Genomic DNA, 56,375 nt, shown 5'->3' on the forward strand with positions numbered 1-56,375 from the left:
TCCAGCTATAGTTTCAGGGACGGTTACAGAATTAAATGGAAACCCTATAAATAATGCTGGTCTTTCTTTCTTCAATCAAAGTGGAATTTTAATTGGATCCACGGTAACGGATGTGAATGGAAATTATGTAATGGGGGGATTACCAGCAGGATCGTATACAGTAGTAGCATCGGCTCCTCAATTTGCACATGTAAGTAAAGGGTTGATAGTGGCTCCAGGACAAAATATAAGGAACTTTAACTTTGAATTAAGTAGAGATGTTGGAAAAATCGTAGGTACTATCACGGGAGATGGGATATCATTGGTAGGGGTAACAGTTTCTCTACTTGAAGATAATGTATTTATTGTATCGACAGTCACCAAAAGCGATGGAACATATATGTTTGAAAATATCGCTCCTGGAGCCTATACAGTCTCTGCTAGTGCTTCAGGTTTTGGAGTAAATCAAGTAGGAGCAGTTCTACAAGTGAATATGGTCACAGAAGCGAATATAGATTTACATTTTTTGATAGGAACGATTGCTGGAACTGTGACGGATACCTCAGGAATGCCAATTGTAAATATAGCTGTTACAATTCAAGTTTTTAATATAAATGGGCAGTTGCTTCGTAAAGTGCAAGCAGACCATACAGGTGTATTTGTAGTAACAGGATTAGTTCCTGGATCTTATGTCTTGACGGCAAGTGCTCCTCAGTACCAAACAAATACAGTAGGGGCAAATGTAAAAGCAAATGAGGTAACAAATGTAGAGGTGTCTTTACTAGCAGCGGCAGGAGCCATTGCTGGAACTGTTGTAGAGTTTGGGACGAATGAACCAATTGTAGGAAGTAGCGTGAAGATTACAGATATAAATGGTTTTATTATCGGAACAGCAGTTACAGATGAGAGCGGTCGATTTCGCATTGAAAGTCTTCTTGTTGGTACCGTAAATGTGATAGCAACTGCAGAGGGATATACCTCAATTTCTCGTGCAGCCATTATTCCTCTAAATACGACTGTTGATATTATATTGTCATTACAGTTAAATCCTGGTCGCATTGTTGGAACGATTACCGATATTCAAGGTTTTCCAATAAGTGGAGCAGTTATTACTGTAATTGATGGTACAACCGCAGTGATTACGAAGGTTCTGACGCAAAATGATGGAAGTTACCGCGTGGAATCTCTTACGCCAGGAGCATACACAATTTTAGTTAATGCTACTGGATTTGGTCAGGGGATCTCGAGTGGAGTTGTAGCATCAGGAGGTACGACGGATGTTTCTTTACAATTAATGGGGAATACAGGGGCGATTGCTGGAGCTGTTCAAGATAGCGAGACTGGTTTACCTATTAAAGGAGCAGCCATTCAAATCCGTTTGATTAATCCATCAGGACCAATTGTATTGACTACAGTAACAGATACAGGTGGGAATTTTGTAGCTCCAAACTTAAACCCAGGATTTTATGCAGTCGTTGCTTTTGCGGAAGACTATGGAAGTAACGTAGCTTCTGTTCAAGTAGTAATAAACGAAACAGCCACTGTTGCATTATCTCTATCAAGCTTAGTTGGGGCTGTAAGAGGTACGGTAGTGGATGAGGCATTAGAGTTGCCTCTAGTAGATACATTGATTAGACTTACTAGTGAAAGTGGGATTGTACTTCGAGAAGTACAGACAGATGTAACAGGGAATTATTTTATTGATAATATTACCCGAGGAAATTATACACTGGTATTTATTAATGCTAATTATCAAAATGTTGTTGTATCTGTGACGGTAGTAGCAAATGAAACAAAGATAATAAGTGTTACTTTACAGCCTTATCCAGCTTCTATCGCAGGAACAGTAGTTGACGCGAATTCAAGTGCACCGCTTATTGGTGCTGTGGTTCAAGTACTAAATGCAAATGGTCAATTTATTACCAATGCAATTTCAAATACAGAAGGAAGGTATAGCATAACAGGATTAGCAGAGGGAACGCATACGGTTGTTGCAATTACGCAAGGCTACATCGCAAGTAGTCTTAATATTTCATTAACACCAGGGACCGCTGCTCAAGTTGATTTTCAATTGATTACAAATCATGCATCTATTCAAGGAGAGATCATTGATCGAAATGGAAATCCAGTCAATAATGCTCTTGTCCGAGTATTAGATCAAAGTGGAGTATTCATCAATTCTGGTGTATCGGATGCAAATGGAATGTATATTGTTGGAAATATGCCATCCGGGACGCTTCAGGTTATTGTTTCAGCAAAAGGTTTTCAGAGTGTAACACGATTTATAACGGTACGTGCTGGTGAGTAGTTGACAAATATAGATTTTATTTTAGAATGGGATAGTTTTGGAGAAATTAAAGGGAACGTATATAACCAACTTACGAATGAACCGGTTGTAAATGCTACAGTTGAAGTGCGAAATTCTTTTGGTACGATAGTTACTGTGTATACAGATAGATTTGGGGATTTTAGTATTTCTTCTCTTGCTGCCGGTTCTTACACTCTGATAATTTTGGCACAACCTTTTCAAACAAAGACAATTACAGTGAACGTGGAGTTAGGTGAAATAACTCGTGTTACAGTTGGCTTAGATCCAACCTTTATTCCACCCTTTCCAAGAAAAGCAATATATATTATTCTTTTAAAAGAGACAGGAAAGGCATTAAGTCTTCCTTGTGCTTCAAATCCAACAATATTTCATTTAGTGAAATTGGATGAAAATAAGAATTTTGCAATATTCTCCTATGAAGCAGTGTTAGAGGGATTACAGTATATAACAATAGATCTAAGCTGTGTTTGGATTATAAAAATAAAATAAGTATTAAGAAATGAAAGTCTATCTTTAAATAAATGGGGCACAAAGTTTGTATCCTTCTATAAACTTCTTTATTATCAAAATAAAACGTGATAAAGGAGAGATAGCAGAGATGAGTGAAAAATTTAATGAGCAGTTTGATGGCTTGCTTGAAAAGTATACAGAACTATTGTTAGGGGAAAGCAGTGAAGAGAGGAAAGAGCAGGTACAAAAGTGGGCACTGTACTCTTACATCGCAAAAACAATGCCAGCTTTAGTCAAGCATTGGAATGAAACGTATCCAGATGGAAAAGAAGAAATGGTACATTTAATAGCTGATATTAAGAAGTTAAATGAAGAACACCGTAACCATAAAGACTGAAAAAACCACTTATAGAGTGGTTTTTTATTATTTTCGACAGAATATGACATTGTAAAATTTATATGTTTGATATTGTTTATTTAAATTTACATATAAGGGGAGAGATTAAAGTGGATGCTGAAAAGAAGTCGAAGATTTGGGAGTATGTCGGATGGGGCGCAATTGTCATAGTTGGCGCTTTTACTACATTTATGTTATTGATGCTTATTTTTGGTGATCCGAAAACGAAAGATAAAGCGGGAGAAGTGACAACAGATGGACAAGAGGTTCAATATGCCGGAAAGGATTTGAAAAAAGAATAATCTGTTGGAAAACTTGCTATTAAGGAATAAAGGGGATAATTAGTTATGAATAAAAAAGTGAAAAATTTTAAATATCTTATGATTATATTAGCCTGCATTGCAATTTTTGGTACAGTTTTACCTAATGCATTAGATCCGAATGAAACATTAGCAGGTAAAATTTCAATTGCAGTTTTTGGTACAATGGGTACTTGTTTATTATTTTCTATTACTTATTTTATTGTAAAAAAAGCTATTATAGCTTCGATGAAAAGGTAGATTATTATATGTCCTTAGGATTTGGATGGTTTCAGAACAGTTTTTTTGGGCGGAATTTGCCGATGAAGGTAAAGGAGTTCCGATTATTCTTTTAAAAGTAAAAAAAATATAATTCACTTTAATGTTGAAGAAAGAGGCTATCCCATAAGTCGGTGAAATCGTTTATGGGATAGCCTCTTTATGAAAAAATCCTACACAATATGTAGAGGTAGGAGCAAATATCTTTACATGTTTCGCATTTAAATGAAACGGAATCCTATGTTTCTACACGTAATTTTTATAGGAGTGAATTACGTGCACTTAGGGCTTTATATTTGTATTCATCTTGAGTCATATTAGTATCTTTGTATAATGTATAGGGAGAAGTAAGAGGTGTGCGAGTAGTGTCGAATATTTATTTTAAATGAGCCTTCTCACCTATTTTTATAGTTTTTTCTAAATGTCGAAAAAAATTTATGAATATTTGAAAGCGACATTATAGGTTTTTAAACATTTTTATAGTATTTTATAAATTATCTAAATAATTATTTGTATCAAATAATTTTAAACAATGATATAATTTAGAAGAGGGGTAAAAAACAGACAAAGTACAGTCATAGGGGTGAATTACATGGAACAATTAATGCGCAATTCGTTTCTTTTTTTGTCAAAAAATAAAGCGTTAACAAAACTGGCTAAGAAGTACGGTTTACGCTTTGGTGCAGGGCGCTTTGTCGCAGGGGAGACAATTGATTTAGCTGCTGCAGCCATTAAACAATTAAATCAGCAAGGACTTTGTGTAACAATCGACTATTTAGGTGAGTTCGTTGATAATGAAGCAGAAGCAAACGAAATGGCAGATCAATCGATTGAAGCAATTCGCGCAATTGGACGCGAAAAACTCAATTCACAGCTTTCTTTAAAAATGACTTCTATGGGATTAGACATCTCAGATGAAATTGTAATGAATAATATGCGCCGCATTTTAGAGGCTGCAAAAGAAAACGGTGTGTTTGTTACGATTGATATGGAAGACTATACGCGATGTGGGAAAACAATTGAGATCTTTAAGCAATTAAAATCTGAATACGATAATATCGGTACTGTTATTCAAGCTTACCTATATCGTACAGAAAAAGACATCGAGGATTTAAATGCATATAATCCTAATTTGCGTCTTGTAAAAGGGGCTTATAAAGAACCAGAAGAAGTGGCGTTCCCGGACAAGAAAGATGTAGATGAAAATTATAAAAAAATTATTAAAATGCACTTATTAAATGGAAATTATACAGCTATTGCTTCACACGATGAAGCAATTATTGAATATACGAAGAAACTTGCCGAAGAACATAACATTTCACGCGATCAATTCGAATTCCAAATGCTATATGGTATTCGTACAGAACGTCAGCTTGAGCTTGTAAAAGAAGGCTACAAAATGCGTGTTTATGTGCCGTATGGAAATGACTGGTATGGCTATTTCATGCGCCGCCTAGCAGAACGCCCAGCAAACGTTGCGTTCGTTTTAAAAGGAATGGTGAAAAAATAACCAAGGAGCTAAAATACTCCTTGGTTATTTTAATTGCTTGAATGCATAATTTGCCATTTTTTTCGTATCTGGATATAACTGCGTACGAGTAGAAGACAGTACAACGTTAATAACTCGTTTGCCATCTTTTTCATCGACTGTGACGACAGTGTATTTCCCAAGCGCAGATAAACCGCTTTTACTTCCAATTGCATATGGATCATCGTAAAGTTCCTCGCGGCCATAGTTTGCAATTTTTGGGGCGCGCTGTGAAGTATGCAATGTTGAGCGCGTTGTATTCATATAATCTAGCACAATTGGGTATTTTAATGCTTCTTTCGTAATGATGGCGATGTCATAAGGTGATACTTTATTACCTAATGCGTCAGCTCCGCTCGCGTTTTTAAACGTTGCATGCTTTGTCCCGAGTTCTTTCGCTCGTCTATTCATCATTTTGATAAACTCTTCTTTTGATCCTGCAATATGTTCGGCAATGGATTCAGAGATTGGATCGGCACTGATGATTAGCATGAGTTTCAATGCTTCATCTCTTTTTAATTTTTCACCAGCATGAAGTTTAATTTTTTTGCTTTGACTCTCCGTTGTTATTGCGTTTTTAGTGACTGTAATTTCTTCATCTTTTTTCACATTCTCTAGTAAAAGAAGAGTTGTCATCATTTTTGCTATGCTAGCTGGATACGAACGTTCTTGTTCCCGTTTTCCATATAGAATTTCACCAGTATCAGCATCGATTGTAACGGCGTATTTCCCAGTGATAGCAGGCTGATTCTCTCTCACGTCTTTTTTCTGGTTTGCATAAGAGAAGAAAATCATACTTGTAAACAGTGTAGCGATCATCACAATCATGAGTATTGTTCGTTTCATCATCGTTCCCTCTTTTGTTTTTCCTTATGTACAAATAAATTGGGCAGAAAAGTGGCCCAATACTCATTATGCCACGTTCTCTGCCCAAAAATATAGCGGAAGTTCAAAAAGTCCGGTAAAGATCGCCGCCCGCTTTCTTCGCTACATCGCCAGTCCGGTTCACATGTAGCTCCACCTACACTCCGTATCTTCCCAGCTTCCGTACGTCGAACTGCTCGGCTCTCTTTATACTCCTTTTTGAACAAGCACATATATCCTTATTTTTCACCCATGTTGTGCTTTTTATATTGTTGATTGTTACCTTGACGGCCTTTTTCAATACCGCGATCAACTGGACCTGCATTTCCTGTTACACTTGCAGCACTAACGCCTGCTTTTGATGGGTCTTTCTTAAGTCTTGCCATATATATTCCTCCATTTTCGTTAAATTCTAAAAAAGGAAAAAGCGTATTCTATCAAGAAATACACAGTTATAGAGTTCCCAAATCAAAGAAAATAATTTATTTCAGAAAATTTTATCAATAAATATATTGCGAAAATTTAAACAGTATCATATATTTATTAGTAGAGGCTCACTCATTGATTGCGACTTATGTCGAAAAATTGAATGAGCATTCATTCAAGAATAGGGGGAGAAATGGATGTTCCAAATTAAAAAGGCTGCTGTTCTCGGTTCTGGCGTAATGGGCTCAGGAATTGCTGCACATTTAGCCAATATCGGTATACCAACATTATTGCTTGATATCGTACCACAGGCGCTTACAAAAGAAGAGGAAGCGAAGGGACTTACGTTAGAACATAAAAGTGTAAGAAATCGTTTTAGTAACGGGGCACTGCAAAAATTAGTAAAGCAAAAACCAGCTCCTCTTACAGTGAAAGGTAATTTAGCATTAATTGAAGCGGGTAATTTAGAGGATGACCTTGAGCGCCTTGCTGATGTAGATTGGATTATTGAAGTTGTTGTTGAAAATTTAGACATTAAGAAGAAACTATTTGAAAAAGTAGATGCTGTTCGTAAACCAGGCTCGATTGTGAGCTCAAATACATCGGGTATTTCTGTTGAAAAAATGGCAGAAGGTCGTTCAGATGACTTCCAAAAACACTTCTTAGGAACGCACTTTTTTAACCCACCACGTTATTTAAAACTTCTAGAGATTATACCGACAAAAGAAACAGATCCACAAGTGTTAAACTTTATGAAATTATTTGGTGAAGATGTTCTTGGAAAAGGTGTCGTTATCGCGAAAGATACACCAAACTTTATTGGAAACAGAATCGGTACGTACGGCTTACTTGTGACGTTGCAAGAAATGATTAAGCGCGGCTATAGCGTTGGAGAAGTGGATTCTGTAACAGGTCCATTAATCGGTCGTCCAAAGAGCGCAACGTTCCGCACATTAGATGTTGTTGGTTTAGACACATTCGTTCACGTTGCGAACAATGTATATGAAAATGTACAGGAAGAAGAACGAGATGTATTTAAAGTACCAGCTTTCATGCATGGCATGCTGGAGAAAAAATGGCTTGGAAGTAAAACAGGTCAAGGTTTCTTCTTAAAACAAGGAAAAGAAATTTTAGAGTTAAATCCTGAAACGATGGAATATGAAGCACGTAAAAAATTAAAAGCTGCTTCTGTAGAGTTAAGCAAACAAGAAAAAGGATTAGCGAATAAATTGAAAGCGCTTGTATATGCGAAAGATCGTGCAGGAGAGTTGCTATGGAATATTATTACGCCAACTCTTTTATATTCAGCGAAGCTTCATAAAGAAATCGCAGACGATATTGTTGCAATTGACCAAGCGATGAAGTGGGGATTTGGCTGGGAACAAGGCCCATTTGAAATTTGGGACGCAATTGGCGTAGAAAAATCCGTTCAAAAGATGGAAGAAAACGGAAAAGTTGTTCCGGCATGGGTAAAAGACATGTTAGAGAAAGGATTTAGTACTTTCTATAAACAGGATAACGGCGAAAGCTATTACTACGATAACGGTGAATATAAGCTGATTGAACGTAATAAAAAAGCAATTTCGCTTAAACAACTAAAAGAGAAAAATGGCGTGTTAAAGAAAAATAGTGGTGCGAGCTTAATCGATTTAGGCGATGGCGTCCTTTGCTTAGAATTCCATTCAAAGAGCAATGCAATTGGTATGGATATTACGCAAATGATTAACTACGCTGTTGATGAAGTGGAAAAGAATTATAAAGGACTTGTTATCGGGAACCAATCGAAAAACTTCTGCGTTGGTGCAAACCTTGCAATGATTTTAATGGAAGCACAAGATGATAACTACTTTGAAATTGAGTGGGTCGTGAAAAACTTCCAAGATGCAATGATGAAAATTAAGTACTGCTCAAAACCAGTCGTGGCAGCACCATACGGTATGACACTTGGCGGCGGTACAGAAGTTTGCTTACCAGCAGCGAGCATTCAAGCTTCTAGTGAGACATACATGGGATTAGTAGAAGTTGGGGTTGGTTTAATCCCTGGCGGTGGCGGTAACAAAGAGTTATACATTAAACATTTAAATAAAATGGCAAACGGTGTAGAGTTTGATCTGCAAAAGGTTGCAAATAAAGTATTTGAGACAGTAGCGATGGCGAAAGTTTCAACATCTGCGCAAGAAGCAGTTTCTCATAACTTCTTAGGCGATAAAGATGGTATTAGTGTGAATGGTGATCACTTACTATACGATGCGAAACAAAAAGCACTTGCTTTATATGAAGCGGGTTATAAAGCACCTATCCGCAAAAAGATACCAGTTGTTGGTGAAACGGGATATGCAACTCTCGCACTTGGAGCAGAAGCAATGCATTTATCTGGTTACATTTCTGAATATGATCTTCATATTGCGAAGAAACTTGCATATGTAATTGCAGGCGGAAAAGTACCGTACGGAACAGAAGTTGATGAGCAATACTTATTAGATGTGGAACGTGAAGCATTTATTAGCTTAGTAAGTGAGATGAAATCACAAGCAAGAATGCAGCACATGCTTGTAAAAGGAAAGCCATTACGTAACTAATAACGAGGGGAGATATCGTTCATGAGAGAAGCTGTCATTGTTGCGGGAGCAAGAACGCCAATTGGTAAGGCAAAGAGAGGTTCATTAAAAACAGTTCGTCCTGATGATTTAGGAGCATTAGTAGTAAAAGAAACATTAAAACGTGCGAATAATTATGAAGGACCAATTGATGATTTAATTTTCGGTTGTGCGATGCCAGAAGCAGAGCAAGGTTTAAATATGGCACGTAATATCGGTGGGTTAGCGGGACTTTCTTACGATGTTCCAGCTATTACAATTAACCGTTACTGTTCTTCAGGGCTACAAAGTATCGCTTACGGTGCAGAACGCATTATGCTTGGTCATTCTGAAGCAGTATTATCTGGTGGAGCAGAATCGATGAGTTTGGTTCCAATGATGGGGCACGTTGTTCGTCCAAATAGTCGCCTTGTGGAAGCGGCTCCAGAATATTATATGGGCATGGGCCATACAGCAGAGCAAGTTGCTGTGAAGTATGGAATTTCTCGTGAAGAGCAAGATGCATTTGCGGTAAGAAGTCATCAGCGTGCGGCAAAAGCTTTAGCTGAAGGGAAGTTTGCTGATGAAACAGTACCTGTAGATGTAACTTTGCGTACCGTTGGGGCAAATAACAAAATCCGAGAAGAAATGATTACATTCTCACAAGATGAAGGTGTAAGAGGAGATACGACATTAGATATCTTAGGGAAATTACGTCCAGCATTTAACGTTCGCGGTTCTGTAACGGCTGGTAACTCTTCACAAATGAGTGATGGAGCAGCATCCGTACTTTTAATGGATCGTGAAAAAGCAGTGAGCGATGGCATGAAGCCACTTGCGAAATTCCGCTCATTTGCAGTAGCTGGTGTACCACCAGAAGTAATGGGAATTGGCCCAATTGCAGCAATTCCAAAAGCGTTAAAATTAGCAGGATTAGAACTATCTGATATCGGCTTATTTGAACTAAATGAAGCATTTGCTTCTCAATCGATCCAAGTAATTCGTGAGCTTGGCTTAGATGAAGAAAAGGTAAATGTAAACGGTGGTGCAATCGCACTTGGACATCCACTTGGTTGTACAGGAGCAAAATTAACATTATCTCTTATTCATGAAATGAAACGCCGCAATGAGCAATTCGGTATTGTAACAATGTGTATCGGCGGGGGAATGGGAGCTGCCGGAGTGTTTGAATTACTATAAAAAAAGTGGAGGCGGCTCGTCCAGAACAAGAGGACATTGGAGCTCCTGACATAGAGGCGCTTTTTGCCTCGGAGGAAGGGACAAAATGGCCGATTGTTCTAGCCGCTGGAACTGGATTAAATAAAAAGTGGAAGCGGCTTGCTTAGAATGCGAGGGGGATGGAGCTTCTGGCGAGGAGGCGTTCTTTGCCTCATAGGAAGAAGCGAAGTCACCGATTATTCTAGCCGCTGGAACTGGATTAAATAAAAAAGTGGAAGCAATAAAAGGGTATAAAAAATAAAGGGTGAGCCAGCTTCTTTCAAAATGAGAGAAGCGGCCTATGAAAATATGAAGGAGGAATTTTTCATGGAAAAAACAGTGGGAAATGCAGTTAAAGGCGGCAGCTTTTTAGTTGATGAGATTACGATTGATCAAGTATTTACACCAGAGGATTATAGCGATGAGCATAAAATGATAGCGAAAACGACAGAGGATTTTATTGTAAATGAAGTTCTCCCAGAGCTTGAATATTTAGAGCAGCATGAGTTTGATCGTTCTGTTCGCTTATTAAAAGAAGCTGGCGAGCTTGGTTTATTAGGTGCTGATGTACCAGAAGAGTACGGCGGAATTGGGCTTGATAAAGTAAGCTCAGCGTTAATCGCAGAGAAATTCTCTCGTGCTGGTGGCTTTGCAATTACACATGGCGCTCACGTTGGTATCGGATCATTACCAATCGTTTTATTCGGTAATGAAGAGCAAAAGAAAAAATATTTACCTGCTTTAGCAACTGGTGAAAAATTAGCTGCATACGCATTAACTGAGCCAGGATCTGGATCGGATGCATTAGGCGCAAGAACAACTGCTCGCTTAAATGCAGAAGGTACACACTATGTATTAAATGGTGAGAAACAATGGATCACAAACTCTGCTTTTGCTGATGTATTCGTTGTATACGCGAAAGTTGATGGAGAGCATTTCACAGCATTTATCGTTGAGAAAGAATATCCAGGTGTATCTACAAGCCCTGAAGAAAAGAAAATGGGAATTAAATGTTCTTCAACTCGTACGCTAATTTTAGAAGACGCATTAGTGCCGAAAGAAAATGTACTTGGTGAAATTGGTAAGGGGCATATCATTGCGTTTAACATTTTAAATATCGGTCGTTATAAATTAGGTGTTGGTACAGTTGGTTCTTCAAAACGTGCACTAGAAATTTCTGCACAATATGCAAATCAGCGTCAACAGTTTAAACAACCGATCGCTCGTTTCCCATTAATTCAAGAAAAGCTTGCGAACATGGCAGCGAAAATTTATGCGGCGGAAAGCTCTGTATATCGTACAGTTGGTTTATTTGAAAGCCGTATGAGCACATTATCAGAAGAAGAAGTAAAAGACGGCAAAGCTGTTGCAGCTTCAATTGCTGAATATGCAATTGAGTGCTCTTTAAATAAAGTATTCGGTTCTGAAGTATTAGACTACGTAGTAGACGAAGGTGTTCAAATTCATGGTGGTTACGGATTTATGGCAGAGTACGAAATTGAAAGAATGTACCGCGACTCTCGTATTAACCGTATTTTCGAAGGTACGAACGAAATTAACCGTTTAATCGTACCGGGTACGTTCTTACGTAAAGCAATGAAAGGTGAATTACCGCTTCTTCAAAAGGCACAAAAATTACAAGAAGAGTTAATGATGATGATGCCAGAAGAAGTAGGCGATGAGCCATTAGCACTTCAAAAATATTTAGTAAATAACGCGAAGAAAATCGGCTTAATGGTAGCTGGATTAGCTGCCCAAAAATACGGTAAAGCATTAGATAAAGAACAAGAAGTTCTTGTTAACATTGCAGATATCGTAAACAATTTATACGCAATGGAGTCTGCTGTTCTTCGTACAGAAAAAGCAATCAAAGCAACTGGCCTTGAAAAGAATAAACAAAAAGTATTATACACTGAAGTATTCTGCCAAGAAGCTTTCAACCAAATTGAAGCAGATGCGAAAGAAACAATTATCGCAGTTGAAAACGGTGATATGCTGCGCATGATGTTATCAGCGCTTCGCAAATTAACTCGTCATACACCGCTTAACGTAATTCCGAAGAAGCGTGAAATTGCTGCGAAAGTATTAGAGGATGAGCGTTATACAGTTTAATTGTTTTGAGAATCCGGCAACCCTATAAGGGCTGTCGGATTTTTTTGTGAGTAATCGCTGTATAAAATCGATATCTGGATTAATCGTATCAATATACGCATGAACACGATCATCTAAATCAACTTCGGATAAAGTGTTCTTACAATACTATCTTTGTAAGACAAGCTTGCTAAAATGACTATGATTTTTTAAGTAAAAGGTGAATGTGATCATTCATCTTTTTTTAGTGAATCATCATTTTATGTCATCACTTCACATGCATACAATCCCAAAATTAATAGATACTAAATGGTGAATGAACAAAGAAAGGAAGGGTTTTATTATGCCAAATTTAACAGAGCTTGAGCTTGAAAATTTACGTCATATTATTGGAGGGCATGCGACAGTTGCGAATAAATTAGATCAGTATGCGCAGCAGTGTACAGATCCTCAATTGAAGCAAATGCTACAGCAAGATGCACAAGCGGCAAGAAATACAAGACAACAATTAATGTCCTTTTTAGGTTAGGAGTGTATAGACTATGAATGAAAAAGATATGGTGAACGATTATTTAGCGGAGTTAAATGCTAGTTTAACGGGTTATGCGAATTACATAGCGCAATCGGATAACGCACAGTTACATCAAACGTTGATTCACATTCGAAATCAAGATGAATTAAGGCAACGTAAGGTATATGAATATGCGAAGCAAAAAAATTATTATCAACCAGCTGCTCCTGCGAATCCAATGGTTGTTCAGCAATTGAAAAGTCAGCTAAATGCACAATAATAAAATACGAAAAAGCGAGTGANNCTCGCTTTTTCGTATTTGTATATATCAATACATATGTGTGAAATATTTTTCTAGTTGTAACAAATATGACGAAAAATTTTTAGGGTATGTCACAAAAAGTACAAAAAGATTGTTCAATATTTCACAAAGTATCCATGGTTTCTATAGTGCGAATCTCTATAATAAAAAGTGTAAAGAACAAAAACATTACATAATGATTTAGGAGAGGTTCTTATGAATAGAAACACAAGAAAAATCGCAATTATTGGCACTGGATTAGTTGGATCAAGCTGCGCATATTCAATTGTGAATCAAGGTATCTGTGAAGAACTAGCATTAATTGATATAAATTATGAACGTGCAGTTGGAGAAGCGATGGATTTATCACACTGCATTAACTTTACAAATACAAGAACAAAAGTATATGCAGGTACTTATGAAGACTGCAAAGATATGGATATTGTTATTATTACAGCAGGTCCAGCTCCAAAACCAGGACAAAGTCGCTTGGATACTTTGGGAGCAAGCGCGAAGATTATGGAAAGTGTTGTAGAAGGTGTAATGGCAAGTGGATTTGATGGCATCTTCTTAATCGCATCAAATCCAGTTGATATTATTACTTATCAAGTTTGGAAAGTGTCTGGTTTACCAAGAAACCGTGTGCTTGGTACAGGAACATCTTTAGACTCTTCACGCTTGAGAACAATTTTATCTGAAATGCTTGAAGTGGATCCTCGTAGTATTCACGGTTATTCATTAGGTGAGCATGGTGACTCTCAAATGGTTGCCTGGTCTCATGTTACAGTTGGCGGGAAACCAATCTTGCAAATTTTAGATGAACAAAAAGAGCGTTTCGGCGAAATTGATTTAGATGAAATTGTTGAGAAAACTGCTAAAGCTGGTTGGGAAATTTATAAACGTAAAGGAACTACTTATTACGGTATTGGGAATTCACTAGCTTATATCGCACGCTCTATCTTTAATGATGATCATTGTGTAATCGCTGTTTCAGCCATTTTAGATGGTGAGTACGGTGAATATAATATTTGCACAGGTGTACCAGCAATTATTACAAGAGATGGTGTGAAAGAAGTCGTTGAACTAAACTTAACAGAAGCCGAGGAAAGCCGATTTGCACAATCCAATGATATTTTACGTGACTATATGAAAACAATCGGTTACTAAACTAGGAGAAGGTGAAACAGATGAAGGACTATATAATGTCTCGTGTTTTTAAAGGTTCTGCCGGAATTGCACAAGGTATTTTCGTATCACTTGGAATTGGTTTACTGATAGAAAATATAGGAAGAATTGTTGATATTCCGATGTTAATTACAATTGGTGTTGTCGCGAAATCACTTATGGCACCAGCAATTGGAGCAGGGATTGCTTTCATGCTTGGAGCAAACGGGCTTGTCATTTTCTCAGCGATGGTCGCCGGGGCGATTGGAGCAGGATCGATTTCGATTACTGAAGCTGGTCTAATCATTAAAACTGGTGAACCGATCGGTGCATTATTAACAGCAACTCTAGCGGTCTATATCGGTAAACGATTAAGCGGGAAAACTGCTTTAGATATGATGCTCGTTCCATTTGTGGCAATACTAGGCTCAGGCATAGTTGGTATTTGGTTAGCTCAAAATATTAGCCCTGTTTTAAATATAGTTGGAGCGTTTATTAAAGATAGCTCAGCTGGTAGCCCATTTATTGCTTCTATTGTACTTTCAGTTGTTTGGGGACTATTACTTATTTCTCCAGCATCATCAGCTGCTTTAGCAATTGCGCTTAGCCTAGACGGTGTTGCAGGCGGTGCAGCACTTGCAGGATGTGTAGCTCAATTTATCGGATTCTCTGTTATCTCAGCAAAAGAAAACAATTTGGGTGGTATTTTAGCACAAGCGCTTTGTACTCCGAAAGTACAGTTGCCGAACATTACTAAAAATCCAATGATTCTCGTCCCAACTGTCGTTGCCAGCGCCATTGTGGGTCCTGTATCTGCACTAATTTTTCACTTGGAAGCAGGTAAAGAAATTGCAGGTCTTGGATTAAGTTCTTTGATTGCACCAATTAATTTAATTTCCAGCCAAGGATTTGATGTTGTACCAGCGATGGTTATCACTTACATTGTAATTCCAGTAGCTGTTTCTTATATCATTTACATTGCGCTAAAAAAAGCAGGCCGAATTCATTCAGGCGATATGACTGTGCCACAATCTTAATTGCCAAACAACATATTACATTGAAAATCTCCTTTATATAGATAAAAGCAGACTGAAGAAGCCACAGTCTGCTTTTTTGTTACATTTTATAGGTTTGTTTTACTGGGATTGTAACAGTTTCTTTTCTGTTAACTAATAATAATTGCACACCGAGGTACAATGTGCTCGCCAATGCCATGCCAGAAACTGCATCTAAGAAGGCATGCTGTTTTGTGAATAATGTCGATAAAATAATGAGTGTACCAAAGAACGTAAGGATCCAATATTCCCACTTATGCTGCTCTCTTCGCTTATAAGCAGCTAACATAATGACAAATGTTGTGAGAACGTGGATGCTAGGGAAACAGTTTACAGGTTGATCAATACTATAAATATAACGAACTAAGTCAGAAAATACATCTGTCCCTACTACTGTAGGGCGGGGTACTGTTGTTTGCCACAAATAGTAAATCGAAAAGCATGTTAGTTTTCCAAGGATAACGCTGCTTAATGTTACATAATATTGTTTACGATCAGCGAAACAATAGTAAATGAGTGCTCCATATAAGTATGGGAACCAAAGTAAATACGGAATAATAAATACTTTTACAAACGGAATCCAATCATCAACTATAGTCGTAACGTCGACGGCATGAACGCCAGATTTATTTAGTACATCGTAAAGCGGACTTACGAGTACGAGTAGAAGTATATAACTTAAGGGAAGAAAAGATGAAAGTTTATATTTTTTCATGAAAATCTCCTAGTGTTTAGTAATGTAAGTAAATCCAATTGATTATAATATAGAAAATCAAAATGAGCTATCGATTTTACTTACATTTTTTTGAATTTGCCTTACATTTTTGTCACTTGACTTTTGAGATGGGGGGAGTAAGAATGAAGCGTTTGCTGAATTTTTGTTTTCTTATATTGTTATGTCTAATAGGGGTGGGGTGTGCACAAAATAAGGATATACCACCTGTTCAAGAGTATAGCGGAAGGGCATTGGCTATTGGAGTTGTGGGTGAGGTACCAAAGGATACGTTTAGAAATATAAAGTTTGAGAAAATAAAGTTAGATGAAATGAAGGAGAGATCTGAAGAAGTTGACGGATTTCTCGTTATGAAAGAACATTTTGAAGAAGCATCAAAAGAAAAATATACAGATCTATTTTTAGGGTTGAAAAAGCCAGTGTTTTTTATTGGTTTAAAGGATCGGCCCTATTTCATTTTTACTGAAAAAGATTTAGATTATCATAATGCGCCAAGAAATGGAGCAATGATGTATACACAAGGATTTGTAAACGTTGGAAGTGGTGAGGGACAAATTTGGGGTACCGATTTATACAATGATACGATTTCAGAACAAAGCATTCATAATATGTATATATATGTATTTCAAACGATTGCGGATTATTTGAGTAGGCAGTAAGAAGCTCTTGATTTAGGAGCTTCTTCTGTTTGATTTATTTAATCAAACGTTTGTTTAAGATGTATGTTCGTGTTTATCCTGCTATTCGTGGGCAGTCATACTCCCACTTCAACATTCAGCACAAGCAAAGAGGTTAGATGGGAGATAAACTTCCAGTAAAACCCCAATTAGTGAGGGCAAATAATCAGTGGAGGATGAAGAAAACCCCGCTGATTAAAGTTTCACTTTATGGTGTTTAATCTATCAAATAAACGTTTGTTTAAGATATATGTTCGTGTTTAACATACACGATAAATTGAGAGGAAAATATTTTAAATATAAAAATGGCGGAAAATAAGGAAAATTTGCAGGGGAAAAGAAAATTGTGACGAAATAAGTTAAAGTTTGGAGAAGAATCGTTTGAAATAATAGAATGTTTTCTATATGATAAAGATAAAGGTTAGCAAAAAGTAGGTGAATTTATGACAGTAACATTTTATTCATATCCAAAGTGTGGCACATGTCAAAAAGCGAAAAAATGGTTTGAGGCAAACGATGTAGCATATGAAATGATTCATATTGTTGAAAATCCACCGTCAAAAGAAGATTTGCGTAATTTACATGCGAAAAGTGAATTGCCATTAAAAAAATTCTTTAATACAAGTGGAATGCGTTACCGTGAACTTGGCTTAAAAGATAAGTTAAAGGAAGCAAGTGAAGACGAATTGTTTGAGCTTTTAGCATCTGATGGCATGTTGATTAAACGTCCAATCGTAACAGATGGTACGAATGTAACACTTGGTTTTAACGAAGAGCAGTTTGAAAGTGTGTGGAAAAAGTACCAATAAGGTATTTTTACATAATTAATACATTCACTGGAGGTACAGTCATGAGCATTCCAAATCATTTACGTTACTCTGAAGAACACGAATGGGTAAAAACTGAAGGCAACCAAGTTGTTATCGGTATTACTCATTTCGCACAAAGTGAGTTAGGCGATATCGTATTCGTTGAACTTCCTGAAGTAGGTGCAACAATTGAGGCTGACGAGCCATTCGGCAGCGTAGAATCTGTTAAAACAGTTTCTGAATTATACGCACCTGTAAGTGGTAAAGTTGTGGCAGTAAACGAAGAATTAAGCGATCAACCAGAACTTGTTAACGAATCTCCGTACGAAGGTGCATGGATGGTTAAAGTTGAACTTTCTGATGCAAGTGAAGTAGAGAAGTTATTATCTGCAGAACAATACGCAGAAATGACAAACCAAGACTAATTTTAATCGAAATAAAAGGGACAGCCTATGTGCTGTCCCTTTTATTTTGCACTGTGAGCGAGCCGCTTCCGCTTTTCTTGATGTCTAGCTTCAGCGGCAAGAACAGTCAGTCGTTTCGCTCCTTCCTGCGAGGCAAAGGGCGCCTCTTCGTCAGAAGCTCCAACGTCCTCCCGTTCTGAGCGAGCTGCTTCCGCTTTTCTTGATGTCTAGCTTCAGCGGCAAGAACAGTCAGTCGTTTCGCTCCTTCCTGTGAGGCAAAGGGCGCCTCTTCGTCAGAAGCGCCAACGTCTTCCTGTTCTGAGCGAGCCGCTTCCGCTTTTCTTTGCAAAAATAAACAGGAAACAACATGAAAATATCGAATATACTATATACTAAAGTAAGGTTGTTTTTATAGTATATGGTGATCGGGTGATGACATATGGTCTATGTAGAGAAAGTCATTATTGTCGAAGGAAAATCAGATAGAAGAAAGATTGAATCTATTATTCGGGAACCAGTGGAAATTGTTTGTACAAATGGTACAATTGGTTTGTCGAAAATGGATGAACTCATTGATCAGTTTTTTGATAAAGATGTATATGTACTAGTGGATGCTGATGCCGCAGGAGAGAAGCTTAGAAAACAATTTCGGAAAGAATTCCCGCAAGCTGAGCATATTTACATTGATCGTTCGTATCGTGAAGTGGCAACTGCTCCTTCTAATCATTTAGCGAACGTATTATGGGGAGCTGACATTGACGTTTATACAGAATATTTACGGTAAGGAATGATAGAAGTGATTGACTGGACAGGTGTTGAAGTAACAGCTCTAATAGCAGACCAAGAAAAAACAGTATTATATGTATATACACCGATGTGTGGAACATGCCAATTAGCAAAGAAGATGTTAACAGTGGTAGAAGCTACTATATCTGAATTGGAAATAGGAATGTTAGATTTAAACTATGCACCTCATTTAGCGCAAGAGTATGAAGTAGAAAGTGTACCTTGTTTACTCGTATTTGAGCGGGGAACACTTATAAAGAAAATATATGCATTTCATTCGGTTGAATATTTATATAAAGAATTACAGTAGGCGGCAAAGTTTTTGCCGCCTCGACATATTTCTTGGGAAATATGCCTGAAAGATAGAAGTAGTACGTTATTTGTCGAGAGAAAGTAACAGGATTGCTCTTTGAGAAGATGGAATGGTATTAGTAGAAAGTGATATGAAGGATGTGACTAGAATGGGATTATATTCGTTGCTTCAATCATTTGTAACATATGCTAATGCACAATACCATTTAGAACCGCTTCTTCGGCAAGGGGAAAAAACAATCAATTTTCGTTTAGGAGACGAGAGGTGCTCACTTCAGATTTCAAGAGAGTATATACAAGTTTTGAAAGAGGCGCGCGGAACAGAACAATTGATTTGCTTTCAGGAAGAAAACTTACGGAGGTTAGTTACTGGGAATATTAGGTTACAAACATTGGTGAATAGCGGATGTGTTCAATATAACGGAACGTATCGTACGATGCTATTATTAGAATCAGTATTTCACATATGTAAACCAATGCGAGTAGGTGCTTAATATTCTGAAGTTTTACTTTTTGCGATTTTTTTTGTTGACATAGTGATTGTATGTTGATACAATTCAAGTCATAAAATATAGACAATTTAATAAATTTCAAATCAGACGAAAATTTAATCTGATTTCTCTTATCAAGAGAGGTGGAGGGACTGTGCCCTATGAAGCCCGGCAACCGTCAACTTTTATGTTGAAATGGTGCCAATTCCTGCAAAGCAAATGCTTTGAGAGATGAGAGGAAGGGATCATGTTGATATATGCATATAAACCTTTCTGCTCATTCTAGGGGCAGAAAGGTTTTTTTGTTGTTTGAATGAGGAGGACATTCGAATAATAAGAGGAGCTAGAGCGAAAGATTACTCACATGAAAAAATAAAAAAATTGTAGAGTGAACCTGAGCGAGCCGCGCCAGCTTCAGCGGCTAGAACAGTCGGTCGTTTCACCTCTTCCTGCGAGGTAAGAAGCACCTCTACGTCAGGGGTTCCAACACCCTCTTGTTCTGAGCAAGCCGCTTATGCTTTTTAAATAAAAAAAGGGGTGAACATCATGATTTTATTAGAAAATGTAAAGAAAATATATAAGTCAAAAAGCGGTGATGTCACTGCTGTGGATAATGCCAATTTACAAATAGAGAAAGGCGAAATCTTTGGTGTTATTGGATATAGTGGTGCTGGAAAAAGCTCTTTGATTAGGTTGTTTAATCAATTAGAGAAACCAACTTCCGGACAGATCACGATAGCTAATCGTGTTATTTCAGCAATTACTGGTAATGAACTTCGCAAGGCAAGACAAGAAATCGGAATGATTTTTCAACATTTCAACTTACTTTGGTCACGAACTGTACGTGAAAATATCGCTTTTCCACTTGAAATTGCGGGTGTTGATAAAGCGGAAAGAAGAAAGCGTGTGGAAGAGTTAATTCGTCTTGTTGGATTAGAAGGAAGAGGAGACGCATATCCATCTCAATTGAGCGGTGGGCAAAAGCAGCGTGTCGGTATCGCGAGAGCGTTAGCGAATAATCCAAAAGTTCTTCTATGTGATGAAGCAACTTCGGCTCTTGATCCAGAAACGACAGATCAAATTTTAGATTTACTATTAGATATTAATAAGCGCCTCGGTTTGACAATTGTACTAATTACACATGAGATGCACGTAATTCGAAAAATTTGTAATCGCGTTGCGGTAATGGAGAAAGGGAAGATTGTAGAAAGTGGTCCTGTACTTGACGTATTCCGTAATCCAAAACAGGATATTACAAAAAGATTTGTACAGCAGCTAACTGATTCAGAAGATACAAATGAAACAATTGAGAGTTTAATAGAAAAGTATCCAGATGGAAAAGTAATTCGCTTGCAGTTTATTGGTGAAGCGGTAGAACGTCCCGTACTTCAAAGGCTAATGCAACGCAGTGATATTGAAGTTAGCATTTTGCAAGGGAATATCGCACAAACGAATAACGGCTCTTACGGCAGTTTAGTCGTTCATTTAAACGGTGAGGAAACAGCGATCCAGCAAGCAATTCAAGGAATACATCAAGATCAAGTAGAGCTGGAGGTGATTGCACATGGATAAGTTACTCGCAAATGTAGATTGGAATCAAATGCTAGAAGCGACAGGTGAAACATTATATATGACGGCAATCGCAGCACTTGCGACATTTGGTTTCGGTCTTATTTTAGGATTGTTACTTTTCATGACGGCAAAGGATAATTTGTGGGAAAACAAAGCGATTCACACAGGGATTGGAGCATTTGTAAATATTTTTCGTTCTATTCCATTTATCATTTTAATTATTTTATTAATTCCATTTACGAAGATTCTTCTTGGAACAATTCTTGGAGCAAGCGCAGCACTACCGGCTTTAATTATTGGAGCAGCACCGTTTTATGCAAGGATGGTTGAAATCGCACTTCGTGAAATTGATAAAGGCGTGATCGAAGCTTCAAAGGCAATGGGAGCGAAAACAAGCACAATTATTTGGAAGGTATTGATTCCGGAATCGCTTCCAGCGCTTGTATCTGGTATTACGGTAACGACAATTGCTCTAGTAGGTTATACAGCAATGGCTGGTGTTGTAGGTGCTGGTGGGCTTGGTACACTGGCATATTTAGAAGGATTCCAGCGTGGAAATAACGATGTGACCATTGTAGCAACAATTTGTGTATTACTCGTTGTTTTCTTGATTCAATTTATTGGTGATTTTGTTACAACTCGAATTGATAAACGATAAAATAAAACGGGGAAGGGTGTTTATATCATGAAAAAATTATTACTTACAGCACTTATTTCAACTTCAATTTTTGGGCTAGCAGCTTGTGGTGGGAAAGATAAAGATGAAAAGACACTTGTTGTGGGAGCTTCTAACGTACCGCATGCTGTTATTTTAGAAAAGGCAAAACCTTTACTTGAGAAAAAAGGAATTGAATTAAAAATTGAAAAATTCCAAGACTACGTGCTTCCGAATAAATCATTAGCAGATAAGGACTTAGATGCAAACTACTTCCAGCACATTCCATACTTAGAAAAAGAAATAAAAGATAAAAAATATGATTTTGAAGTAGCAGGGAAAATTCACTTAGAGCCAATAGGAGTATATTCTCAAAAATATAAAAGCTTAAAAGACCTTCCAGACGGAGCAACAATTATTATGAGTAACTCTGTTGCTGACCATGGACGTGGTTTAGCAATCTTACAAAAAGAAGGTATTTTAAAAATTAAAGATGGTCTAGATCCTGTTAAAGCAACTACGAAAGATATTGCAGAAAATCCGAAAAACTTGAAGTTCAAAACAGATATTGAGCCTGGTTTATTACCACAAGTGTATAACAATAAAGAAGGCGATGCGGTTTTAATTAACTCAAACTATGCGATTGATGCAAAATTAAACCCAGAGAAAGACGCGATTGCAATTGAAGGAAATGACTCTCCATATGCAAACGTAGTTGCCGTTCGTAAAGGCGATAAAGATAAAAAAGAAATTAAAGCTCTTATAGAAGTGTTACATTCTAAAGAAATCGAAGACTTTATTAATAAAGAATATAAGGGAGCTGTTGTTCCTGTAAAAGAATAATAGGTTATAAAAAGGGCTGGTAAATGCCAGCTCTTATTTTGTACCTAGTAAAACTCATATGCGATAAAAATTCTAAAAATTACAAAAAAGAGGGTGAAACCTAATGAAGAAAATTATATTATCCATTTTTATAGCAGTCTTTGTATTTGCATTAGCTGCTTGCGGCGGGAAAGATGAAAAGACACTTGTTGTGGGAGCATCTAATGTACCACATGCTGTTATTTTAGAAAAAGCAGAGCCTATTTTAGAGAAAAAAGGTATTAAATTAAAAATTAAAAAATTCCAAGATTATGTATTACCAAATAAAGCGTTAGCTGATAAAGACATTGATGCGAATTATTTTCAACATATCCCTTATTTAGATAAAGAGATTCAAGAAAAAGGATATAAAATTGTAAGTGCAGGAAAAATTCATTTAGAACCGATGGGAATCTATTCTAAGAAGTATAAAAGTTTAAAAGACCTTCCAAATGACGGAACGGTAATTATGAGTAATAACGTAGCAGAACGTGGTCGTATGCTTGCATTATTGCAAAAAGGCGGCGTCATTAAACTGAAAGATGGTGTAGATATCGTTAAAGCAACAGTCAAAGATATTGTCGAGAATCCAAAGAACTTGAAGTTTAAAACAGATGTTGAGCCAGGGCTTTCACCAAAGTTATACGAAAATAATGAAGGTGATGCGTTATTTATTAACTCAAACTATGCAATTGATGCAAAATTAAACCCAACAAAAGATGCAATTGCTATTGAAGGATCAGAGTCTCCTTATGCAAATATTATTGCCGTTCGTAAAGGTGACGAAAATAGAAAAGAAATTAAAGAGCTTGTAGAAGTGTTACACTCGAAAGAAATTCAAGATTTTATTAAGAAAGAGTACAAGGGAGCAGTACTTCCAGTAAGTGAATAGGCGTAGGAAAGGGCTAGGAAATTTCCAGTCCTTTTTTCTTTATATAAATAAGAAGAAAGGTGTATCATAGTAGGATGTGAGGGAAATACTTATGTACATTTGTGAAAAAATTGTTACTTTTTTTCAGTGTTTGCGATATCATTTTATTTGATATAAAATTAGAATGAGAATAAAATGAGAATGTGAACGTTTTAGGAATTTTTAAAATGTATATATAGGATTAATGGAGGTATTGAGATGGCTGGTTCTACATTAACGGTTAAAGACTTACATGTATCAATCGATGGTAAAGAAATTTTAAAAGGTGTAAACCTTGAAGTAAAAGGTGGAGAAATCCACGCAATTATGGGACCTAACGGAACGGGTAAATCAACTTTATCTTCTGCAATTATGGGTCACCCAAAATATGAAGTAACAGAAGGTAGCATCGTAATCGACGGTGAAGATGTATTAGAAATGGAAGTAGATGAGCGCGCACAAGCGGGTCTATTCCTAGCAATGCAATATCCAAGTGAAATTAGCGGAGTAACAAACGCTGACTTCTTACGTTCTGCAATTAACGCACGACGCGAAGAGGGCGATGAAATTTCTCTTATGAAATTTATCCGTACATTAGATAAAAATATGGAATTCCTAGAAATGGATCCAGAAATGGCACAACGCTACTTAAACGAAGGTTTCTCTGGCGGTGAGAAAAAACGTAATGAAATTCTTCAATTAATGATGATTGAGCCAAAAATCGCAATCTTAGATGAGATCGACTCTGGTCTTGATATCGATGCATTAAAAGTTGTATCTAAAGGTATTAACGAAATGCGCGGCGAAGAGTTCGGTTGCCTAATGATTACGCATTACCAACGTTTATTAAACTATATCACTCCAGACTTCGTTCACGTTATGATGAACGGTCGCATTGTTAAATCTGGTGGCCCTGAGCTTGCACAACGTTTAGAAGCTGAAGGTTACGACTGGATCAAAAAAGAATTAGGTATTGAAGACGAAACAGCAGAGCAAGAAGCGTAAGAGAGGAGCATAAACATGACAATCGGTACATTACCTTTCGATCAAGAAACAATCCGTCAGCGCGCAAGCGAAGTAAACGAAGCTGCTTGGTTGACTGAGTTCCGCTTACAAGCTCTTGCACAAGCAACTGAACTTCCAATGCCAACGCCTGATAAAACAAAAATTGATAAATGGGACTTTATCGGAAAAGGCGCTACTCCTAAGCAAGAGCCTGTAAGTTCTTTAGCAGAACTTCCAGAAGCAGTGAAAAATTTAATCGATGAAAATAATAGTGTACTTGTACAACGCACTGGTACAACTGCATTTGTTTCTTTAGCTGATGAAGCAAAAGAAAAAGGTGTTATTTTCACAGATATCGTAACAGCTGCAACTGAGCATGCTGAACTAGTACAAAAGTACTTAATGCAGGGCGGCGTGAAAGTGGATGAACATCGTTTAACAGCACTTCATGCAGCATTAATCAACGGCGGTGCATTTGTATATGTTCCGAAAAACGTTGTTCTTGAAACACCACTTCAAGCTGTATTCTTAGTAGACGGCGAAGAAGCAAACGTATATAACCACGTATTATTTGTAGCTGATGCTAACAGTTCTGCAACATACGTAGAAAACTACGTAGCAAACGAAAATATTACAGGTATTGCAAATATCGTGGCTGAAGTAATTGTAGAACAAGGTGCACAAGTGAAATTTGGTGCAGTTGATCTATTAGCGAAAGATGTAACATCTTACGTAAATCGCCGCGGCGTTGTTGGTCGTGACGGCCGTCTTGAGTGGGCATTAGGTCTTATGAATGACGGAAATACAATTTCAGAGAACGTAACGAACTTAATGGGCGACGGATCATTTGCTGATACAAAAACAGTAACAATTGGCCGTGGTAACCAAACGCAAAACTTTACAACAAAAGTTGTTCATTTCGGTAAACACTCTGAAGGTTTCATCTTAAAACACGGTGTACAAACAGATAGTGCAACATCTATCTTTAACGGAATTGGTAAGATTGAACACGGTGCATCTAAATCAAATGCACAACAATCTTCTCGTGTTCTTATGTTAAATGAAAAAGCACGCGGTGATGCAAACCCAATTCTTCTAATTGATGAGGACGATGTAATGGCAGGTCACGCAGCTTCTGTAGGCCGCGTAGATCCAGTACAACTATACTACTTAATGAGCCGTGGTATTCCGAAGAAAGAGGCAGAACGTTTAGTCATCCATGGATTCTTAGCACCTGTAGTAAATGAGCTTCCAATTGAAGGAGTAAAAGCACAGCTTGTTGAGGTAATTGAAAGGAAAGTTCGCTAATGGATATTCATGAAATACGCAAACAGTTTCCAATTCTTGATCAAAAAGTAAACGGCAAACAACTTGTTTATTTCGATAGTGCAGCAACTTCTCAAAAACCAATTCAAGTCATTGAAACGTTAGAACGTTACTATAAAGAATATAATTCTAACGTGCATCGCGGTGTTCATACGCTCGGTACAAAAGCTACCGATGCGTATGAAGGTGCACGTGAGAAAGTTCGCAAGTTTATTAACGCGAAATCAATGGAAGAAATTATTTTCACGCGCGGAACAACAACTGCATTAAATACAGTAGCAGCGAGCTATGGCCTGGAAAATGTAAAAGAAGGCGATGAGATTGTCATCTCTTACATGGAGCACCATAGTAACATCATTCCGTGGCAACAAGTTGCGAAGAAAACAGGCGCGACTTTAAAATATCTTCCGCTTCAACCAGACGGAACAATCTCTATTGAAGATGCTCGTCAAACAATTACACCGAATACAAAAATCGTTTCTATCATGTATGTGTCTAACGTACTTGGAACGATTAACCCTGTAAAGGAAATTGCAGAAATCGCTCATCAAAACGGTGCAATTATGGTCGTAGACGGTGCGCAAAGTACACCTCATATGAAAGTAGATGTACAAGATTTAAATTGTGATTTCTACGCATTATCCGCTCATAAAATGTGCGGGCCTACAGGTATCGGCGTATTATATGGTAAGAAAGAATTGCTAGACAATATGGAGCCAGTTGAATTTGGCGGCGAAATGATTGATTTCGTAGACTTACAAGATTCTACGTGGAAAGAGCTTCCGTGGAAGTTTGAAGCAGGTACACCGATTATCGGTAATGCGATCGGACTTGGAGCGGCAATTGATTTTCTAGAAGAAATCGGTCTTGATAATATTGAAAAGCATGAACATGAATTAGCGCAGTACGCTTTAGAAAGACTATCAGAAGTAGATGGCGTTACAATTTATGGTCCAAAGCATCGCGCTGGTCTTGTTACATTTAATATTGATGAGGTACATCCGCATGATGTAGCAACAGTATTAGATGTAGAAGGTATTGCGGTTCGCGCAGGTCATCACTGTGCACAGCCGCTAATGAAGTGGCTAAAAGCTTCTTCTACAGCACGTGCAAGCTTCTATTTATATAATACAAAAGAAGAAATCGATACATTTGTTGAAGCGCTAACGAAAACAAAGGAGTATTTCACAAATGTCATTTAATAATTTAGATACGTTATATCGTCAAGTTATTATGGATCATTATAAAAATCCGCGTAACCATGGCGTGTTAGAAGATAGTGTTACCGTTAACTTAAACAATCCAACTTGCGGCGACCGTATTCAACTTACGATGAAGGTAGAAGATGGAATTGTACAAGAAGCGAAGTTTGAAGGAGAAGGATGCTCAATCTCCATGTCTTCAGCTTCGATGATGACACAAGCAGTAAAAGGAAAGAAAATTGAAGAAGCACTAAAGCTTTCTAAAATTTTCTCTGACATGATGCTAGGAAAAGAGTATGATGACAGCGTAGATTTAGGAGATATTGAAGCATTACAAGGCGTATGCAAGTTCCCTGCACGTATTAAATGTGCAACATTAGCTTGGAAAGCTTTAGAAAAAGGCTTAAACGAGGATAAGTAATGTAAGAGGGTCCTAAACACGAGGTTATCTAAGGAGGGACATACCAACATGGCGAAGCAACTGCCAGATATCGGCGATTACAAATATGGTTTCAAGGATAAAGACGTTTCGATTTTCCGTGCTGGACGCGGTTTAACAAAAGAAATCGTTGAAGAGATTTCACGTATGAAAGAAGAACCACAGTGGATGTTAGACTTCCGTTTAAAATCACTGGATAAGTTCTATGAAATGCCAATGCCACAATGGGGCGGCGACTTAAACGACTTAGATTTCGATGAAATTACGTACTATGTAAAACCATCTGAGAAATCTGAGAAGTCTTGGGACGAAGTACCTGATGAAATTAAAGCGACATTTGATAAATTAGGTATTCCAGAAGCTGAGCAAAAATATTTAGCAGGTGTATCAGCGCAGTACGAATCTGAAGTTGTATACCACAACATGAAAGAAGATCTAGAAGCTCTAGGAATCGTATTCAAAGATACAGATAGCGCATTAAAAGAGAACGAAGATATTTTCCGTGAGCATTTCGGAAAAGTAATCCCACCAACTGACAACAAATTCGCAGCATTAAACTCTGCAGTTTGGTCTGGTGGATCATTCATCTACGTTCCAAAAGGTATTAAAGTTGAAACACCACTTCAAGCGTATTTCCGTATTAACTCTGAAAATATGGGACAATTCGAACGTACGCTTATCATCGTAGATGAAGGCGCACATGTACATTATGTAGAAGGTTGTACAGCTCCTGTTTACACAACAAACTCACTGCACAGTGCGGTAGTAGAAATCATCATTAAGAAAGATGCATATTGCCGTTACACTACAATCCAAAACTGGGCGAACAACGTATATAACCTAGTTACAAAACGTGCGGTTTGTGAAGAAAACGCAACGATGGAATGGATTGACGGTAACATCGGATCTAAATTAACGATGAAATACCCAGCAGTTATCTTAAAAGGCGAAGGCGCTCGTGGTTTAACATTATCTATCGCGATTGCTGGTAAAGGCCAACATCAAGATGCTGGTGCGAAAATGATTCATTTAGCACCAAATACATCTTCAACAATCGTTTCTAAATCGATTGCAAAACATGGTGGTAAAGTAACGTACCGTGGTATCGTACACTTCGGACCAAAAGCGAAAAACTCTCGCTCTAACATCGAGTGTGACACGTTAATCATGGATAACCAATCTACATCTGATACAATTCCTTACAACGAAATCAAAAATGATTACGTTTCACTTGAGCATGAAGCGAAAGTATCAAAAGTATCAGAAGAACAATTATTCTATCTAATGAGCCGCGGTATTTCTGAGCAAGAAGCTACAGAAATGATCGTAATGGGCTTCATCGAGCCATTCACTCGCGAACTTCCAATGGAATACGCAGTTGAAATGAACCGCCTAATCAAGTTTGAGATGGAAGGTTCTATCGGTTAATTTAAAAGTAGAAGTGCCCTGTTTACAGGGCGCTTTTTTATTGGAGCAAATATATCGGCGCTTTGACATGATATAAAGTGAAACTTCCCTCAGTGATGTTTTTCTTACTGAGGGTTAGTTGAACCGATCGGGCTTTTACGGGCAGTTTTCTTCCCCGCTCTTCTTCAGCCTTTACTGCTTGTTAATGCGGGATAAAGACTTTGCGATGATGTTCGACATGTGAAAAGCGGCTGAAAAACTGTCTACTTTGAGTGAATAAAAAATTTTTATCAATATAAAAATATCGAAATTGTATGATAAAGGTTTTGCTTTATAGGCTTATGTTAAGAAGTAAAAAGGATCGGGTGCATGGAAGACACTGAAAAACTATCCGTTTTGAGTGAATAATAAAAAATTTATCAATATACAAATATTAAAATTGCGTGATATAATTTTCATAATAAAAAGGAGGGATTATTGTGAAAATTCCAAGTAATTCTAAAGGAACAAAATTACTAGCAAGTTTATTAATCGGCTTTTGCACTATTAATTATTCGTTTATTTCCTTCGCTGAAACACCTAAAAGTAACTCAGCTAATACATCAAAACAAGCTAGTGACATTGATACTGGCATAGCAAATCTAAAGTATAATAATCAAGAGGTTTTAGCAGTAAATGGTGATAAAGTAGAGAGTTTTGTTCCGAAGGAAAGTATAAATTCAAATGGTAAATTTGTAGTAGTTGAACGTGAGAAAAAATCACTTACAACTTCACCAGTAGATATTTCGATTATTGATTCTGTGGCTAATCGTACTTATCCAGGAGCAGTACAACTTGCAAATAAAGCTTTTGCAGATAATCAACCTAGTTTATTAGTGGCTAAGAGAAAACCTTTGAATATTAGTATAGACTTACCTGGTATGAGAAAAGAAAATACAATAACTGTCCAAAATCCAACATATAGTAATGTGTCTGGAGCAGTAGATGATTTAGTATCTACTTGGAATGAAAAGTATTCAACAACACATACGTTACCTGCAAGAATGCAGTATACAGAATCTATGGTTTATAGTAAATCTCAAATAGCAAGTGCTCTTAATGTTAACGCTAAATATCTTGATAATGGGCTGAACATTGACTTTAATGCGATTGCAAATGGAGAGAAAAAAGTGATGGTTGCGGCATATAAGCAAATATTCTATACCGTAAGTGCAGAACTACCTAACAATCCATCCGACCTTTTTGATAATAGCGTTACTTTTCCAGAGTTAACTCGTAAAGGGGTAAGTAATACGGCTCCGCCTGTTATGGTGTCAAATGTAGCTTATGGCAGAACAGTTTATGTGAAATTAGAAACAACTTCTAAGAGCAAAGATGTACAAGCTGCTTTTAAAGCCTTACTTAAGGATAACAGTGTTGAAACGAGTGGACAGTACAAAGATATTTTTGAAGACAGTACCTTTACCGCTGTAGTATTAGGCGGAGATGCAAAAGAGCATAACAAAGTTGTTACAAAAGATTTTAATGAAATACGAAATATCATTAAAGATAATGCAGAATTAAGCCCTAAAAACCCAGCATACCCAATTTCATATACAAGCACTTTCTTAAAAGATAACGCAACTGCTGCTGTTCATAACAATACAGATTATATTGAGACTACAACTACAGAATATTCCAGTGCTAAAATGACGCTTGATCATTATGGGGCATATGTTGCTCAATTTGACGTATCTTGGGATGAATTCTCATATGATCAAAATGGAAAAGAAGTACTAATACATAAGACTTGGGAAGGAAACGGCAGAGACAAAACGGCTCATTACTCTACAGTCATACCACTTCCGCCGAATTCAAAAAATGTAAAAGTCGTAGCGAGAGAATGTACAGGTCTTGCATGGGAATGGTGGAGAACAATTATTAATGAACAAAATGTTCCATTAACAAATGAAATAAAAGTTTCAATTGGAGGAACGACATTATACCCAACCGCTAATATTAGTCATAATTAAAGATAACATATACGTCCGAAGCGTCCTGTTTACAGGGCGCTTTTTACTTGATTGCAAATATATCGATCGATTGACGATAAACAACAATTAGTAGCGTTAAATCAATATGGATAGTTATTATCCTTTTATGATAATTATGTTGTATATGAGACCGAGGAGAATCTTTTGCTTTTTCCTTTAATGAGAGTACAATGTAAAATAGCAAGAAAAGGCGAAAAGTATTTACAGGATTATCGCAAGCGCATAGCGTAAAAGGCAGTAAGGAACTGAGAGGAGGTTTTTTCTCTGGATATCAATAAAGAAACAATCATTCACCTTTATCATACAAATGATATACATAGTCATTTTGAAAACTGGCCGCGGATTTCTCGGTTTGTACAAGAAGAGAAAAAGCGTAGACAGAAAGCAGGAGAGTCTGTTTTTACATTAGATATTGGCGATCATGTGGATCGTTTTCATCGCATAACGGAAGCAACGAATGGACAAGGCAATACGAAATTGTTAAACGAGGCGTTATATGATTATGTAACGATAGGAAATAATGAAGGAATTACATTAGCGAAAGACCATCTTGAACATTTATATGGTGAAGCGAATTTTGAGGTGCTTGTAGCTAATTTATTTGAAAGAGATGGAACGCGTCCTGATTGGGCGAAACCGTATACTCTCCATACAACTACAGAAGGAATTATGGTAGCTTTTATCGGTTTAACGGTAGCTTATCCTGATTTTTATGAAATGCTAGGTTGGCATATTGAAGATCCGATGATACATTTAGAATCCATTTTGGCAGAAGTAAAAGATAAAGCGCATATTACAGTTGTACTTTCGCATCTTGGGAAAAGTGCCGATGAGTATATGGCGAAGAATTATGATATCGATGTAATTTTAGGAGCGCATACACATCACCTATTTGAGCGTAGTGTTCTCGTGAATGGAACTTTGCTTTGTTGTTGTGAAAAGTGGGGACGTTACGTCGGCCATGTGCAGCTTACTGTGGATAAGGAAACCGGGCAGGTGTTGAAAAAGGATGGTAGAGCGATTAAAACAGAGCGTTTAAGTGCTTATAGCAAACCGTTATCCACAATTGAGATGTTACAAGAAGAAAGTAAAAGCATAATGGCAGAGCCTGTAATTGAATTGAAGGAGCCATTACCAATTGATTGGTTTAAGGAAACACCATTTGCTAGTATGCTGGCAAGCGCATTAAAAGAGTGGTGTAATGCTGAAGTTGGTATGGTGAATGCGGGTGTATTATTAGAAGGGTTAAAAGAAGGGATTGTAACGCGAGGGGATATCCACCGCATTTGTCCACATCCTATTAATCCATGTGCATTGCAAGTGTCTGGTAAAGTATTAAGAGAAGTTATTTTAAAAGCACGTCGTCCAAATATGGAACAGCTTGAAGTGAAAGGTCTGGGCTTTCGCGGAAAAGTGATGGGAAAAATGATTTATGATGGCCTCGAAGTTATCCCAGATAAAATTCCTGGAAATAAAATTTTACTCGAAGATGTATTAATCAATGGAGAATCTTTAGAGCTAGAGCGTATATACACTGTCGGAACGATTGACATGTTTACATTTGGGTACTTATACCCAGAACTATCCACACTTTCTGAAAAGCAATATTATATGCCAGAGTTATTAAGAGATGTGTTAATGGAGATGTTGATAACTCATAATTCTTCAATTAAATTATAGGCTAGTTAATTTGTAACACCCATTTTTCTCTTTTCATAAAGATAAGAAAGAGGGGAGTGTGTGAACTATGGTGAATGTTGAACCAATTATCATTGATAACTATACGTTTATAGCCGTTAGTGTAAAGCTTCCGAAAACAAATTTGCTGGCTGTTATGAGCGATAAAGGATATATTATGTGTGGTGCTTTAGATGTTGGTCTACTAAACGAGAAGTTAGGAGACCGAGGAATTATTGCTGGCCGCGCAGTTGGGGTGAGAACGATTGAACAGCTTCTTGAAGCGCCGCTTGAATCGGTAACGACCGGAGCTGAAGCTTTAGGCATTCCAGCAGGAACAATTGGAAAAGATGCGTTATTAAAAATGATATAAGCATATATCGTCCCTCTTTCTTGCATAGAAATGATATAAGAAGGAGGGTTTTGTTATGCGTACATTTCGTCCAAAAGCTTCGCGGTTTCGAAAAGGACCGCTTCCTTTTCGGCATGTACTACTCATTTCGTTTATCCTTTTTTTATTGTTAACTTTACAAGGGTTCTGGATTGTGAATAAAAGTATTCAACCTACATTGATTAAGTATGGGGAAATGCAGACACATAAAATGGCAACGGTTGTGATGACAAAAGCGGTAAAGGATCGAATTAATGAAGGATTTGATGTCGATTCATTAATGAAAGTACAAAATGATAAGAATGGAAAAGTATCTACAATCGATTTAAATACAAAACAAGTAAATGAGATTTTGACATCGACTACTGCATACATAGAAAAATATTTGCATCAAGTAGAGAAGGGGGATATGAAGGCGCTCGGTCTGCCGGAAGAGAGCGGCGTGTCGATGTCTGTTCCTCTTGGACGCATAACGGATAATGCACTTCTTGGTAATTTAGGGCCAGATATTCCAATTGATTTTACAACAATTGGTCATGTAAGTACGGATATTAAGCAAAATGTAAAACCACATGGAATTAACAATACGGCGATTGAAGTTGTTATGGAAGTGAATGTTACGCTACAGGTAATTATCCCATTTCGTACAAAAGAAATTACAGTGAAACAAAATATTCCAATTGCGACGCGGATCGTACAAGGTGAGGTACCATCTTATTATGGAAGCGGCGGAGTTTTTGTGCCAGATAGTAAAGGGAAGAAAGCGGATGAATAAGTTTGAAAAGATATCGTGGATTTATAAGGAAACAACCGTAGCGATTAGCTACGGTTGTTTTTTAAATTCGCACGTTCTTTTCGCTCCCACAAACTTAAATGCATATATGGATCAAAAGCCCACTCTGTATATCCGTTGTCCTTATATAATCCAAAATGTAAGTGTGGAGGGAACTTCCCAGCTGTGCCAGGGGGACCGTAACCTGTGCTACCGACAAAGCCAATGACTTTTCCTGGTTCGACAATTTGTCCAAGTTGTATTTCTTTTGAAAACCCGCCTAAATGTGCGTAATAATGATAATTGTTATATAAATCGCGAATGCCGATGCGCCAGCCGCCAAGGCGGTTCCAACCCTTTGTTTCAATAATGCCGTAGCAAGTAGATCTTACTGGTACGCCATAGCCTGCAAAAATATCGGTGCCTTCATGAATACGTCTTCCGCCAAAACTACGCCCAGCGCCAAATGTGCTACGGTAACTATTATCGCTATTGACAGGAAGAGGGAAAGCATTTCCTTCTAAGTTAATACGGCCATAGTGCTTATAAATACGAGCATACTTGGTAATTAATTCAACCGTTTTTGCACGTCTATAATATTCCCATAGCATAATTTTCATACGATCTTCTGATGTACCTTGTTTTTTAATAATAGTTGCCATTGTGTGTAAAAGATCTCGGTCGTTATTTGCATCTGCTAGTCCATCTTTATCTCCATCTAAACCAATACCGCCAAATAGAGAAATTGTATGGGGGAGAGTATCATTAGTTGAACTATTGGCAGGGCCAGCCCACACTTCTGGTTTGAAGTAAATCGAAATGATCGCATCAGGCTTTTTCGGAATATCTTTCCTTACGCTTCGAATATTGCGTTCATATTGATCAATTGCAGCTACATAATACCATGGAATATTGGTATCTTTTTCAGTTTCTTTATACAGTGTCATGCGTTTTTCGTATATTTGTTTTTGATCCACTTCACCATAGGCAATACCTTGTCCAAGAAAAAAGTAAATAGAAAGAAATAGGGCAATCTTTCGAAGCATGAAAATAAACTCCTTTCACAACATCACTCTCTTTAGTGTGGGATATACGAGATATTTCATTATAGTAAATCATTGGTAAAAATTCTTGGAATCTTCATTTGAGCAAATCGCTTTCATACGTTAGAATAGATATGTTACATTGAAAGAAGCGAACACGGTAAACTATTTCATATTGTGCGGAGTTGATAACATGACAAAACAAACAGAATATAAGCGCAAGCCCGAATGGTTGAAAATTAAGTTAAATACAAATGAAAACTATACAGGCTTAAAGAAAATGATGCGTTCTAAGCAGCTTCATACCGTTTGTGAAGAGGCGAAATGTCCAAATATTCACGAATGTTGGGCTGTAAGAAAAACAGCAACATTTATGATTTTAGGTGCGGTTTGTACACGTGCTTGTCGTTTTTGTGCGGTTAAAACAGGCTTACCAACAGAGCTTGATTTACAAGAGCCAGAACGCGTAGCAGATTCTGTTGTACAAATGGGTTTAAAACACGTTGTTATAACAGCGGTTGCACGTGACGATTTAAAGGATGGCGGAGCAGCTGTTTTTGCTGAAACAGTACGCGCTGTTCGTCGTAATAATCCATTCACGTCTATTGAAGTGTTACCATCTGATATGGGCGGGGTAGAAGAAAACTTAAAAATGTTAATGGATGCAAAACCAGATATTTTGAACCATAACATTGAAACAGTACGTCGATTATCTGACCGAGTTCGCGCAAGAGCAAAATATGATCGTTCATTAGAGTTTTTACGTCGTGCAAAAGAAATGCAACCTGATATTCCAACTAAATCTAGTATTATGGTGGGGCTAGGTGAAACAAGAGAAGATTTAATTGAAGCAATGGACGACTTACGTGCGAACAATGTGAATATTTTAACGCTTGGACAATACTTACAACCATCTAAAAAGCATTTACCAGTTATTAAATATTACACACCAGCAGAATTTGCAGAGCTAAAAGAAATTGCGCTTAGCAAAGGATTTAGCCACTGTGAAGCTGGCCCGCTTGTTCGTTCTTCTTACCATGCAGATGAGCAAGTACGTTCTGCGAAGGAAAATACTGCAGAAGCAAAATAATGAGAAAGAATCCTTCTTAGTGAGATTGCTAAGAGGGATCTTTTTTTAGGGGGAAAATAGTATGAAGGCTTTTCTATTTTTAGCAATTGCGATTGTAAGTGAAGTATTTGGGACAACGATGCTAAAGGTATCCAATGGTTTTACAAAAGTGTTGCCAAGCATAGGAGTAGTGTTAGGGTTTGCTTCAGCATTTTTCTTCCTGTCTAAAGCATTGCAGCATATACAACTTAGTACGGCGTATGCGATTTGGTCAGGGGTAGGAACAGCTTTAACAGCACTCATTGGTGTACTTGTATGGAAAGATGTCTTTACGTGGCAAACGGCAGTGGGATTAGTGCTTATTATAGGCGGAGTAGCTGTGCTAAATATGTCTGGATCTAGTGCTCACTAAGAAAGAGAGCTGAAATCAGCTCTCTTTCTTATATTCTAAAACAGTATTTTGACATGTGGATAAAATCTTTTTCAATTCTTCTGTGGATAATTCAATTGTAAATTCTGGGACACCCGGTGTAATTAGAATTTTATCGTAGGCATAGACGGAATGATCCACAATAATCGTTACATCCTGTGAATAGCCGAAAGGAGCGACGCATCCGGGAATACAACCCGTTTGTTCTCTTAGTTCATCAGGTGAACAAATTGATAAGCGCTCTCCTGTGATTTCCTTCATTTCGTTTCTCTCGAGACGAGTTCCTTCTAATGTGAAGAACACATAATAGGATCCAGATTTTGATTTTAAAAATAAACTTTTACTAGGAGTTCCTTGTAAGCCAAGCCGTTCACGAATGACACGATCTGTTTCGTAATCGAGAACTGGTTCGTGTTCAAATTTTTCGTAGGAAGCATTTGTTTTATGTAATAAAGAGATTACTTCTTCGTACATATTTTGTTAATACCCCTTTCTAGATTTGCTCTATGTTCATCATCAACTTTTCAAATTTTTTCGCACTTAAAATTTCGTGTGTTAAAAATTTTCCGTTATAAAAAGCTCCGTATGTTGTAAAGGCACAAGGAGCATGCTGCGCATCTTCTCGCGATGTCAACTGAATGCATTCAAAAGGGATGTGATATTGTTGCGTTATATTGGTTAATTCTTGATGAATGTAATAATCAGTATAAGGACACTGATTTGTATAATAGACGACTAAGCCGTTTTGATTTGGAATCTTCATATCTTTGGCGCTTGCTGTAAAATGGGGTGAAGGAGCACTTGGATCAAATTTGTATACAAGTAATTCAAAATAAGGCGGTGCTGTATCACATAATTGAAACCCTTTTTTCTTTAAATAGCTACCGTCTGATAAATAGGGTTTATTTTTCTTACTAGAAATAACAACGATTCCATGCTTTCCTTGCGCTTTAGCATCCTGGATACATTCTTCTAAGAGCTGTGCGCCGTATCCTTGCCCTTTGAAACGCCCTGAGACCCAAAAGCAATTGATACATGTGTATTTTGGTGCAGAGATAGGCACCCATGCATACTCAGCTGGAATGTATTCAATGAACACTTTTCCTTTCACATCTAGTTTTTTGAACACAAGTCCTTCTTCAAATCGATTTTTTAGCCATGCTTTTTTGAGCTCGACACCACGTTTTACTTTTTTGTCTGACATGGCACAGCAAATATGTTCCTGTTCAATGTTATCATGTGTAACGATTTTCAACGGTCTTCCCCCACAATCTGTGAATTGTTGTTTGTTCAGAGATTGTAATTTCGTAAACGTCAGGATTGCTTAAGTTTTTCCACTCATTAAAACCAAAACGTTCATCAAAGTGTTTTAAAATAAGCGTTAACAAGTTTCCGTGTGTAACAAGCAGCGTTACATAATGTTCTTGTTTTAAAATATCGTTAATAAGCGATATGGCACGTTCCATCGCTTGTTTTGTTGACTCTCCGCCTGAAAAGGCAATATCTATATTTGTAAAGGTATATTCTAGTTTGTGTATCCAATCTTTCATTGGAGCACTGCTCAGTATACGCTCTGTTAATCGTTCATCTTCTTTGATTGGTAAATTGTTCTGTGATGCGAATGGCGTAATGGATTGAATGGCGCGAGTGAAAGGGCTTGAAACAATGGACTCTATTTGCAGGTTATTTTGTATGAGGAAATCAGCAAGGAAGTGTGCTTGTTTTTTTCCTGCAATTGTTAATTCAGCCTCTTGTTCTTGTCCAGTTGCTGAGCAGTGACGCACTACGATAAGTTTTTTCAAAATCTATCCCTCATTTTTTCAAGTTGACCATACATACTTCGACAAATAGGAAAAAAAGTCCTCTATACAAAAAAGCTAAGCCGCATGGACTTAGCTTTTTTTCGGTTCAATTGTTAATTTGTCCTTCATTTTACGAATCAGAATGAAAGCGCAAATTGTAAAAATAAAGATGATACCTTCTGTAACAAATACGTTGATTATTTGTCTTTGATAAAGAGCTGCAAAGAAGTCTACGAAGGCATGGAATAGCACAGCATATACGAGGAAAATATATTTTTTCTGTTTTACTGCGTATATGACAAGCATCGTGAAGGCGATTTGCAGGACAAGTGCCATAATTCTTTCTAAGCTGCCGAGTAAATACAAGTAAGCAGGTGCTTGTATTAAAGCATCTTGTACACGACTTAGCTCAGGTAATTTTTCAACCATTTGAGCGAAGCTTCCGTTGTTAATGGATGTTGCAAAGGTAAGAGTTTGGAGTCCAGCGAAACCACCAATTAAGATGGATTCCATTCCGCCGTGTCCAATTCCGTACGCAAGACCATCTTTATATTCTTGGGATTTTTTTAATAGGAAGAAGAAGGCGACAAAACGTCCTAATTCTTCAAAAATACCAGCGGTAAGTCCGCCGTAAATCGCAAAGATAAATGGGTTTTCTAAAATCTTAGCTGTTGCTGGATTTCCGCGCATGAATAGGTGGAATGGCGTTTCTAGGATTTGGGTAAATCCAATAAAAATAAGAATACCAACTCCAACTACTTTCCAGTTTATATGATATTTTTTTCGAAAATAAATCAGTACAATAATTGGAACGAGAACCGATATTGCTAGTTGAAGAATCATACTACCAATTACAGCATTTGAAATCATATTTTTCACCACTTTCTCATGTATGTACTCTTCTATTATACAGCGAATCAAAGAAATCGTTTATTTTTATCAAAAAAGAGTTTTTCTATTGACTCTCACGTTGCGTAATACTTTATTGTATGTACTGAGGGGGGGCGAAACAATGAAAATGCGGGTAAAAGAAGTAGCCGATTTAGTTGGTATTAGTGTGCGCACACTGCATCATTATGATGAAATTGGGCTTCTAACCCCAGACGAGACGACAGAGTCGGGATATCGTCTGTACTCCAATGAAAATCTAGAGAGATTGCAGCAAATTTTATTTTTTAAAGAACTTGGCTTCCCTTTAAAGAAAATTAAAGAAATTATCAGTAGTCCTTCATTTGACAGGGAAGAGGCGCTTCAGATGCATCGGAAAATGTTGCTTGAGAAGCGTGCTAGGCTGGATAAGGTGATTGCGACAATTGATAAGACAATTAAGCATACAAAAGGAGAGATTGAAATGACGAATAAAGAAAAATTTGAAGGCTTCGATTTTAGTCATAATCCATATGAAGAGGAAGCTCGCGCACGATGGGGAGACAAGGCTATAGATAAAGCAAATAAGACAGCTGCTGGTATGACTAAGGAAAAGCAAGAAGACTTTAATAACATTTATAGAAAGCTAGCGGAGCTTCGGAATGGTGCGCCTGATTCTAAAGAAGCACAAGAAGCAATTCATGTATGGTATGAGTACTTGCAAGACTTTGGTCAATATTCATTAGAGGCGTTCAAAGGATTAGGACAAATGTATGTGGATGATGAACGTTTTACAAAAAATATTGATAAGTTTGGAGAAGGATTGGCACAGTTTATGTGTGATGCTATGGCGGTATATGCAGATAATCGTAAGAAATAAAAAAGATGGGGCTGTCTCAAGTAGGCAGCCGCCATCTTTTTTATTTCTTAATCATGTCATTTAGCGTGGGATTTTGAGTGTTATTTATATGCGGATTTTTACTCATTTCACGCTTTAACATATCAAGACTTTGTTCATATTCCTTATCATTTAACGTACCAGACTGAAGTCCTTGAATTTGCGAAATCAACTTTTGGTCTGTTGATACATATCCTTTATAATAGCGAGGAACGATGGACAAAGCGGTTTTATACACTTGATCTGTTACAAGTGCGGGATTACTTGTATTGGCACGATATACAACAAATACTTCATCATCAGTGACAAGTGTAGCAGCATTTGTTACGTCAGGCAGATTTACAGTCATATTTGTAATCATTTCTGCTACTTTCTCACGGTTAATCGCCCCTACTTGTTTGTTAGATACTTCATCCTTTTGCTTAGAAGAGTATCCGACTCTTGTAAGCCTCGTATTTGTATTTTCTGTATGATACATGTCATCTTTATTGGAAACAAGAACACGGCTGCCTTCCTCACGTTCCATTTCAGCTTTATTTGCTGTTTGGCAGCCTGCAAATAAGGAAAGAGTGAGAAGGGAGAGTACAATTTGTTTTTTCACGAGATATCACCTCCTTCTCCATAGCATTTACTACTTTTCAATTTTTTGTATTTGAAATTGTTGGTTGCTATGCTTTGTGATACGATAAAAAGAAGAATGCTTAGAAAGGAAGTTTATGATGGAGCAAAAGCAGGAGAGTTATGCTACGATGAACATAAATAATGTTCAGTACGAAGTAATTACAGACTATCGTAACGGTTTTCGTGAAGAAGCATTTAAAGAGCGCTATGCAGAAATTTTAAATAAATATGATTATATCGTTGGTGACTGGGGTTACGATCAACTCAGATTGCGCGGATTTTTTGATGATAGTAACCAACGTGCGACATATGATACGAAAATTAGTACATTATCGGAGTACTTATACGAATACTGTAATTTTGGTTGTGCATACTTTGTGTTACGAAAAGTGAAGAAGTAAAAAGAATTCCTCTTACGGTAGGCGTAAGAGGAATTCTTTTTTACAAGCAAATTGAAATGAGGTCACCTTCAGAAAGTGTTGTATTTGATTTCATCTTCTGACCATTCAACTGGATGTATCCATTTTTGATTTTGTCTACAATTGCCGTACGGCTCAAATCTGAAATGTATGCAGCTAGTGCTTTATCAATACGATGGGAGCCCACGACTGTTTCTAATACAATGGCTATTTCTGTCGTGCCATTTTCTTTATATTGCATAATCGAGATGGTAGTCGTTGTTTCAGCTTGTTTCTGTTGAAACACATCGATTGTTTCGACATGTTCAGAAAACGACTTATAAATGTGGAGTTTCTTATTCCACGTATGCCCTTTTTGGCATTTATAAATCGCAAAGCGGTAAATGTTCTTTCCGTTTGCGTTATGTCTACGAATGTTCGTATCAGTAAAAAGGGTGGTATGCCCGCAATTTTTACAATGCTTTTCGACTGTCGTTTCAAATTCATTCTCATATAAATTCCAAGAAAGTTGTACTTTCTGCATTTTCCTTCACCTCGTATATATTGGGTAAAGGAACGTAATACAGCTATTTGGATGTCTTGCAGTATGAATAAAGAAGAAATAGACAAAAATAAAAGGAGGTTCCCCTTATAGGAACCTCCGTAAAACATCATACTACAGATGCGTTACGTTCCTTTGCAATGGGAAATGAACAGACTACTCCCTTGAAAAAGCATGTAGCTTTTTTGAGAGTAATGCTATTCAATTGCTGCTCCATTACAAAGTAAATGTTGGCATACGTAGTAGACGTCCTTTCTTCCAAATAGATTTGCTCATAAGTATAACACGAAAGATTGAAAATTCAAAATAAATTATGTAAAAAAACACCAGCTACTATAATAGCTGGTGCATAATACTATATAAGTTCGAATAAGAATGAGCGCAGTTCTTCTGCAATTTCTTCAGATACAGAAAAAGCGTGCTCTAAGTAGCCTGGTTCGTTTAAATCGTCAGTGCCGATAATTGCAAATTTATTGCGTTGCATATCAAGGACGATTGTTTTACCGTAATGACGATCGGAGTATAAAAGCGCTAAATCGTGGCGCTCATTTTCTCCCATAAAGCTAACGAAACGCGTTTTTGTATCGACTGTATCGTCGTAAAGAAAGAAACGTTCTTCCATACTACAAAAGCTCCTTTTTTAAATATCTAAGTTTAAGTGAGGTTTATGATCTAAATGGTGATGCGTCTTAATAAAGCGTACTGTTCTTGTTTTATAGCGCATAACGATAGAATATGTTTCTGCTAAGTCTCCGCCAAGGAATTTTACACCATCTAATAACTCGCCAGCAGATACACCAGTTGCTGAGAAGATTGCATCATCACCAGATACTAGGTCGTCTAACATAAGAAGTTGACGAGGGTCTTCTAATCCCATTTTACGGCAACGTGCTTCTTCTTCTTCGTTCATTGGTACTAAGCGTGCTTGCATTTCGCCTCCAAGGCACTTTAATGCTGCTGCAGAGATAACGCCTTCTGGAGCGCCGCCAACACCAACGAATAAATCGATACCTGTTCCTGGAAGAGCTGTTGCGATTGACGCGCCAACATCGCCATCACCGAATAATTTTACACGTGCACCTTTTGTACGAACACGGTCAATAATTTCTTGATGACGGTCACGTTCTTGGACGATAACCGTTAGGTCACGGATTTTTTTATTATTTGCTTCTGCTACAATTTCAATTGTTTTTTCAATTGGATCATCTAAGCTGATTTTACCAGCTGCTTTTGGACCAACCGCGATTTTTTCCATGTACATATCCGGAGCATGAAGAAGGTTTCCTTTATCTGCGACTGCAATAACTGCCATTGCGTTTGCAAGACCTTTTGCAACAATGTTTGTACCTTCTAATGGATCAACGGCGATATCTACTTCTGGGCCGTTACCTGTTCCCAGTTTTTCACCAATATATAACATTGGTGCTTCATCAAGCTCTCCTTCGCCAATTACAACAGTACCTGCCATGTTTACTGAATCAAACATATTACGCATAGCAGTAGTTGCTGCATCATCTGCTTCGTTTTTCTTTCCGCGGCCCATCCATTGTGCGGATGCTAAGGCTGCTGCTTCTGTTACACGGACAATTTCTAATGCGAGTTCACGTTCCAAGGTGGCATTCCTCCAATTTCAAAAATCATACAGTTATAACTATAACAAATAACGCGTGAAAGGTGAATTCGAAAAATTGTCGATTTTTTTAGAAGAAACGGTTACAATTAAAATGTAAATGCTTTAATTTCCAGGTAGGTGACATTCATGTACTTTGTAGACAGAAAAAAAATAGAGCAAATATTAACATGTTTAGAACAAGTAGTAGATACATTTCAAGAGAAGAAGAAATATGAAAATGATTTTGAATATTACGCATTAGAGCGTATGTCGCATCTTATCATTGATTGCATATTAGATGTTGGAAATGCAATGATTGATGGATTTATTATGCGTGATCCAGGAAGTTATGAAGATATTATTGATATTTTAATGGATGAAAAAGTCATAAGTGGAGAAGAAGGAGCAGGAATAAAAGAAGTGATTCTTCTTCGGAAAATGCTTATGCAAGATTATATTCAAATGAATCATGAAGAATTATATACGACGATTCAAAAACAAATCGCTGTGGTACAGAAATACCCTGCGAATATTCGCCGTTACTTAGAAAAGGAACTAGGACCTGTATCTGCATTCATAGCAGAATAAGTGTATGGATAAGATCCCCATTAGCCTTTTTGGGGATCTTTTTTATCGATAGAAACGGCTAAAAAGGGAGAAGGATGAGAAATGGGGGAAGCACGTACAACGAAGGAAGAAATTGTACAGCTTTTAAAAATAAATGGAGAACAAACGGTTGGAGCATTATCTGAAACTTTGGAGATTACAGAGATGGCAGTACGTCGTCATTTAAGTAAGCTGGAGCAAGAAGAAATCATTCAGTCGAAAATGGTACGTCAACATGTGGGCAGACCAACATATGTATACGCCCTAAGTCAAAAAGGAGAAGATTCCTTTCCGAAGGATTATAAGCAATTTGCTTTAGGTGTGTTAGAGGATTTAGAGAAAATTGGTGGTGAAACCCTTGTAGATGCTATTTTAAAGACCAGGACGGATCGGATTGAAGAGCAATTACAAAGGCGAATCAGTCGTCAAGAAAATGTATGGCAGAAGCTTCGGGAAGTTGCCGTTATTCAAGAGAAGCATGGATATATGGTACAAGTGAAGCAGGAGGGAGAAAACTCATACATATTACAAAAACAAAATTGTCCATTAAAGGCTGTTGCTGAAAAATATCCACAGCTTTGTGTGGAGGAAGAAAATATGTATAAGCGACTGTTTTCTGATGGAAATGTGAAGGTATTATCAAATATGTGTGATGGTGACTGTCACTGTTCGTATCACATACAAGAGAAAAAATGAACGTTATGGGACGCTTTTAGACGAAGCGTTTTTTTCTTTGGAAAAAGGGGTTAATATAAGAAGGTATGAACGCTAGACAAAAAGGAGAGACAGATGGATGTATAAAGGCTATTTAATCGACTTAGATGGTACAATGTATCGCGGTGAAGAACAAATTGAAGAAGCTAGTGACTTTGTAAAAGCATTACAGGAGCGTGGTCTCCCATATTTGTTTGTAACAAATAATTCAACACGTAAACCAGAACAAGTAGCAGAAAAGCTTGTTCGTTTCGATATTCCAGCTAAGCCAGAGCAAGTATTTACAACGAGCATGGCAACAGCGAACTTTATTTATGAACGTAAACAAGATGCGTCTGTGTATATGATTGGAGAAGAAGGATTGTATGATGCACTTGTGGAAAAAGGATTCAAGCTTGTGGATGAAAATCCTGATTTTGTTGTTGTTGGATTAGATCGCGAAATTACATATGAAAAGTTAGCGAAAGCATGTCTAGCAGTACGTAATGGTGCGACATTTATTTCAACAAATGGAGACATTGCTATTCCAACTGAGCAGGGTTTACTACCAGGAAACGGTTCATTAACATCTGTTGTTACAGTATCCACAGGTGTAGAGCCAATTTTCATCGGAAAACCAGAATCTATTATTATGGAACAAGCACTAAAAGTACTTGGTATGGCGAAAGAAGAAGCGCTAATGGTTGGGGATAACTATGATACTGATATTTTAGCGGGGATAAATGCTGGTATGCATACACTTCTTGTCCACACTGGAGTCACAACTGAGGAGAAGTTAACAGAATATGAAGTGCAGCCAACAGCGGTTGTGCATAACTTGACGGAGTGGATTGAGAAGATGTAAGAGTGGGCAGGCAATCGTTTAGGTTGCCTGATTTTTTATATGCATAATTACATATTTTGTATATGGATATAAAAGGTAAAATTATGTTATAAGGATATACGGAGAGAATATTACTGGTAGAATAGAGATTGGAGGGGGAGAAATGTATATCATTTCGATTATTATCTTTCTTGTAACGTTGTGTATTTTAGGCTTTGCTATATGGAAAATACATAAAATAAAAAGTGTACAAGAGGATATTGGAGAGATTATTGCTACTTACCCACGTAAAAAAAGCCGATGGTTCGTGTTGTTTGGTCCAGCTTATTTCTTTGTACAACTTATACTTACATACGTTCGTTATATAGATGGAGAAATTGGTAGTTTCGAACTGTTTTTACTCAAAATAGGAGCTTATACTGTAGCTGTTTGTTTTATGATCCTTTTTGTGATACAGCTAATTAAAGACGTCAAGGTATATGAAAAAGGTGTGATTGATGGGATGAATTACTATTCCTATGCAGAATTAAAAGGATATAAAACATCCACATGGGAAAATCCGCAAGAAAATATCTTCTTATATCGCGGGCAAGAAAAATGGCATGACAATGTAAACTTACTCATTAGGCAAGAGGATATGAGAGAGTTAGAAAACATTTTACAAAGATATCTTCCTAAGCTCACCATAAAATAAAAACACTCCACCTTCGTATAAGGTGGAGTGTCTTATTAAAATACGCGATTCACGACTGCTTTCACTTCTTCAAGATATTCTTCTCGCACGTCTTCATCCACAGAAGGAACACGCGTATAGAATGTGTGCTCTAATGTTTCAATTCCTGTAAATTCAAAAATACCAGCATCTGTTGTTTTCTTCATCGAATCAAACATACCGCCTTCACAGCGGTCTTTCTTAGTATGTTTATAATAAAATTCGTTTCTCCTTCGCTTCTTTTATCCACATCGGAAGTTCATTCAACAGGTTATTATACAATGTTTCATCTGTTGTTTTTTCGATATCGCGAATGTGGAAGAAGTTTGCGTTATCAATGAAACGCCCTTCCATTTCGTCTAGCTTTCTAAGAACGTCGAATTTTCCATTTCCAATCCCAACAAACTGCCAAAAAATCGGTTGGTTAGAAGAGAATACAACCGGTTTTTGAATTCCTTTTTTACAGCCACCATCGTTAATAAATATAACAAAGGCAGGCTCTTCGCTTTTCTCTTCAATCGTATATTTTTTTATGATATCTTCCATCACTTGTGGCTCTTCATTTCGGCCAAATTTATGAATGGAAGGGTTATTTAAAATATGTTTTTCAACATAACCAGCAAAGTCTTTTTCAGTAATGGATGGTAATCTTGAAAATTCGTTATCATATACCCAAATATCTAGTGAGCCATCATCATCAAATTGACTTGCAACCGCAAGAACGCGTTCGACAACTTCTTGTACAGTGCCATTTTTATAAAGTGTTCGCATAGACCCAGAAATGTCTAATACGAGCGCAACTTTTGCGACAACGCCTGTTAATCTCTTTTTCTCTAATACAACGCGTACTGCTTCTTTCCGTAATGTAATTGTACTCAAGTATAATCGCCCCTTTTTTTATTATGTAGCAAAGATGCCAGTTCTTGAAGCATGTATAGATTACGCAGTAGGAAGAGAATTATGGATCATTTGGAGTGCTTTATCCACAATTTCCTCTGCTGCATATATACCAATTTCATTTGTTCTTACAATGTGAGGTAATAAACTTCCTTGTTTTGTTTCAAGTTCACCGTGAAGAGGAGCAATGGCATGATTTGCCCTTTCTAACATGCATAGATCAAGTAAGGAATCACCAGCAGTAATTACGGTTTTTGCCTGAAGTTTTTCTTGTACATATTGGACAGCATCCCATTTGTTCACAGGCTTTGGCACAAAATATAATTTTCTGCCTTGTAATGAATGAGTCCATCCTTGTTGATCGAGCCAAGTTGTGAATGACTGTAATTCGTCGTATGGAATATTGTCACGCTTAATGATGCAGTAGTGAAATAAATCATCAGCTGTTTTTTGTGAAAGAACCCATTCTTCATGAGAAATATTTTGAAATTCTGTTAGAACGTCTTCTTTTTCCATACATGTTGTTAAGCGCTCCGTTTGTATGTTTTTCCAAGTGGCATCTAACTTACCGTTATGAAGGATATTACCGCCATTGCTTGTAATCGCATATTCCGGAACGACTTCTGTTTGAAATAGTGTAATGCGCTGAAACTGTTCAATGGTTCGAGTTGTAACAGGGATGAATTGAGCTTGTAATTGCAGTTCTTTTAATAACGAGATAGCTGTATGTGTCATAAAAGAAATTTCTTTGTTGTCTAACGTTTCAATCAGTTGAATGTGTTCATCGTCTATAGAAGCACGAAATGATTTCCGAGAATAAATGAGCGTTTGATCAAGGTCACTTGCAAAAATCATGAAATTTTCCTCCCAAGAGGTGTGATGAGCCCACAGCACGAATAAGTCATATCTTTATAGAGCTCTACTGGAACATTTTTTTCTTGTGCTAGAAGTAAAATGTGCTTTAAGTCTGGATTGTTTTCGCCCTGGATTAAAATTTTCCATGGCATCCGTCTTAGTAAAACACGCGTTGTTTCTCCAACTCCTGGCTTCACTAAATTTATATCCTCTATTCCAAAATACTTTTGAATAGAGGCAATATCTTGCATACCTTGCCAAGATGGCTCTGTATAGGTAGTAATAACGTGCTCTAGTTGCTTTGTTACATCAGCGCTAATAGAAGGGAATAACGCTGTGATTTCGTCAATAAAGAAGTTAGATAAATCTTCTGTTTCTAGTTCTTTATAATACTTGGCACCGTGAAAATCATTTGGGCCAATATATGTTTCATTTAAAACTGTGCGACTAATTAATCCTGATACGGTCGCATTTAAGCAAGCGCTTGGAATGAGGAAATCTTCTCGTGTTCCATATATAGAAGTACAATGGCCTGGATCAGCAAGTACAGCCATGCAGTCCGAAATATATTCATGGTTCTTTTCGTTAAATGTATGTACTGCTTGGCGCAGTTCTTTTTTTATGGCACCTTTTCCAGTCCAGCCATCAATGAACTGAATCGTTTGATTTGGATGCTGCTGTAAAATATAGTGAAGTGCATTCTCATCAATGCCGCGTCCCCGAATAATAGAAACGCAATAATGTGGCAATTCGAGATGATATTGATAACGAATATACCGTTTTATTAAAACGCCAATTGGTGTACCGGCTCTTGCTAGTGATACGAGTACAAGATTCTTTCCTTTCGTCTTTATAATTTGCTCAGCTACAACGCCGATAGCAATGGCTAGCTTCCGTTTGTATTGCTCGAGTGAAGCAAAAAATAAATCCATATAAGGCTTAGATGGATTATATTCAATCGGAAGCATTTCAGAGTAATGTGTGCCCGATTGAATTGCTTGTTCTCTGTCTTCTGTTGTTCTTTCTTCTATGGCATCACTAATATCTTTTAATAGAAAAATAGCATCTTCTTTCGCATAGCTGCCGATAAGCTGTATTGTTTTAATCTCAGTCATATTTCTTCACCCTCGCTTTCTGTTAAGCTCTTAAATGAAACGATATGAATGACCGGAATAACCGTTTGTAATTGTGTAAGAAGAGGATGAAAAGCATCTCCTTGCAAATTACGCTCTATAAAAAGAAAAACTTCATCGTAATCTCCGGGCTGGATGTTATAAAAATAATTTGTAACTGCTTTGTTTTCGGGGCTTTCATAGGAAAAACGATTATGAATAGCATATTGTAGATCATCTGCGTACGGGTGAATCGGACTACGCGTTGTTGATTGATACGAAATATTTGTCCCCATTTCAGCGGCAATCCGCATTGGAAGGTACATAAATTCACCGGTTCCTAAGCAGAGTGTCTGTTTACCTTTTCGTTTTTTCTTTAAATCATATCCAATCTTTCTAGCAAAAGAGTGGATATAATTTTGATCATCGGATGAAATGCCAAAGCGCCCGGTGTAGTTTATGTAGCTGATATCATGATGTACAGATGTATACGGTAAAGTAGGGCATGGAAGTATATGTTTTTTTATCTTGGACTCTATTGATTTATCAATCATTTCACCATGCGAAGAAGAACTAGCGATCGGACTACCGATTACGTCAATTGAGCCGCTTAATAGAGAGATTACATGAATCGTAATATCAAGTTCTTGCTCGAGCTCTGTAAATTGCTTTCGATGTGCATCTGAGCGCCAATCTAATAAAGAAGCGACAATATATTCTTTTCTTGGAAACTTTTCTTGAATGGATCTGATGATATTAAGGGCGGTTTTTCCTGTTGTTATTTCATCATCTACCAGGACGATAGGCTGTTCATTTTGAAAATAGCTTTTGTCCACATAACAACGATGAGATGTCGCATGAGAATGTTCTTCTTCAAATGTAATGACAGAATTGATTTGTGAGATTGTTTCCCTTGTTGTATGAACATATTTCGCATTTTGAAAACATTGAAACATCGAATGACCTAATGCGGTAGCTGTTTCTGCAAATCCGATAAATAAGACTTCTTTATCTAAAGGGAATTGGTACTGCAGAATTGCTTCCAGTTCATGATTCGTACGATCTTTAGAAGAAATCAGATTGAGAATTTCTTTTTGATATGGATGATTTGTATGATGCAGTACCTCCATATATCTTGCAGCAAGAGCACAGCCTCCAGCTAAAGAGATTGCAGGTGGAACGGGAAGATGTTTTCCTAAAATGGTGCTTACGAATAAAAAACCACGTTTTTTATTGATTCTTGCAGCCATTTGGAATAGTTGATCTGGCGATAATAAATATGGATTATGTAGCACATCTATATGAACCTTTATTTTATTTAAAATGTGGTACGTGTATGTTTTGCTTTGGTTCTTCGGTAAGGAGATCGATGAAAGTTTGTTGTTCATGTAGCACCCCATAAATATTAGATTTCAGAAGTGTTTTACGTGCCCAATTATAATGGGGCTTCACTTCATTCATTTTGTTAGAAAAGCTGCTTTTCATCACGCCGTTATACGTCTGGGCCGCTTCGAAAATAGCTTTTGCATCTAAATAATCCTCTAACGTTACAACATGCATAGCTTGAATGAGTTTAATGTGAGAAGGATGAATGACCGTTTTTCCAATTAATCCATTTGCCTGATCGAGCAAGACTTCATGAATTAATCCGTCCTCGTACCGATGAAGCATGTTCTCACGCATTGTAAGCCCGGCGTTTCCAAATGATTCACGAAATGGTGTTTGACGGAGCTGTGGTTTGAGTACGCGCGGATTGTTTCCGAAATACTCCCACACCGGTCCAGATATAACATATTCATCTGCTTTTCTAGAAAAAATATTAATAATATCAGAAATACAATCGCGAATAATCGAAATGTCATAGATTGTCGTATCTTTGTTACGACGAATGCCGAATAGCCCTGAGAAATCGGTCGCCCCAATTCGGACATTCAAAATAAAATCACGGTAAGAATCTAAGATTTCCTTAACTGCTAGTAATGTATCAATACGAGTTTCTTTATAAATAATTTCAGGAGACTCTAAAATAGGCATCCCATAAAGTGAAAGTGAATAGGTTTCGTTTATATCCTGTAGCTCACGAATGTAAGACATTCCGTTCGCCGGAGTGAACTTAGGAAACACAAAACCGCTTATACAATGGACGGCGCTTCCTAGTTCATGAACGAGCGAATCCATTTGCTTTGGTTCACGAATCCGAATAAAGAGTAGTGGTATGTCTGATGGATGGAGCTTGCCAGTATCCATCATATGAGCTAGTAGTTGCATCTGTATGACAACATTTTGCTCGGCAAGTTTCACATCCCAATCACTAATAGAATCTTCTAAACAAAGTACAATCGATGTCGTACCTTCGAGCCTTTTTCTAACGATGTCATCTGCAATGGTTCTCTTTGTTCCAGGTGTATATAGAGTAGCACCTAATGCGTAAGCTAGTTGATCTTTCGCGGAATCCTTTGAAAATGTAATGGGTTCTTGGTAGAAAAGGTTCTGCTTTTCTTCAAGGGATAGATAGGAAAAATGCTGCATATTGTCACCACCTTATTTAGAGCCTGCGACCCAGTTCATGTTCCATTTATAATGTTGATCCATGTCTCGGTGTCCTTTAAAATATTTCACTAATTTTTGTACTTTGAATGTCTCATCATTTACATTTTCAAGCATTGCAATTGCACATGTACTCAGGCCATTACGGTGTTCATCCATTTTCACAACAATGTCTGGTCCATTTTCTTGTTTTAATGTAACAACACCGTCAACTTGTGACCAATTGGCTGCGCCTTCGTAAATATAAGAGAAAATTAATATTCTTTTTATTTCATGAATCATGTTTCCGTTAATGCGTAAATTTTCTCCTGTATTTGAAGCCCCCGTGCGATCATCTTGATCTAAATGAATGTAAGGCTCACTATGAAATGAACCAAACGTATTTCCAAGCGGTTGTACAACGCCTTTCCAACCATCTTTAAATTCAAACAAACAGCCTAAATCTAAATCTACTTGAGGTGAGAGATTTGCCGCTAAAGATGAGAAAAATCCTTTTTGTTTTGGAGCACTTTGCTTACTCCAATTTAAATTCACTGCAATTTCGCCAAGAGGTTTGTCCGTTTTTTGTAAGTTGATCGTATCTCCAGATTTTTTTAGTTCAATTTTGGAAAGGTTAATATGTTTTTGACTAGAAGAAGGTTTAATCTGTTTATTTGTTTTTTCAAAAAGGTTAGGTGTTATATGAGATAATCCGAATTGATGAGAAAGTTCTGTGAGCCCTCCTTGTATTCCTCTACCGATAGCTCCAAACTTCCACTCGCCCTTATAACGGTAAACTTCACAGGCGATTAATGCAGTTTCAGATGAAAATTGTTCTGTAAGGTTATAACGAAACATTTCTTCATTATTCGTTGTATTGATAATACGGACGTAGGATTGCTTTACTTGGCCAAAGGTTTGCATGCGTGCCAATGCATCGTGAATGGTAATAGTGAACATAATTCGTTCGATATGTAATGGAATCTTTGAAAGCGAAATGGAGATTTCTTCATCATCTCCAGAACCCTTACCTGTACGATTATCTTTTGAAAGTGTAATCGTGCCTTGCAGAGAAGATTGCTGTTTGTAAAATACGATATGCTCTGAAGTTGTTAGTCTACCGTTTGAATCCAATAAAAAAGCAGCAGCATCTAAATCGAATGCATGTGAATTTGTAGGAAGATCCCAGCCGAGACCTATTTTTATATGAGTTAATGTAGGATTTGTTTTTGTTAAATCTACCTTCTGTCCTTTACATAACTGTAGGGGCATTTCGATTCCACCTCATTTAGAATAATTACTTTAATCGTAACACGCTAACAAAAGATTTCCAATTTTGTATTTTGAAAATTTACAAACTTTTCGAAAATGGAAGGTGAATTTCAGGATTTATGTAGAACTTTGTTAGTAAGGAGTTTTTTAGAAAGGAATGAAGAAAGAAGATGAATATCCACAAACTAACAGGAGAAGAAGCAAAAGAAATCAATACATGGCAGTATGAAGAACCGTATTCGTTATATAATTTTTCAGGAAGTGAAGAGACAATAGAAGAACTATTAGATGGAACATATTATGGCTGCTGTAATGAATATGGGGAATTGATAGGTTACTTTTGTTTTGGAGAAAATGCGCAAGTACCAGGGGGAAGGGATGCGAAGTTATATATAGGTGAGGATACTGTAGACATTGGGCTTGGCATGAAGCCACATCTAACGGGACAGGGAATGGGAAAATCTTTCTTGAAAGTTGGTTTCCAATTTGCTTTAAAAGCGTTCCAGCCCAAAAGAATTCGTTTAAGCGTTGCTGCTTTTAATAAGAGGGCGATTACATTGTATGAGAACGTTGGGTTTCAAAAGAATGTTTTGTTTATGAGCAGGGGGAGAGAGTTCCTGCTCATGGAGTATGATTTAGATGAATGCCGTTGTTAACAAATGTGTTATGACCCTGTCCAAATTAAGCGTATAACATAACCGAAAAAAATAATGTAAGAGAGCAGGGCTATAGAGCATGTTCCACTTATTGTACGAACCAACCCTTTTTATCTAATGAGTGCTAAAATGATAGATAAGATACTATTTGTCATAATAGTGCCTTCTAGTGAAGGTGTAAGGTGCTGTGTTCATGTGAGACATAGAAAGAATGTGACGGAGGCAACCAGTGCGAAAAGTAGAAAAAGCCAAGAAAAGATTTGCTTTTTAAACATCAGAACACCCCTGTGTGAACGTTCGGAAATATTTTACATAAATTGTATATAGGATTGCAATTTATGTAAATGAAAGAACCCACCTCTTTGTGTAAAGGGGTGGGTTCTTATTTTTAGGGTTTTACCTTATTCTGCATGCTCGGCACGATGCGCCAAACGACTAGACGCGGCTGCAGCGATAGCACCTACAATATCATCAAGGAATGTATGAACTTTTCCAGATGATTTATCATTTAAGTATTCTAAAATACCTGGTTTTAATTTATCGATATATCCAAAGTTTGTGAAACCGATAGAGCCGTACACGTTTACAATGGAAAGGGCGATTACTTCATCCACTCCGTATAAACCTTCATCACGCTTTACAATGTCTTGTAATGGTTCGCTCAACATTCCTTTTTCGGCAAGAACGTCTAACTCGATTCCTGTAATGAGCGCATTTTGTACTTCACGCTTGGATAATACACGTTCTACATTGTAACGACATTCTGACATTTCTAAATTTGGATGGTATTTCTTTTGAAGAAAATGAACAAGCTCCGCAATATCATCGATTGTTACACCACGTTCCTGTAGTAGTTGTAATGCTCTTTCTTGTAGTTGATTCGATTCTTTCATGTTATCACCTTTTTTTCTTTTTATTATTTGTATACGTTTTACTGCTTTATCATGTGCATAGGAATGAAAGGCGAGCACAAGCTCATATATATATAGAAAAACCATAGGTGGCGACTATGATGATTCAGCATATTTATGAGCATTATCAAATGCATGTCAAAGAATTAATCCCTCTTGGCCCCTATAAAAGCTTTTGGATTCGTAATAAAATTTATGTACTTCTTCCAATTGGGGATATGGAGGAAGATGTACTTGTTGAAATGAAAAAATTAAGCGATTATATGAACCAGCAAGGGGATATTACTGTTGCAACCTTCGTTCCAACGGTGCACGGTTACTATGTAAGTGAGATAGAAGAAAAAAATTACTGTTTATTAAAAGGTATGCGTTTGCTTGATCGACATGCTACTTCGTTAGGTAACGAGCTTTCTTTATTTCATAAACGAGGCGCCTTTTTTCCAGAAGAAATAGAACAATTAAGTCGCATTGGTGAATGGAAGTCATTATGGGAAAAAAGGCTCGATCAATTAGAGCGATTTTGGCAATCACAACTTATGAATCCGCCGTCAGATGTATTTGATCAACTATTTATCGAGTCTTTCCCATATTATTTGGGCGTTGCTGAAAATGCAATTCAATATGTTGTAGATACAGAAATAGATGATACACCTCAGCTTGCCGACGCAGCAACGATCTGCCAAGAACGCTTTACCCCTTTATTATGGCAGCAAACCAATAAATTAAAAATCCCCATCGATTGGGTATATGATCATCCAAGCAGGGATTTAGCGGAATGGATTCGATACGTATTCACGGAAAAGAAGAAAGATTGGGAACAAACAATTTTCCAGTTTGTATCGGATTATGAGAAAAACTATGCCCTCTCTTCTTTTGGCTGGCGCCTACTATTTGCGCGCCTTCTCTTTCCACTTCATTACTTTGAAACGGTGGAACAGTACTATCTGACGGGAAATGAAGAACAAAAAAATATGTACCGAGATCGCTTAGAAGACATTTTACACGATGTGAACCGTTCAGAGCAATTTATGAAGCATTTTTATGAATTCCTCCGTTTGCCTGTTGAGAAGCTCGGGATTCGAAAGTTGGATTGGTTGTCCTAATAGGAATTTATAAAAAAGAGACCAATGGTGGTCTCTTTTTTATGGATATTTAGTTTCAGCGATTCTAAGCAAGCCGCATCCGCTTTTAGATTATCCCGCTCCAGCGGCTAGAATGTTCGGTGGCTTCGCTTCTTCCGACGAGGCCAAAAACGCCTCTATGTCAGAAGCTCCATCCCCCTCACATTCTAAGCAAGCCGCATCCGCTTTTAGATTAAAATACTTGTTCTACTTCGATAACGCCTGGTACTTCTTCAAGTAGTGCGCGTTCGATACCAGCTTTTAATGTGATTGTAGAACTTGGGCAGCTACCGCATGCACCCATAAGGCGTAGTTTTACAATACCTTCTTCAATATCTACTAATTCAACGTCACCGCCATCACGAAGTAAGAACGGGCGTAATTTATCTAATACTTCTAATACTTGTTCTTGCATATTTGGGTTTTCCATTTTTATCGACTCCTTTCATCCATTTTATTATAATCAAGATACAGGGGAAAATCTATTTTTTCTGTTCTTGTTTTAATGTCAAAATATTGTATCATGTTTACAACGTGTTTTTTCAGTATAGGGGATGAGAAATGAGCTTGTAAAGAGATGTGTTTATAAGGTAAGTCATCTCGGCGTACTGTTAGAACAGAGAAGTGGGGGAGAAAGAATGGTAAATGTTCAAGTATATGGGGCAAAAGTAATTTGTGCGAGCTGCGTTGGAATGCCATCTTCGACTGAAACATTTGAATGGCTACAAGCGGCAATTGGTCGTAAATATGAAGGACAAGATGATAAATTTAAGTTTGAATACGTTGATATTCAAGAAGAGCAAGATGATGCTGAGAAGCAAGCTTTTGTAGAGCGGGTAATTGAAGAGGATTTATTTTATCCGGTTGTTCTTGTAAACGGTGAAATCGTTGGAGAAGGAAATCCTCGTTTGAAGGACGTATACGAAGAAATTGAGAAAT

General features: G+C 37.3%; 64 protein-coding genes, 1 pseudogene and 1 riboswitch (2 of these 66 cut by a window edge). Of the genes and pseudogenes, 44 read left to right on the top strand and 21 right to left on the bottom strand.

Translation table 11 applies throughout. The features are described from left to right. The 6 genes from CN288_RS06830 to CN288_RS06855 form a co-directional block, all read left to right on the top strand. Nucleotides 1–2,287: the end of a carboxypeptidase regulatory-like domain-containing protein gene (locus CN288_RS06830; RefSeq protein ID WP_098302017.1), read on the top strand. 5,432 nt of this gene lie to the left of the window's left edge; only the last 2,287 of its 7,719 coding nucleotides appear in the window; its start codon lies off the left edge, out of view; its stop codon occupies nt 2,285–2,287. After that, entirely contained in the window at nt 2,288–2,797 is a 510-nt protein-coding gene (locus CN288_RS06835; RefSeq protein ID WP_098302018.1) for a carboxypeptidase-like regulatory domain-containing protein, read from the top strand. A gap of 109 nt (nt 2,798–2,906) precedes the next feature. Next, the gene (locus CN288_RS06840; RefSeq protein ID WP_026594151.1) at nt 2,907–3,155 is read left to right on the top strand and encodes a YusU family protein; all 249 of its coding nucleotides are present in this window, start codon (nt 2,907–2,909) and stop codon (nt 3,153–3,155) included. A 110-nt stretch (nt 3,156–3,265) separates the two neighbouring features. Then, nucleotides 3,266–3,457, top strand: a complete 192-nt coding sequence (locus CN288_RS06845) for a hypothetical protein (protein ID WP_026594152.1) — start codon at nt 3,266–3,268, stop codon at nt 3,455–3,457. Nucleotides 3,458–3,502: 45 nt separating this feature from the next. Then, the gene (locus CN288_RS06850; RefSeq protein ID WP_026594153.1) at nt 3,503–3,715 is read left to right on the top strand and encodes a hypothetical protein; all 213 of its coding nucleotides are present in this window, start codon (nt 3,503–3,505) and stop codon (nt 3,713–3,715) included. Between the two features lie 610 nt (nt 3,716–4,325). Continuing rightward, nucleotides 4,326–5,243, top strand: a complete 918-nt coding sequence (locus tag CN288_RS06855) for a proline dehydrogenase family protein (protein WP_026594154.1) — start codon at nt 4,326–4,328, stop codon at nt 5,241–5,243. A 24-nt stretch (nt 5,244–5,267) separates the two neighbouring features. On the opposite strand, the gene CN288_RS06860 is transcribed toward CN288_RS06855, so the two are convergent. Both CN288_RS06860 and CN288_RS06870 read right to left on the bottom strand, forming a co-directional pair. Continuing rightward, nucleotides 5,268–6,107, bottom strand: a complete 840-nt coding sequence (locus CN288_RS06860) for a D-alanyl-D-alanine carboxypeptidase family protein (RefSeq protein WP_026594155.1) — start codon at nt 6,105–6,107, stop codon at nt 5,268–5,270. 257 nt (nt 6,108–6,364) lie between these two features. Then, nucleotides 6,365–6,511 (bottom strand): YuzL family protein, encoded by a 147-nt coding sequence (locus CN288_RS06870; protein ID WP_003201682.1) that lies wholly within the window; start codon nt 6,509–6,511, stop codon nt 6,365–6,367. 237 nt (nt 6,512–6,748) lie between these two features. On the opposite strand from CN288_RS06870, the gene CN288_RS06875 reads away from it, so the two are divergent. The 8 genes from CN288_RS06875 to CN288_RS06905 all read left to right on the top strand — a co-directional run bounded on the left by CN288_RS06875 (nt 6,749) and on the right by CN288_RS06905 (nt 15,449). Then, the gene (locus tag CN288_RS06875) at nt 6,749–9,130 is read left to right on the top strand and encodes a 3-hydroxyacyl-CoA dehydrogenase/enoyl-CoA hydratase family protein (RefSeq protein ID WP_098302019.1); all 2,382 of its coding nucleotides are present in this window, start codon (nt 6,749–6,751) and stop codon (nt 9,128–9,130) included. A gap of 21 nt (nt 9,131–9,151) precedes the next feature. Beyond that, nucleotides 9,152–10,327, top strand: a complete 1,176-nt coding sequence (locus CN288_RS06880) for an acetyl-CoA C-acetyltransferase (RefSeq protein ID WP_026594158.1) — start codon at nt 9,152–9,154, stop codon at nt 10,325–10,327. 5 nt (nt 10,328–10,332) lie between these two features. Beyond that, on the top strand, nt 10,333–10,473 hold the full coding sequence (locus CN288_RS28660; RefSeq protein WP_176527653.1) for a hypothetical protein: 141 nt from the start codon (nt 10,333–10,335) through the stop codon (nt 10,471–10,473). Nucleotides 10,474–10,672: 199 nt separating this feature from the next. Next, a complete protein-coding gene (locus CN288_RS06885) occupies nt 10,673–12,457 on the top strand; it encodes an acyl-CoA dehydrogenase family protein (protein ID WP_026594159.1) in 1,785 nt (594 codons plus the stop codon). Between the two features lie 322 nt (nt 12,458–12,779). Further along, nucleotides 12,780–12,965, top strand: a complete 186-nt coding sequence (locus CN288_RS06890) for a hypothetical protein (RefSeq protein ID WP_016112410.1) — start codon at nt 12,780–12,782, stop codon at nt 12,963–12,965. A gap of 13 nt (nt 12,966–12,978) precedes the next feature. After that, nucleotides 12,979–13,227, top strand: a complete 249-nt coding sequence (locus CN288_RS06895) for a spore coat protein (protein ID WP_026594160.1) — start codon at nt 12,979–12,981, stop codon at nt 13,225–13,227. A 237-nt stretch (nt 13,228–13,464) separates the two neighbouring features. Beyond that, entirely contained in the window at nt 13,465–14,415 is a 951-nt protein-coding gene (locus tag CN288_RS06900; RefSeq protein WP_026594161.1) for an L-lactate dehydrogenase, read from the top strand. A gap of 20 nt (nt 14,416–14,435) precedes the next feature. Beyond that, nucleotides 14,436–15,449 (top strand): PTS transporter subunit IIC, encoded by a 1,014-nt coding sequence (locus CN288_RS06905; RefSeq protein WP_026594162.1) that lies wholly within the window; start codon nt 14,436–14,438, stop codon nt 15,447–15,449. 79 nt (nt 15,450–15,528) lie between these two features. Here CN288_RS06905 and CN288_RS06910 read toward each other — a convergent pair whose 3' ends face one another. Beyond that, nucleotides 15,529–16,182 (bottom strand): phosphatase PAP2 family protein, encoded by a 654-nt coding sequence (locus CN288_RS06910; protein ID WP_026594163.1) that lies wholly within the window; start codon nt 16,180–16,182, stop codon nt 15,529–15,531. Nucleotides 16,183–16,325: 143 nt separating this feature from the next. Here CN288_RS06910 and CN288_RS06915 point away from each other — a divergent pair, with 143 nt between their 5' ends. The 19 genes from CN288_RS06915 (at nt 16,326) to yunB (ending at nt 33,932) form a co-directional block, all read left to right on the top strand. Beyond that, a complete protein-coding gene (locus CN288_RS06915) occupies nt 16,326–16,859 on the top strand; it encodes a hypothetical protein (protein WP_026594164.1) in 534 nt (177 codons plus the stop codon). A 461-nt stretch (nt 16,860–17,320) separates the two neighbouring features. Then, complete coding sequence (locus CN288_RS06920; RefSeq protein WP_090695081.1) at nt 17,321–17,686, top strand: arsenate reductase family protein; 366 nt, start codon at nt 17,321–17,323, stop codon at nt 17,684–17,686. A gap of 41 nt (nt 17,687–17,727) precedes the next feature. Further along, on the top strand, nt 17,728–18,111 hold the full coding sequence (gene gcvH / locus CN288_RS06925) for a glycine cleavage system protein GcvH (protein ID WP_026594166.1): 384 nt from the start codon (nt 17,728–17,730) through the stop codon (nt 18,109–18,111). A gap of 418 nt (nt 18,112–18,529) precedes the next feature. Further along, the gene (locus CN288_RS06935) at nt 18,530–18,874 is read left to right on the top strand and encodes a toprim domain-containing protein (RefSeq protein ID WP_026594167.1); all 345 of its coding nucleotides are present in this window, start codon (nt 18,530–18,532) and stop codon (nt 18,872–18,874) included. 3 nt (nt 18,875–18,877) lie between these two features. Next, nucleotides 18,878–19,186 carry a thioredoxin family protein gene (locus CN288_RS06940; protein ID WP_090695086.1) on the top strand — a complete coding sequence of 103 codons (309 nt, stop codon included), beginning with the start codon at nt 18,878–18,880 and terminating at the stop codon, nt 19,184–19,186. A gap of 151 nt (nt 19,187–19,337) precedes the next feature. Continuing rightward, nucleotides 19,338–19,682, top strand: a complete 345-nt coding sequence (locus tag CN288_RS06945; RefSeq protein WP_026594169.1) for a hypothetical protein — start codon at nt 19,338–19,340, stop codon at nt 19,680–19,682. Nucleotides 19,683–19,807: 125 nt separating this feature from the next. Continuing rightward, nucleotides 19,808–19,917: riboswitch (SAM riboswitch) on the top strand. A gap of 308 nt (nt 19,918–20,225) precedes the next feature. Then, the gene (locus tag CN288_RS06955; RefSeq protein WP_026594170.1) at nt 20,226–21,251 is read left to right on the top strand and encodes a methionine ABC transporter ATP-binding protein; all 1,026 of its coding nucleotides are present in this window, start codon (nt 20,226–20,228) and stop codon (nt 21,249–21,251) included. Further along, nucleotides 21,244–21,909 carry a methionine ABC transporter permease gene (locus CN288_RS06960; protein ID WP_026594171.1) on the top strand — a complete coding sequence of 222 codons (666 nt, stop codon included), beginning with the start codon at nt 21,244–21,246 and terminating at the stop codon, nt 21,907–21,909. The genes CN288_RS06955 and CN288_RS06960 overlap by 8 nt, the downstream gene beginning before the upstream one ends. Nucleotides 21,910–21,936: 27 nt before the next feature. Further along, nucleotides 21,937–22,749, top strand: a complete 813-nt coding sequence (metQ, locus tag CN288_RS06965; RefSeq protein ID WP_026594172.1) for a methionine ABC transporter substrate-binding lipoprotein MetQ — start codon at nt 21,937–21,939, stop codon at nt 22,747–22,749. 103 nt (nt 22,750–22,852) lie between these two features. After that, complete coding sequence (gene metQ, locus CN288_RS06970) at nt 22,853–23,659, top strand: methionine ABC transporter substrate-binding lipoprotein MetQ (RefSeq protein ID WP_026594173.1); 807 nt, start codon at nt 22,853–22,855, stop codon at nt 23,657–23,659. A 237-nt stretch (nt 23,660–23,896) separates the two neighbouring features. Further along, entirely contained in the window at nt 23,897–24,682 is a 786-nt protein-coding gene (gene sufC / locus CN288_RS06975) for a Fe-S cluster assembly ATPase SufC (RefSeq protein ID WP_026594174.1), read from the top strand. 15 nt (nt 24,683–24,697) lie between these two features. After that, nucleotides 24,698–25,990 carry a Fe-S cluster assembly protein SufD gene (gene sufD / locus CN288_RS06980; RefSeq protein WP_026594175.1) on the top strand — a complete coding sequence of 431 codons (1,293 nt, stop codon included), beginning with the start codon at nt 24,698–24,700 and terminating at the stop codon, nt 25,988–25,990. Beyond that, nucleotides 25,990–27,210 carry a cysteine desulfurase SufS gene (gene sufS / locus CN288_RS06985; protein WP_026594176.1) on the top strand — a complete coding sequence of 407 codons (1,221 nt, stop codon included), beginning with the start codon at nt 25,990–25,992 and terminating at the stop codon, nt 27,208–27,210. The genes sufD and sufS overlap by 1 nt, the downstream gene beginning before the upstream one ends. Continuing rightward, nucleotides 27,200–27,631 (top strand): Fe-S cluster assembly sulfur transfer protein SufU, encoded by a 432-nt coding sequence (gene sufU / locus CN288_RS06990; RefSeq protein ID WP_026594177.1) that lies wholly within the window; start codon nt 27,200–27,202, stop codon nt 27,629–27,631. Before sufS ends, sufU begins: the two co-directional genes overlap by 11 nt. Before the next feature lie 48 nt (nt 27,632–27,679). Then, nucleotides 27,680–29,077, top strand: a complete 1,398-nt coding sequence (sufB, locus tag CN288_RS06995) for a Fe-S cluster assembly protein SufB (protein ID WP_026594178.1) — start codon at nt 27,680–27,682, stop codon at nt 29,075–29,077. 458 nt (nt 29,078–29,535) lie between these two features. Then, nucleotides 29,536–31,068 carry a thiol-activated cytolysin family protein gene (locus CN288_RS07000; protein WP_026594179.1) on the top strand — a complete coding sequence of 511 codons (1,533 nt, stop codon included), beginning with the start codon at nt 29,536–29,538 and terminating at the stop codon, nt 31,066–31,068. 306 nt (nt 31,069–31,374) lie between these two features. After that, a complete protein-coding gene (locus CN288_RS07005) occupies nt 31,375–32,769 on the top strand; it encodes a bifunctional metallophosphatase/5'-nucleotidase (RefSeq protein ID WP_441296550.1) in 1,395 nt (464 codons plus the stop codon). Between the two features lie 67 nt (nt 32,770–32,836). Next, nucleotides 32,837–33,139 carry a YunC family protein gene (locus CN288_RS07010; protein ID WP_026594181.1) on the top strand — a complete coding sequence of 101 codons (303 nt, stop codon included), beginning with the start codon at nt 32,837–32,839 and terminating at the stop codon, nt 33,137–33,139. A 55-nt stretch (nt 33,140–33,194) separates the two neighbouring features. Continuing rightward, entirely contained in the window at nt 33,195–33,932 is a 738-nt protein-coding gene (gene yunB, locus CN288_RS07015; RefSeq protein WP_090693994.1) for a sporulation protein YunB, read from the top strand. A 44-nt stretch (nt 33,933–33,976) separates the two neighbouring features. Here the strand turns inward: yunB and CN288_RS07020 are convergent, their stop codons facing one another. Continuing rightward, complete coding sequence (locus CN288_RS07020; protein WP_026594183.1) at nt 33,977–34,975, bottom strand: M23 family metallopeptidase; 999 nt, start codon at nt 34,973–34,975, stop codon at nt 33,977–33,979. Between the two features lie 190 nt (nt 34,976–35,165). Here CN288_RS07020 and lipA point away from each other — a divergent pair, with 190 nt between their 5' ends. After that, nucleotides 35,166–36,062, top strand: a complete 897-nt coding sequence (gene lipA / locus CN288_RS07025; RefSeq protein WP_026594184.1) for a lipoyl synthase — start codon at nt 35,166–35,168, stop codon at nt 36,060–36,062. A gap of 61 nt (nt 36,063–36,123) precedes the next feature. Then, on the top strand, nt 36,124–36,453 hold the full coding sequence (locus CN288_RS07030; RefSeq protein ID WP_026594185.1) for a DMT family transporter: 330 nt from the start codon (nt 36,124–36,126) through the stop codon (nt 36,451–36,453). 15 nt (nt 36,454–36,468) lie between these two features. On the opposite strand, the gene CN288_RS07035 is transcribed toward CN288_RS07030, so the two are convergent. The 4 genes from CN288_RS07035 to CN288_RS07050 all read right to left on the bottom strand — a co-directional run bounded on the left by CN288_RS07035 (nt 36,469) and on the right by CN288_RS07050 (nt 39,143). Further along, a complete protein-coding gene (locus CN288_RS07035; RefSeq protein ID WP_026594186.1) occupies nt 36,469–36,945 on the bottom strand; it encodes a YbaK/EbsC family protein in 477 nt (158 codons plus the stop codon). A gap of 19 nt (nt 36,946–36,964) precedes the next feature. After that, on the bottom strand, nt 36,965–37,675 hold the full coding sequence (locus tag CN288_RS07040) for a GNAT family N-acetyltransferase (protein WP_098302050.1): 711 nt from the start codon (nt 37,673–37,675) through the stop codon (nt 36,965–36,967). Between the two features lie 31 nt (nt 37,676–37,706). After that, nucleotides 37,707–38,273, bottom strand: coding sequence for a histidine phosphatase family protein (locus tag CN288_RS07045; protein ID WP_098302020.1), 567 nt, complete (start codon nt 38,271–38,273; stop codon nt 37,707–37,709). 90 nt (nt 38,274–38,363) lie between these two features. After that, the gene (locus CN288_RS07050; protein ID WP_026594189.1) at nt 38,364–39,143 is read right to left on the bottom strand and encodes a YhfC family intramembrane metalloprotease; all 780 of its coding nucleotides are present in this window, start codon (nt 39,141–39,143) and stop codon (nt 38,364–38,366) included. Nucleotides 39,144–39,285: 142 nt separating this feature from the next. Here CN288_RS07050 and CN288_RS07055 point away from each other — a divergent pair, with 142 nt between their 5' ends. Beyond that, the gene (locus CN288_RS07055; RefSeq protein WP_026594190.1) at nt 39,286–40,020 is read left to right on the top strand and encodes a MerR family transcriptional regulator; all 735 of its coding nucleotides are present in this window, start codon (nt 39,286–39,288) and stop codon (nt 40,018–40,020) included. A 40-nt stretch (nt 40,021–40,060) separates the two neighbouring features. Here the strand turns inward: CN288_RS07055 and CN288_RS07060 are convergent, their stop codons facing one another. After that, entirely contained in the window at nt 40,061–40,639 is a 579-nt protein-coding gene (locus CN288_RS07060; protein ID WP_026594191.1) for a YhcN/YlaJ family sporulation lipoprotein, read from the bottom strand. A 148-nt stretch (nt 40,640–40,787) separates the two neighbouring features. On the opposite strand from CN288_RS07060, the gene CN288_RS07065 reads away from it, so the two are divergent. Then, nucleotides 40,788–41,060: a YutD family protein gene (locus CN288_RS07065; protein ID WP_372440470.1), complete on the top strand. Its 273-nt coding sequence runs from the start codon at nt 40,788–40,790 to the stop codon at nt 41,058–41,060. Between the two features lie 40 nt (nt 41,061–41,100). Here CN288_RS07065 and CN288_RS07070 read toward each other — a convergent pair whose 3' ends face one another. From CN288_RS07070 to glpX, 3 genes are all read right to left on the bottom strand, one after another. After that, the gene (locus CN288_RS07070; RefSeq protein ID WP_026594193.1) at nt 41,101–41,601 is read right to left on the bottom strand and encodes a hypothetical protein; all 501 of its coding nucleotides are present in this window, start codon (nt 41,599–41,601) and stop codon (nt 41,101–41,103) included. A 373-nt stretch (nt 41,602–41,974) separates the two neighbouring features. Further along, nucleotides 41,975–42,241, bottom strand: a complete 267-nt coding sequence (locus CN288_RS07080; protein ID WP_003208880.1) for a DUF3055 domain-containing protein — start codon at nt 42,239–42,241, stop codon at nt 41,975–41,977. A gap of 18 nt (nt 42,242–42,259) precedes the next feature. Further along, nucleotides 42,260–43,231 (bottom strand): class II fructose-bisphosphatase, encoded by a 972-nt coding sequence (glpX, locus tag CN288_RS07085; RefSeq protein WP_026594194.1) that lies wholly within the window; start codon nt 43,229–43,231, stop codon nt 42,260–42,262. A gap of 147 nt (nt 43,232–43,378) precedes the next feature. Here glpX and CN288_RS07090 point away from each other — a divergent pair, with 147 nt between their 5' ends. The 4 genes from CN288_RS07090 (at nt 43,379) to CN288_RS07105 (ending at nt 46,068) form a co-directional block, all read left to right on the top strand. Beyond that, entirely contained in the window at nt 43,379–43,819 is a 441-nt protein-coding gene (locus tag CN288_RS07090; protein ID WP_026594195.1) for a DUF86 domain-containing protein, read from the top strand. An 81-nt stretch (nt 43,820–43,900) separates the two neighbouring features. Further along, nucleotides 43,901–44,533 carry a helix-turn-helix transcriptional regulator gene (locus tag CN288_RS07095; protein ID WP_098302021.1) on the top strand — a complete coding sequence of 211 codons (633 nt, stop codon included), beginning with the start codon at nt 43,901–43,903 and terminating at the stop codon, nt 44,531–44,533. A gap of 97 nt (nt 44,534–44,630) precedes the next feature. Next, nucleotides 44,631–45,395, top strand: coding sequence for a TIGR01457 family HAD-type hydrolase (locus tag CN288_RS07100; RefSeq protein WP_098302022.1), 765 nt, complete (start codon nt 44,631–44,633; stop codon nt 45,393–45,395). Between the two features lie 142 nt (nt 45,396–45,537). Then, nucleotides 45,538–46,068 (top strand): iron ABC transporter substrate-binding protein, encoded by a 531-nt coding sequence (locus CN288_RS07105; RefSeq protein ID WP_098302023.1) that lies wholly within the window; start codon nt 45,538–45,540, stop codon nt 46,066–46,068. A gap of 35 nt (nt 46,069–46,103) precedes the next feature. Here the strand turns inward: CN288_RS07105 and CN288_RS07110 are convergent. The 7 genes and pseudogenes from CN288_RS07110 to CN288_RS07140 all read right to left on the bottom strand — a co-directional run. Further along, nucleotides 46,104–46,274: pseudogene (locus tag CN288_RS07110) on the bottom strand (NAD(P)H-dependent oxidoreductase); the annotation flags it as partial. A 22-nt stretch (nt 46,275–46,296) separates the two neighbouring features. Then, nucleotides 46,297–46,965, bottom strand: a complete 669-nt coding sequence (locus tag CN288_RS07115) for a vWA domain-containing protein (protein WP_026594199.1) — start codon at nt 46,963–46,965, stop codon at nt 46,297–46,299. Nucleotides 46,966–47,025: 60 nt separating this feature from the next. Next, a complete protein-coding gene (locus CN288_RS07120) occupies nt 47,026–47,838 on the bottom strand; it encodes an HAD family hydrolase (RefSeq protein WP_026594200.1) in 813 nt (270 codons plus the stop codon). Then, nucleotides 47,835–48,953, bottom strand: a complete 1,119-nt coding sequence (locus tag CN288_RS07125; RefSeq protein ID WP_026594201.1) for a cysteine protease StiP family protein — start codon at nt 48,951–48,953, stop codon at nt 47,835–47,837. The genes CN288_RS07120 and CN288_RS07125 overlap by 4 nt, the downstream gene beginning before the upstream one ends. After that, entirely contained in the window at nt 48,950–50,338 is a 1,389-nt protein-coding gene (locus CN288_RS07130) for a phosphoribosyltransferase family protein (protein ID WP_098302024.1), read from the bottom strand. The genes CN288_RS07125 and CN288_RS07130 overlap by 4 nt, the downstream gene beginning before the upstream one ends. Continuing rightward, the gene (locus CN288_RS07135; RefSeq protein WP_098302025.1) at nt 50,265–51,479 is read right to left on the bottom strand and encodes an HpcH/HpaI aldolase/citrate lyase family protein; all 1,215 of its coding nucleotides are present in this window, start codon (nt 51,477–51,479) and stop codon (nt 50,265–50,267) included. The genes CN288_RS07130 and CN288_RS07135 overlap by 74 nt, the downstream gene beginning before the upstream one ends. A gap of 12 nt (nt 51,480–51,491) precedes the next feature. After that, nucleotides 51,492–52,748 (bottom strand): TerD family protein, encoded by a 1,257-nt coding sequence (locus tag CN288_RS07140; protein WP_098302026.1) that lies wholly within the window; start codon nt 52,746–52,748, stop codon nt 51,492–51,494. A gap of 170 nt (nt 52,749–52,918) precedes the next feature. On the opposite strand from CN288_RS07140, the gene CN288_RS07145 reads away from it, so the two are divergent. Next, the gene (locus CN288_RS07145; protein ID WP_026594205.1) at nt 52,919–53,404 is read left to right on the top strand and encodes a GNAT family N-acetyltransferase; all 486 of its coding nucleotides are present in this window, start codon (nt 52,919–52,921) and stop codon (nt 53,402–53,404) included. Nucleotides 53,405–53,805: 401 nt separating this feature from the next. Here CN288_RS07145 and CN288_RS07150 read toward each other — a convergent pair whose 3' ends face one another. Continuing rightward, nucleotides 53,806–54,297 carry a phosphatidylglycerophosphatase A family protein gene (locus CN288_RS07150; protein ID WP_026594206.1) on the bottom strand — a complete coding sequence of 164 codons (492 nt, stop codon included), beginning with the start codon at nt 54,295–54,297 and terminating at the stop codon, nt 53,806–53,808. Nucleotides 54,298–54,416: 119 nt separating this feature from the next. Here CN288_RS07150 and yutH point away from each other — a divergent pair, with 119 nt between their 5' ends. After that, the gene (gene yutH / locus CN288_RS07155) at nt 54,417–55,418 is read left to right on the top strand and encodes a spore coat putative kinase YutH (RefSeq protein WP_098302027.1); all 1,002 of its coding nucleotides are present in this window, start codon (nt 54,417–54,419) and stop codon (nt 55,416–55,418) included. Nucleotides 55,419–55,629: 211 nt separating this feature from the next. Here yutH and CN288_RS07160 read toward each other — a convergent pair whose 3' ends face one another. Next, nucleotides 55,630–55,866, bottom strand: coding sequence for a NifU family protein (locus CN288_RS07160; protein WP_000431179.1), 237 nt, complete (start codon nt 55,864–55,866; stop codon nt 55,630–55,632). 208 nt (nt 55,867–56,074) lie between these two features. Between CN288_RS07160 and CN288_RS07165 the strand changes: the two genes are divergently transcribed. Then, nucleotides 56,075–56,375, top strand: the 5' portion of a protein-coding gene (locus tag CN288_RS07165) for a YuzD family protein (protein WP_026594208.1). Its footprint extends 8 nt past the window's final position; the window shows 301 of its 309 coding nt (coding positions 1–301); its start codon is at nt 56,075–56,077; the stop codon falls past the right edge of the window.

Source organism: Bacillus sp. AFS023182 (assembly GCF_002560575.1).
GTDB classification, from domain to species: domain Bacteria; phylum Bacillota; class Bacilli; order Bacillales; family Bacillaceae_G; genus Bacillus_A; species Bacillus_A arachidis.

Excerpts from the sequence above, each read along its gene's own strand:
- CN288_RS06840 (WP_026594151.1), top strand. The coding sequence starts at position 2,907 with ATGAGTGAAAAATTTAATGAGCAGTTTGATGGCTTGCTTGAAAAGTAT.
- CN288_RS06850 (WP_026594153.1), top strand. The coding sequence starts at position 3,503 with ATGAATAAAAAAGTGAAAAATTTTAAATATCTTATGATTATATTAGCC.
- CN288_RS06855 (WP_026594154.1), top strand. The coding sequence starts at position 4,326 with ATGGAACAATTAATGCGCAATTCGTTTCTTTTTTTGTCAAAAAATAAA.
- CN288_RS06860 (WP_026594155.1), bottom strand. The coding sequence starts at position 6,107 with ATGAAACGAACAATACTCATGATTGTGATGATCGCTACACTGTTTACA.
- CN288_RS06870 (WP_003201682.1), bottom strand. The coding sequence starts at position 6,511 with ATGGCAAGACTTAAGAAAGACCCATCAAAAGCAGGCGTTAGTGCTGCA.
- CN288_RS06875 (WP_098302019.1), top strand. The coding sequence starts at position 6,749 with ATGTTCCAAATTAAAAAGGCTGCTGTTCTCGGTTCTGGCGTAATGGGC.
- CN288_RS06880 (WP_026594158.1), top strand. The coding sequence starts at position 9,152 with ATGAGAGAAGCTGTCATTGTTGCGGGAGCAAGAACGCCAATTGGTAAG.
- CN288_RS06885 (WP_026594159.1), top strand. The coding sequence starts at position 10,673 with ATGGAAAAAACAGTGGGAAATGCAGTTAAAGGCGGCAGCTTTTTAGTT.
- CN288_RS06890 (WP_016112410.1), top strand. The coding sequence starts at position 12,780 with ATGCCAAATTTAACAGAGCTTGAGCTTGAAAATTTACGTCATATTATT.
- CN288_RS06895 (WP_026594160.1), top strand. The coding sequence starts at position 12,979 with ATGAATGAAAAAGATATGGTGAACGATTATTTAGCGGAGTTAAATGCT.
- CN288_RS06900 (WP_026594161.1), top strand. The coding sequence starts at position 13,465 with ATGAATAGAAACACAAGAAAAATCGCAATTATTGGCACTGGATTAGTT.
- CN288_RS06905 (WP_026594162.1), top strand. The coding sequence starts at position 14,436 with ATGAAGGACTATATAATGTCTCGTGTTTTTAAAGGTTCTGCCGGAATT.
- CN288_RS06910 (WP_026594163.1), bottom strand. The coding sequence starts at position 16,182 with ATGAAAAAATATAAACTTTCATCTTTTCTTCCCTTAAGTTATATACTT.
- CN288_RS06915 (WP_026594164.1), top strand. The coding sequence starts at position 16,326 with ATGAAGCGTTTGCTGAATTTTTGTTTTCTTATATTGTTATGTCTAATA.
- CN288_RS06920 (WP_090695081.1), top strand. The coding sequence starts at position 17,321 with ATGACAGTAACATTTTATTCATATCCAAAGTGTGGCACATGTCAAAAA.
- gcvH (WP_026594166.1), top strand. The coding sequence starts at position 17,728 with ATGAGCATTCCAAATCATTTACGTTACTCTGAAGAACACGAATGGGTA.
- CN288_RS06935 (WP_026594167.1), top strand. The coding sequence starts at position 18,530 with ATGGTCTATGTAGAGAAAGTCATTATTGTCGAAGGAAAATCAGATAGA.
- CN288_RS06940 (WP_090695086.1), top strand. The coding sequence starts at position 18,878 with ATGATAGAAGTGATTGACTGGACAGGTGTTGAAGTAACAGCTCTAATA.
- CN288_RS06945 (WP_026594169.1), top strand. The coding sequence starts at position 19,338 with ATGGGATTATATTCGTTGCTTCAATCATTTGTAACATATGCTAATGCA.
- CN288_RS06955 (WP_026594170.1), top strand. The coding sequence starts at position 20,226 with ATGATTTTATTAGAAAATGTAAAGAAAATATATAAGTCAAAAAGCGGT.
- CN288_RS06960 (WP_026594171.1), top strand. The coding sequence starts at position 21,244 with ATGGATAAGTTACTCGCAAATGTAGATTGGAATCAAATGCTAGAAGCG.
- metQ (WP_026594172.1), top strand. The coding sequence starts at position 21,937 with ATGAAAAAATTATTACTTACAGCACTTATTTCAACTTCAATTTTTGGG.
- metQ (WP_026594173.1), top strand. The coding sequence starts at position 22,853 with ATGAAGAAAATTATATTATCCATTTTTATAGCAGTCTTTGTATTTGCA.
- sufC (WP_026594174.1), top strand. The coding sequence starts at position 23,897 with ATGGCTGGTTCTACATTAACGGTTAAAGACTTACATGTATCAATCGAT.
- sufD (WP_026594175.1), top strand. The coding sequence starts at position 24,698 with ATGACAATCGGTACATTACCTTTCGATCAAGAAACAATCCGTCAGCGC.
- sufS (WP_026594176.1), top strand. The coding sequence starts at position 25,990 with ATGGATATTCATGAAATACGCAAACAGTTTCCAATTCTTGATCAAAAA.
- sufU (WP_026594177.1), top strand. The coding sequence starts at position 27,200 with ATGTCATTTAATAATTTAGATACGTTATATCGTCAAGTTATTATGGAT.
- sufB (WP_026594178.1), top strand. The coding sequence starts at position 27,680 with ATGGCGAAGCAACTGCCAGATATCGGCGATTACAAATATGGTTTCAAG.
- CN288_RS07010 (WP_026594181.1), top strand. The coding sequence starts at position 32,837 with ATGGTGAATGTTGAACCAATTATCATTGATAACTATACGTTTATAGCC.
- yunB (WP_090693994.1), top strand. The coding sequence starts at position 33,195 with ATGCGTACATTTCGTCCAAAAGCTTCGCGGTTTCGAAAAGGACCGCTT.
- CN288_RS07020 (WP_026594183.1), bottom strand. The coding sequence starts at position 34,975 with ATGCTTCGAAAGATTGCCCTATTTCTTTCTATTTACTTTTTTCTTGGA.
- lipA (WP_026594184.1), top strand. The coding sequence starts at position 35,166 with ATGACAAAACAAACAGAATATAAGCGCAAGCCCGAATGGTTGAAAATT.
- CN288_RS07030 (WP_026594185.1), top strand. The coding sequence starts at position 36,124 with ATGAAGGCTTTTCTATTTTTAGCAATTGCGATTGTAAGTGAAGTATTT.
- CN288_RS07035 (WP_026594186.1), bottom strand. The coding sequence starts at position 36,945 with ATGTACGAAGAAGTAATCTCTTTATTACATAAAACAAATGCTTCCTAC.
- CN288_RS07040 (WP_098302050.1), bottom strand. The coding sequence starts at position 37,675 with ATGTCAGACAAAAAAGTAAAACGTGGTGTCGAGCTCAAAAAAGCATGG.
- CN288_RS07050 (WP_026594189.1), bottom strand. The coding sequence starts at position 39,143 with ATGATTTCAAATGCTGTAATTGGTAGTATGATTCTTCAACTAGCAATA.
- CN288_RS07055 (WP_026594190.1), top strand. The coding sequence starts at position 39,286 with ATGAAAATGCGGGTAAAAGAAGTAGCCGATTTAGTTGGTATTAGTGTG.
- CN288_RS07065 (WP_372440470.1), top strand. The coding sequence starts at position 40,788 with ATGAACATAAATAATGTTCAGTACGAAGTAATTACAGACTATCGTAAC.
- CN288_RS07070 (WP_026594193.1), bottom strand. The coding sequence starts at position 41,601 with ATGCAGAAAGTACAACTTTCTTGGAATTTATATGAGAATGAATTTGAA.
- CN288_RS07080 (WP_003208880.1), bottom strand. The coding sequence starts at position 42,241 with ATGGAAGAACGTTTCTTTCTTTACGACGATACAGTCGATACAAAAACG.
- CN288_RS07090 (WP_026594195.1), top strand. The coding sequence starts at position 43,379 with ATGTACTTTGTAGACAGAAAAAAAATAGAGCAAATATTAACATGTTTA.
- CN288_RS07095 (WP_098302021.1), top strand. The coding sequence starts at position 43,901 with ATGGGGGAAGCACGTACAACGAAGGAAGAAATTGTACAGCTTTTAAAA.
- CN288_RS07100 (WP_098302022.1), top strand. The coding sequence starts at position 44,631 with ATGTATAAAGGCTATTTAATCGACTTAGATGGTACAATGTATCGCGGT.
- CN288_RS07105 (WP_098302023.1), top strand. The coding sequence starts at position 45,538 with ATGTATATCATTTCGATTATTATCTTTCTTGTAACGTTGTGTATTTTA.
- CN288_RS07120 (WP_026594200.1), bottom strand. The coding sequence starts at position 47,838 with ATGATTTTTGCAAGTGACCTTGATCAAACGCTCATTTATTCTCGGAAA.
- CN288_RS07125 (WP_026594201.1), bottom strand. The coding sequence starts at position 48,953 with ATGACTGAGATTAAAACAATACAGCTTATCGGCAGCTATGCGAAAGAA.
- CN288_RS07130 (WP_098302024.1), bottom strand. The coding sequence starts at position 50,338 with ATGAACAACAAACTTTCATCGATCTCCTTACCGAAGAACCAAAGCAAA.
- CN288_RS07135 (WP_098302025.1), bottom strand. The coding sequence starts at position 51,479 with ATGCAGCATTTTTCCTATCTATCCCTTGAAGAAAAGCAGAACCTTTTC.
- CN288_RS07140 (WP_098302026.1), bottom strand. The coding sequence starts at position 52,748 with ATGCCCCTACAGTTATGTAAAGGACAGAAGGTAGATTTAACAAAAACA.
- CN288_RS07145 (WP_026594205.1), top strand. The coding sequence starts at position 52,919 with ATGAATATCCACAAACTAACAGGAGAAGAAGCAAAAGAAATCAATACA.
- CN288_RS07150 (WP_026594206.1), bottom strand. The coding sequence starts at position 54,297 with ATGAAAGAATCGAATCAACTACAAGAAAGAGCATTACAACTACTACAG.
- yutH (WP_098302027.1), top strand. The coding sequence starts at position 54,417 with ATGATTCAGCATATTTATGAGCATTATCAAATGCATGTCAAAGAATTA.
- CN288_RS07160 (WP_000431179.1), bottom strand. The coding sequence starts at position 55,866 with ATGGAAAACCCAAATATGCAAGAACAAGTATTAGAAGTATTAGATAAA.